The 57,671-nt window shown below is 37.4% G+C and carries 49 protein-coding genes (1 of these 49 running past the window's edge); 6 read left to right on the top strand and 43 right to left on the bottom strand.

All coding sequences use genetic code 11. The features are described from left to right. The first annotated feature begins 353 nt into the window (after positions 1-353). Positions 354-1,028: an N-acetylmuramoyl-L-alanine amidase gene (locus AC4GZ8_RS13770; protein WP_491082449.1), complete on the top strand. Its 675-nt coding sequence runs from the start codon at positions 354-356 to the stop codon at positions 1,026-1,028. 99 nt (positions 1,029-1,127) lie between these two features. Here the strand turns inward: AC4GZ8_RS13770 and AC4GZ8_RS13765 are convergent, their stop codons facing one another. The 22 genes from AC4GZ8_RS13765 to AC4GZ8_RS13660 form a co-directional block, all read right to left on the bottom strand. Next, positions 1,128-2,639, bottom strand: coding sequence for a metallophosphoesterase (locus AC4GZ8_RS13765; protein WP_491082448.1), 1,512 nt, complete (start codon positions 2,637-2,639; stop codon positions 1,128-1,130). A gap of 352 nt (positions 2,640-2,991) precedes the next feature. Beyond that, positions 2,992-3,354 (bottom strand): phage holin family protein, encoded by a 363-nt coding sequence (locus tag AC4GZ8_RS13760; protein ID WP_491082447.1) that lies wholly within the window; start codon positions 3,352-3,354, stop codon positions 2,992-2,994. A gap of 1 nt (position 3,355) precedes the next feature. Beyond that, positions 3,356-3,553 (bottom strand): PspC domain-containing protein, encoded by a 198-nt coding sequence (locus tag AC4GZ8_RS13755; protein WP_491082446.1) that lies wholly within the window; start codon positions 3,551-3,553, stop codon positions 3,356-3,358. Positions 3,554-3,571: 18 nt separating this feature from the next. Further along, positions 3,572-4,651: a DUF4097 family beta strand repeat-containing protein gene (locus AC4GZ8_RS13750; protein ID WP_491082445.1), complete on the bottom strand. Its 1,080-nt coding sequence runs from the start codon at positions 4,649-4,651 to the stop codon at positions 3,572-3,574. Between the two features lie 12 nt (positions 4,652-4,663). After that, the gene (locus tag AC4GZ8_RS13745; RefSeq protein ID WP_491082444.1) at positions 4,664-4,990 is read right to left on the bottom strand and encodes a magnetosome magnetite crystal formation protein family; all 327 of its coding nucleotides are present in this window, start codon (positions 4,988-4,990) and stop codon (positions 4,664-4,666) included. Positions 4,991-5,126: 136 nt separating this feature from the next. Beyond that, positions 5,127-5,303, bottom strand: a complete 177-nt coding sequence (locus tag AC4GZ8_RS13740) for an amino acid transporter (RefSeq protein ID WP_491082443.1) — start codon at positions 5,301-5,303, stop codon at positions 5,127-5,129. Between the two features lie 197 nt (positions 5,304-5,500). Next, on the bottom strand, positions 5,501-7,069 hold the full coding sequence (locus AC4GZ8_RS13735) for a glycoside hydrolase family 32 protein (protein ID WP_491082442.1): 1,569 nt from the start codon (positions 7,067-7,069) through the stop codon (positions 5,501-5,503). Between the two features lie 259 nt (positions 7,070-7,328). After that, complete coding sequence (locus AC4GZ8_RS13730; protein ID WP_491082441.1) at positions 7,329-8,789, bottom strand: glycoside hydrolase family 68 protein; 1,461 nt, start codon at positions 8,787-8,789, stop codon at positions 7,329-7,331. A gap of 219 nt (positions 8,790-9,008) precedes the next feature. Then, positions 9,009-9,833 carry an aminoglycoside 6-adenylyltransferase gene (gene ant(6) / locus AC4GZ8_RS13725; RefSeq protein ID WP_491082440.1) on the bottom strand — a complete coding sequence of 275 codons (825 nt, stop codon included), beginning with the start codon at positions 9,831-9,833 and terminating at the stop codon, positions 9,009-9,011. A gap of 33 nt (positions 9,834-9,866) precedes the next feature. Further along, complete coding sequence (locus AC4GZ8_RS13720; RefSeq protein WP_491082439.1) at positions 9,867-11,159, bottom strand: ABC transporter substrate-binding protein; 1,293 nt, start codon at positions 11,157-11,159, stop codon at positions 9,867-9,869. A gap of 20 nt (positions 11,160-11,179) precedes the next feature. Beyond that, positions 11,180-12,352, bottom strand: a complete 1,173-nt coding sequence (locus AC4GZ8_RS13715; RefSeq protein WP_491082437.1) for a response regulator transcription factor — start codon at positions 12,350-12,352, stop codon at positions 11,180-11,182. A gap of 105 nt (positions 12,353-12,457) precedes the next feature. Then, positions 12,458-14,239, bottom strand: coding sequence for a cache domain-containing sensor histidine kinase (locus AC4GZ8_RS13710; protein WP_491082436.1), 1,782 nt, complete (start codon positions 14,237-14,239; stop codon positions 12,458-12,460). A gap of 378 nt (positions 14,240-14,617) precedes the next feature. Further along, positions 14,618-17,494: an excinuclease ABC subunit UvrA gene (gene uvrA / locus AC4GZ8_RS13705; protein ID WP_491082435.1), complete on the bottom strand. Its 2,877-nt coding sequence runs from the start codon at positions 17,492-17,494 to the stop codon at positions 14,618-14,620. 7 nt (positions 17,495-17,501) lie between these two features. Then, positions 17,502-19,487: an excinuclease ABC subunit UvrB gene (uvrB, locus tag AC4GZ8_RS13700; protein WP_491082433.1), complete on the bottom strand. Its 1,986-nt coding sequence runs from the start codon at positions 19,485-19,487 to the stop codon at positions 17,502-17,504. Between the two features lie 298 nt (positions 19,488-19,785). Further along, positions 19,786-20,019, bottom strand: coding sequence for a DUF2198 family protein (locus AC4GZ8_RS13695; protein WP_491082432.1), 234 nt, complete (start codon positions 20,017-20,019; stop codon positions 19,786-19,788). 22 nt (positions 20,020-20,041) lie between these two features. Beyond that, the gene (locus tag AC4GZ8_RS13690; protein ID WP_491082431.1) at positions 20,042-20,485 is read right to left on the bottom strand and encodes a GNAT family N-acetyltransferase; all 444 of its coding nucleotides are present in this window, start codon (positions 20,483-20,485) and stop codon (positions 20,042-20,044) included. A 317-nt stretch (positions 20,486-20,802) separates the two neighbouring features. Next, positions 20,803-22,389 (bottom strand): peptide chain release factor 3, encoded by a 1,587-nt coding sequence (locus AC4GZ8_RS13685; protein WP_491082430.1) that lies wholly within the window; start codon positions 22,387-22,389, stop codon positions 20,803-20,805. 288 nt (positions 22,390-22,677) lie between these two features. Further along, entirely contained in the window at positions 22,678-22,848 is a 171-nt protein-coding gene (locus AC4GZ8_RS13680) for a hypothetical protein (RefSeq protein WP_491082429.1), read from the bottom strand. 71 nt (positions 22,849-22,919) lie between these two features. Next, positions 22,920-24,062, bottom strand: coding sequence for a CapA family protein (locus AC4GZ8_RS13675; protein ID WP_491082428.1), 1,143 nt, complete (start codon positions 24,060-24,062; stop codon positions 22,920-22,922). Positions 24,063-24,176: 114 nt separating this feature from the next. Continuing rightward, positions 24,177-25,175, bottom strand: a complete 999-nt coding sequence (locus tag AC4GZ8_RS13670) for an inorganic phosphate transporter (RefSeq protein ID WP_491082427.1) — start codon at positions 25,173-25,175, stop codon at positions 24,177-24,179. 15 nt (positions 25,176-25,190) lie between these two features. Continuing rightward, positions 25,191-25,811 carry a DUF47 domain-containing protein gene (locus tag AC4GZ8_RS13665; RefSeq protein WP_491082426.1) on the bottom strand — a complete coding sequence of 207 codons (621 nt, stop codon included), beginning with the start codon at positions 25,809-25,811 and terminating at the stop codon, positions 25,191-25,193. Between the two features lie 223 nt (positions 25,812-26,034). Continuing rightward, on the bottom strand, positions 26,035-29,211 hold the full coding sequence (locus AC4GZ8_RS13660) for an efflux RND transporter permease subunit (protein WP_491082425.1): 3,177 nt from the start codon (positions 29,209-29,211) through the stop codon (positions 26,035-26,037). A gap of 211 nt (positions 29,212-29,422) precedes the next feature. On the opposite strand from AC4GZ8_RS13660, the gene AC4GZ8_RS13655 reads away from it, so the two are divergent. After that, a complete protein-coding gene (locus tag AC4GZ8_RS13655) occupies positions 29,423-30,295 on the top strand; it encodes a TetR/AcrR family transcriptional regulator (RefSeq protein WP_491082424.1) in 873 nt (290 codons plus the stop codon). 68 nt (positions 30,296-30,363) lie between these two features. Here the strand turns inward: AC4GZ8_RS13655 and cls are convergent, their stop codons facing one another. Beyond that, on the bottom strand, positions 30,364-31,812 hold the full coding sequence (cls, locus tag AC4GZ8_RS13650; protein WP_491082423.1) for a cardiolipin synthase: 1,449 nt from the start codon (positions 31,810-31,812) through the stop codon (positions 30,364-30,366). 179 nt (positions 31,813-31,991) lie between these two features. On the opposite strand from cls, the gene AC4GZ8_RS13645 reads away from it, so the two are divergent. Next, complete coding sequence (locus AC4GZ8_RS13645) at positions 31,992-33,287, top strand: aminotransferase class I/II-fold pyridoxal phosphate-dependent enzyme (RefSeq protein WP_491082422.1); 1,296 nt, start codon at positions 31,992-31,994, stop codon at positions 33,285-33,287. 349 nt (positions 33,288-33,636) lie between these two features. Here AC4GZ8_RS13645 and AC4GZ8_RS13640 read toward each other — a convergent pair whose 3' ends face one another. From AC4GZ8_RS13640 to AC4GZ8_RS13585, 12 genes are all read right to left on the bottom strand, one after another. Continuing rightward, positions 33,637-34,776 carry a mannitol-1-phosphate 5-dehydrogenase gene (locus tag AC4GZ8_RS13640; protein WP_491082421.1) on the bottom strand — a complete coding sequence of 380 codons (1,140 nt, stop codon included), beginning with the start codon at positions 34,774-34,776 and terminating at the stop codon, positions 33,637-33,639. A 5-nt stretch (positions 34,777-34,781) separates the two neighbouring features. Further along, positions 34,782-36,863 carry a BglG family transcription antiterminator gene (locus AC4GZ8_RS13635; protein ID WP_491082420.1) on the bottom strand — a complete coding sequence of 694 codons (2,082 nt, stop codon included), beginning with the start codon at positions 36,861-36,863 and terminating at the stop codon, positions 34,782-34,784. A gap of 631 nt (positions 36,864-37,494) precedes the next feature. Beyond that, positions 37,495-39,408: a PTS mannitol transporter subunit IICBA gene (locus AC4GZ8_RS13630; RefSeq protein ID WP_491082419.1), complete on the bottom strand. Its 1,914-nt coding sequence runs from the start codon at positions 39,406-39,408 to the stop codon at positions 37,495-37,497. 574 nt (positions 39,409-39,982) lie between these two features. Then, positions 39,983-40,963, bottom strand: coding sequence for an ABC transporter substrate-binding protein (locus AC4GZ8_RS13625; protein WP_491082418.1), 981 nt, complete (start codon positions 40,961-40,963; stop codon positions 39,983-39,985). A gap of 2 nt (positions 40,964-40,965) precedes the next feature. Continuing rightward, a complete protein-coding gene (locus tag AC4GZ8_RS13620; RefSeq protein ID WP_491082417.1) occupies positions 40,966-41,751 on the bottom strand; it encodes an ABC transporter ATP-binding protein in 786 nt (261 codons plus the stop codon). A 12-nt stretch (positions 41,752-41,763) separates the two neighbouring features. After that, complete coding sequence (locus AC4GZ8_RS13615; protein ID WP_491082416.1) at positions 41,764-42,822, bottom strand: FecCD family ABC transporter permease; 1,059 nt, start codon at positions 42,820-42,822, stop codon at positions 41,764-41,766. 76 nt (positions 42,823-42,898) lie between these two features. Beyond that, positions 42,899-43,891 carry an HD-GYP domain-containing protein gene (locus AC4GZ8_RS13610; protein WP_491082415.1) on the bottom strand — a complete coding sequence of 331 codons (993 nt, stop codon included), beginning with the start codon at positions 43,889-43,891 and terminating at the stop codon, positions 42,899-42,901. A gap of 205 nt (positions 43,892-44,096) precedes the next feature. Then, on the bottom strand, positions 44,097-44,285 hold the full coding sequence (locus AC4GZ8_RS13605; RefSeq protein ID WP_491082414.1) for a hypothetical protein: 189 nt from the start codon (positions 44,283-44,285) through the stop codon (positions 44,097-44,099). Positions 44,286-44,578: 293 nt separating this feature from the next. Beyond that, positions 44,579-44,782, bottom strand: a complete 204-nt coding sequence (locus AC4GZ8_RS13600) for a hypothetical protein (protein ID WP_491082413.1) — start codon at positions 44,780-44,782, stop codon at positions 44,579-44,581. A gap of 470 nt (positions 44,783-45,252) precedes the next feature. Beyond that, the gene (locus tag AC4GZ8_RS13595) at positions 45,253-46,575 is read right to left on the bottom strand and encodes a hemolysin family protein (RefSeq protein WP_491082412.1); all 1,323 of its coding nucleotides are present in this window, start codon (positions 46,573-46,575) and stop codon (positions 45,253-45,255) included. 49 nt (positions 46,576-46,624) lie between these two features. Further along, positions 46,625-47,311: a zinc metallopeptidase gene (locus tag AC4GZ8_RS13590; protein ID WP_491082411.1), complete on the bottom strand. Its 687-nt coding sequence runs from the start codon at positions 47,309-47,311 to the stop codon at positions 46,625-46,627. 19 nt (positions 47,312-47,330) lie between these two features. Next, the gene (locus AC4GZ8_RS13585; RefSeq protein WP_491082410.1) at positions 47,331-47,822 is read right to left on the bottom strand and encodes a MerR family transcriptional regulator; all 492 of its coding nucleotides are present in this window, start codon (positions 47,820-47,822) and stop codon (positions 47,331-47,333) included. A gap of 131 nt (positions 47,823-47,953) precedes the next feature. Between AC4GZ8_RS13585 and AC4GZ8_RS13580 the strand changes: the two genes are divergently transcribed. Together AC4GZ8_RS13580 and AC4GZ8_RS13575 are read left to right on the top strand one after the other, a co-directional pair. Next, on the top strand, positions 47,954-48,358 hold the full coding sequence (locus tag AC4GZ8_RS13580) for a CBO0543 family protein (protein WP_491082409.1): 405 nt from the start codon (positions 47,954-47,956) through the stop codon (positions 48,356-48,358). A gap of 145 nt (positions 48,359-48,503) precedes the next feature. Beyond that, a complete protein-coding gene (locus AC4GZ8_RS13575) occupies positions 48,504-49,076 on the top strand; it encodes a hypothetical protein (protein WP_491082408.1) in 573 nt (190 codons plus the stop codon). Between the two features lie 100 nt (positions 49,077-49,176). Here AC4GZ8_RS13575 and AC4GZ8_RS13570 read toward each other — a convergent pair whose 3' ends face one another. Next, positions 49,177-49,674 carry a small multi-drug export protein gene (locus AC4GZ8_RS13570; RefSeq protein WP_491082407.1) on the bottom strand — a complete coding sequence of 166 codons (498 nt, stop codon included), beginning with the start codon at positions 49,672-49,674 and terminating at the stop codon, positions 49,177-49,179. 485 nt (positions 49,675-50,159) lie between these two features. On the opposite strand from AC4GZ8_RS13570, the gene AC4GZ8_RS13565 reads away from it, so the two are divergent. Continuing rightward, positions 50,160-50,939, top strand: coding sequence for an STAS domain-containing protein (locus AC4GZ8_RS13565; protein WP_491082406.1), 780 nt, complete (start codon positions 50,160-50,162; stop codon positions 50,937-50,939). A gap of 211 nt (positions 50,940-51,150) precedes the next feature. Here AC4GZ8_RS13565 and AC4GZ8_RS13560 read toward each other — a convergent pair whose 3' ends face one another. The 7 genes in view from AC4GZ8_RS13560 to AC4GZ8_RS13530 are tightly spaced (at most 55 nt apart) and all read right to left on the bottom strand, a layout consistent with a single transcriptional unit that may run on beyond the window. Continuing rightward, positions 51,151-51,579, bottom strand: a complete 429-nt coding sequence (locus AC4GZ8_RS13560) for a pentapeptide repeat-containing protein (protein WP_491082405.1) — start codon at positions 51,577-51,579, stop codon at positions 51,151-51,153. 38 nt (positions 51,580-51,617) lie between these two features. After that, positions 51,618-51,965: a rhodanese-like domain-containing protein gene (locus AC4GZ8_RS13555; protein WP_491082404.1), complete on the bottom strand. Its 348-nt coding sequence runs from the start codon at positions 51,963-51,965 to the stop codon at positions 51,618-51,620. A gap of 55 nt (positions 51,966-52,020) precedes the next feature. Then, entirely contained in the window at positions 52,021-53,259 is a 1,239-nt protein-coding gene (locus tag AC4GZ8_RS13550) for an MFS transporter (protein ID WP_491082403.1), read from the bottom strand. Between the two features lie 34 nt (positions 53,260-53,293). After that, a complete protein-coding gene (locus AC4GZ8_RS13545) occupies positions 53,294-55,612 on the bottom strand; it encodes an ABC transporter permease family protein (RefSeq protein ID WP_491082402.1) in 2,319 nt (772 codons plus the stop codon). A gap of 2 nt (positions 55,613-55,614) precedes the next feature. Then, positions 55,615-56,316: an ABC transporter ATP-binding protein gene (locus AC4GZ8_RS13540; RefSeq protein ID WP_491082401.1), complete on the bottom strand. Its 702-nt coding sequence runs from the start codon at positions 56,314-56,316 to the stop codon at positions 55,615-55,617. Next, entirely contained in the window at positions 56,300-56,995 is a 696-nt protein-coding gene (locus tag AC4GZ8_RS13535; RefSeq protein WP_491082400.1) for a thioesterase II family protein, read from the bottom strand. Before AC4GZ8_RS13535 ends, AC4GZ8_RS13540 begins: the two co-directional genes overlap by 17 nt. After that, positions 56,985-57,671 carry the 3' end of an amino acid adenylation domain-containing protein gene (locus tag AC4GZ8_RS13530; protein WP_491082399.1) on the bottom strand. 6,465 nt of this gene lie beyond the right edge of the window, so the window shows 687 of its 7,152 coding nt (coding positions 6,466-7,152); the start codon falls outside the window, past its right edge; its stop codon occupies positions 56,985-56,987. Before AC4GZ8_RS13530 ends, AC4GZ8_RS13535 begins: the two co-directional genes overlap by 11 nt.

Below are 57,671 nucleotides of genomic sequence, written 5' to 3'. Positions count from 1 at the left end.
TCAAGTATTTGGGATGGTTGATTTCCACTCCAGGATGCTCGCTTTCCGCGAGGCGGGCGGTGAGCATCCTCGTCGCAAAGCTCCTGTGGGGTCTCACCTGTCCCGCTCCCGCGGAGTCTCGCACCTTTCGTTCCAATCAACCTACATTGGTTTTTTGTTACAAAAACTATTTAGAAACAACAATTTTTTTAGAAAAGAGCCTTTTACTTTTTTGAAACTTCTGTCTCTATTCTAGCACTAGTGTCATACTTTCCAAAATAAAAATTAATCAAAACATCTTCATATATTCTTCGCTACTCCTTTCTCTAAAACTCCTATATAAAGGATGAAATTGTTAATTAGGAGGAGAAGAGATGAAAATAGTGATTGATGCAGGACATGGGTATGGAACACCTGGTAAACGCACGGTTGATGGAATGAAGGAGTATGAGTTTAATCGTGCTGTTGCCAACGAAATGAAGAAGCTGTTGCTGCATTATGAAGGAGTCACCGTATTGTTCACACATTCTGACCAACGTGATGTACCTTTGAATGAGAGGACCGTAAAGGCAAATCGTGAAAAAGCTGATTTATTTATTTCCATTCACGCAAATGCCCATGGCAGCGGGAAGGAATGGACAAGTGCTGAGGGAATTGAAACCTATGTGTATACAACAAAACCTCGCGCTGCTTACCAATTAGCCAAAACGGTACAGGATGAGCTCATTCAACACACGTCACGAAAAAACCGTGGTGTGAAAACAGCAAATTTTCATGTGTTGAAAGCAACAACCATGACAGCGATCCTATGTGAGTGCGGATTTATGACAAACAAAGCAGAGGCAGCCTTGCTTCGGGCCTCTCATTACCGCACGACATGTGCAAAAGCGATTGTAAAAGGAATTGAGAGATATTATAAATTACCCAAAATAACAAACCCCACTCCTCTTTACAAAGTTCAAGTCGGCGCATTCACTAATAAAAAAAATGCTGCAGCTCTAGCAAAAGAACTAAAATCAAAAGGATATGAGTCGATAATCGTACAGTAAGTTTCAACTATTTGAGGGACAGTCACTTGAAGGACTGCCCCTTTTTTATTTATCCCACTCATAACAGACAGTAAGCCTCATGCTGATGGTAGTTTCACTTTATCGATTTTTATCCACCGCTACCTTCTGATCTGGCAGCTGCTTATAGATGTTCAATTCAAAATAGGTTGTTGAAATCATTTTCTTTGTTTTTTCCACATTAATATCCATTGTGAATTGTTCTTTTTCAGGATGTTTCTTAGGGTTATAATAATAATACTTATTCGTGTATGGAGAATAGGTTCTCATATCAATTGTGTTTGTTTCTTCATCCACATGCAGCAACCGGAGAAAGCCGCTTCCACCTTCAGGAGCTTTTTGGTAATCAGCAAGAATTTGATAGACTTTCCGATCGATCGACCCATCACCGTCATCATCAAGCTCATCAATATTAAGCTGACTGCTATGATAATGGCCGCAAAGCACAGCAACAACATTTTGATTTGGTTTTACGACCTTTTTAAAAACATCTTCCCCCTTATGGCTTCGATCACCGTTTTTTTTCAAATATTCATGGAATGAAAGAATGGCTGTGCGATCAGAATATCGCTCAAGTACTTGATTGAGCCACTCAATCTCCTTTTTTCCAATTCCCCAGCCCATATAAACAAAGACATAGTCTTTTCCATTAGCTGAAATTAAATCATAATGTCCTCTGTTTTGATCAAAGGATTCACCATAATAAGATTTTTTCTTAAACCGCTTTTCTCCAAAGTATGTCTTATATCGGTTAAAGTCATGTCCCTCATCATGGTTGCCAGGCAATACACCGTATGGAATACGCGCCACATCCAAGGTGTTCATATAAGCACTTGCCCGCTTCCATTGACGTTCATCGTTACCCTTATTCACAATATCTCCTGTATGAAAAACATATTTGATATTCATGACATCTCTATTCTCGGCAATCCATTCGGTAATTGAATTAAAAATCGAAGGATGGTTTTGCGCATAATATTGTGTATCTGACATCCACACAAACGAATAATCATAGCTTTTTGATTTCTGTGAAAGCTGGTCTTGAACAATCACACTCACTTTTCGGTTTTGAACATATTCCTCTGCTTTTACCGTTCCTTTTAACTCAATGAAGGAATCACCAGCTACCACACCTTCTATTTCCATCCATTTTCCTTTTAAAACATTCCATCCATACATGGTAACTTGTCTTCCAGGTAATGATTTTCCCTTCCAATAAAGTGTGATATTATCAGATGGTTTTACGTCCCGGTTCACTTTCACATCAAAACGATGATAAGGGAATTCAACATTTGAATGTAATTCATTTTCAGCTGTATTCATCCTTTTTAAAGAAAGATATTTTTCTTTGGAAAATTCACGCTCTCCTATTGGAGAATACGAGCGAGGAGGCTCTGTTTTTGCAGTATTTTCACTCACCATCATGTCACCTTTATCTGTTGAGGTGTATTGATGAGCATGAAAATAATTTTGTGGAGCACTTGCTTCTACACTAAAAGAAGGAATGTCGTTGCCACTCATCGGTACGATAGCAGGTAATAGAAAGGTTAAACACATAATCGTCCATAGTTTCTTAAGCTGTTGTTTATGCATGCTACTCACCCAACTATAGTATGTGCAGGTTTTTGTTTTTTATAAGAAAAGCGTAAGCGCCTTAAACAGCCTAGGGCAAATAAGACGAATTGGAATAGAAGGTGTTCTTTGCCTTCAAGTCAAAATTGGCTAGACCCTAGAGACAGTCAAATACACGACGTCAATCTCCATGACTGCACTTGCACGTCCTGTGCGATCTAAGGCTAGGCGCTGGAGCTAGAAACAAAAAACTAAGTATAAAATTGTTTCATTTCTTCCTTTACTAGAAAAGAAGTCAGGGGAGTAAAAAATATGTATTCGTTTGGACAAAAAAAAGAGTGAGATGGACCTCAACTCTTTTAGTTGTTTCACTTTATTTATCCTTCTGCATCGGTTCTACGATCCCCTTTTGAATCATTAGATTCAGGATCGATATAAAAATAGCTGCGAGTAGTGCAGTACCAAAGCCATCAATCATAAACGCATCACCCATTAGCCCTTCTGTGATCATAAGTGTTACAGCATTGATGACAAAAAGAAATAAACCTAGAGTTAAAACAGTCACTGGTAAGGTTAATAGAATAAGGAATGGTTTGACAAGGACATTAAGGATCGACAAAATGAAGCTTGCACCTATTGCTGCCCAAATGCCGCTTAAATAAAACGAATCAAAAAATCCTGCCACGACAATTAAGATGAGAGCATTGACGAGAATGCTCGCTATCCATCTTTTCATTTTATAAAATATCCGTTTCTTCTGGTATTAAGAATATGGAAACCACATAGATGATGCCCAATGGGAAGAATCCAGTGAAAAGCAGGGCAACAACGAATAAGATTCGTACTAAAGATGCGTCCATTCCTAAATATTCCGATAAACCACCTAAAACTCCAGATAATTTTTTATTTTGACGAGATCGAGTTAGTTTTTTCAATTTTCATCATTCCTTAAGTTATTTAATCTCGATTGACCCTGTTTTTGAATCAGCGAAAAGAGTCATTTTTGCTTGCTGAGCTGTGCGGAACTTAAGTTCTTTTTGAATGGTCTCATTTTTCTCGAAGGAAACCTCTACATCCTTAAGATGTGTTGCAAGTGATCCTAGATTTGATTTTAGCTCTCCAACGACCGCACTTTTTTCAGGAATTGAGATATCAATATTCCCGGTAGCTGTTTTTGCATATAAGGTTTCACAACTGTCATCGTTTAGCTTTAGCTGCACATTTCCATTAAAACTCTGAGCATCTACTTTTTCAGCTGAGCCATTAAATTGAATGTGACCGCTAATTGTTTCCATTTCCAGCTTATCAAACTGAGCATCTGATAATTTAATTTGCCCATTTGCTGTTTCAAATTCTCCTTTTGCACCATTAAGGGACGAAAAAGAGATTACACCATTGACTGTCTTTACTTTCATGGTTTCTACTTTTAAATTTTCCCCTCTAATTGGTCCGTTAAACAATTTTACTTTTACTTGTTCGTATGATTGCTCTGGAACTCTGATCATCAGATTTACTTTCATTGTTTTTTTCTCGGTGAAAAACACAAATCGGTTTCCTTCAATTTGGCAATCAACGCCAGCTAAAAAGGTTTCTCTTGCCTGCTCTGTATTTTCTACGCGAAACACCTTAACATCACATTCAACTCGAACATCGTTTTCAGACCATGGCTCAAGGTTTACACTGCCATTAGAAAGCTGAATATCAATATCTTGAATTGAGCTGTCTTGGAACTGGAAAATATGTTGAAGCCCAATTGATTTCCCAAAATTTAAATCCAAGTCCATATCCTTTACTTTTTTGACGGCTGAATCTACCCAATCCATTAATTTATTACCTATTGATTGCTTATGTTCTGCAGATTCGTACTGACTATATGAGGATTTTTCTCCAAACACCTCTGTGGACAACGCTGTAATTTTTTCCTCTCTCACTGTTTCTTCTTTTTCTAAGGCTTCAATAAGTGACAAGGCTTCATCCGCTGAAAGTTTTCCTTCTTCCACTAATCGTAAAATTCGTTTTCTTTGCTCTTTCATCAAAACTCCCCCTTAGGATTCCTTTGTAAAAATTCTAATCCCTTTTACAATGTTCCAGATAAACACAATGATATTAATTAAGCCGACTAGCACAAAACTTATAATCATACTAAAAATAACGGTATTTTCTGATGGATTGGAACCTACTGTAAAGAAAAACATGATGATGAAACCTATAATAGACAAGAACGGAATAATATGTGATACAATCGCTTTTTTGGCATGCTGCTTCACTTCCTGATGATCTACAACAAAATAAATGATTATGGGTAATAAAAATGGAGCAAATAACACACTAAAATAATTTAACGAAGCTAGGAATTTATTCGTATTATCCATTTCCTTCACTCTCCTTATCTTTAGTACGTATGAAAGAGGAAGAGGTTTCAGTATTCATTGATGAAATTTATATTTATGTACATATTGGGAGATAGGAGGAAATCTAAAGAGGCTGCATAAAAGTCATATAAACTCCCTACATCATTAAATTGGCTATTATGATGAATAAGATGGCTATGGTAAAGAATGAGATAAAAAAATAGCCAAAATATCTTAGAGGCTTAGGCAGCTTTTTTAAGTCTATGTCAGATGGGTATCCTTCAATATTACTCATATGCTCTGATGCATCGTTAAAAGGTTTTCTTTCGGACATTATATTCCTCCTTTCATCTTATGAACATGATTTATACTTAACCACTAGATAGCGATCAGCATCATCTAACCTTTTATTTAAGTATAGGGTAAATACATATAATTCCAAAAGCATATTTTTCGACCTTATAAGCTAAAATCTTCAAATTCGCAACATCATCATTAAAAAAACAGACCAAATCACTACAATTTAGTCTGCTAATTGGTAGATGGGTTCATATGTGTAACCTTAAGATTCCGAAAAACAGCTGAACCACCTTCTGAAAAGAGTGTAATCCCTTGGTCTTTGGATTCTGGGAAAATGACCTGGGAGTGTACCGTTTTTCCATCATCTATGAATACCTCTATGCTTGCTTTGTCCACCAGGATCTTTAGGTGAACTTGCTGGTTATTTTCATTAAAAGAAGATGTGCTTTCTAAAAATTGATGTGTTTGATCTGGCTGGTCTGTATTAGAACGATTAACATAAACATACGGCTTCTCTGTATCAAAGAAAATTCCGACATCAACATGTTTTTTCTTGTCATCTGATTCCCGAAGCCGCAGACCAACATTTTTAAGTTCTGTCCACGAGATGTCTGTTTCTAATTGATACACCTCACCTTTTACTGGCAGGGTATCGGTACCAGTGATTTTCATCTCCTCTATTGTTTCAATATCTCCTGCTAAGCGATTTAGCGCATCAATCGGCCGGGAAGCAAGAGCATAATCATTATCGCCCTGATAAATTAACTCGATTTGTCTTATGATTGAATCCATCCCGTTAAAATCCTCCTCTAATGTTGGAGTGTTATGCACATATGCCCAATTATTCATCCATGCAAATGCATAACGTTTTGTCAGCTGGTTCTTGTTTTTCCCGTCCTCGAACGTCACCCCGCCATACCAATCAAATCCGTAATCCAACCACTTAGGTTCCTGCTGATCAGCTACAAAGGCTTTTCCATCGAAATGTCCAATCCAATAGGCAAACGTATTCGGTTGATTTGTAGATATTCCATTGGCACTTACACCGAGCACCCATTTGACTGTTCCGTCATTAGCACGCATGACAAAGAGATCAGGACACTCTAAAACACCAATCCCCTCTGTTGTAAAACCACTTGTGTATTCCCAGTCCTTAAGGTTTTGAGATTCATAAAACCCTATTTTCGCTCCCTCAGCCATCACCATTTTCCATTTATGGTCTCGCTCATCCCAAATAACCTTTGGATCTCGAAAATCATGAGTCCCTGGATTTTTCATGATTGGTTTATCTCCATAAGGAGTGAATGTCTGTCCTTTGTTGGTGCTGTACCATAAAAATTGCTCCTGTTTTCCTTCTTCTGATGAAGGTTGTGTCACAATCGCTACAAAAGCACCTTTTCCAAATCCAGCTGTATTCTCCCAATCAATGACAACTGAGCCTGACCATGGATCACCATTTTTCGTTGTATATTTTGGAATTGCCACCCCTTCATCATGCCAATGAATAAGATCTTCTGATGTAGCATGTCTCCATTCTGTCCCATTTCCGTGCGGATAATCTCGATTATATAGATAGTAATAATGATATTTACCATTAAAATAAATCGGTCTTTGCGGATCATTTTTCCATTTATCAGGTACAGTAAAATGATAATGAGCTCGAAAAGAGGGATCTTCTCTTGACTCTGTTATTTCCTTGGTTGGTTTTAATTGAATTAAAATAAACATAGCTGTACCTATTATGAAAAAGCAGATGATCGTTAAGCATATTTTTTTATAAACACTTTTATTCTTTTCCATGTATTGATTCACCACATTTATATAATAAAAAGAAATGCCATACGTTAACTGGCATTTCTTTTTTCATAGACTCTGATTATTGAATAGGTTCTTTGCACAAAGACTGTTTAGGTTGATTTCTGCGGAAGGTGCGAGACTCCTACGGGAGTTGCGAGACAAGGGAAACCCAAGGAAAGCGAGCATCCTGCAGCAGAAATCACCCCTTCTCAGGCGCTAATTTTATAGCAACTAAGTTTGCAAAAACAGTCTATCTTTAAGATTATTTAATCGTTATTTGACCTTGTTCAAGGATTCCATCTTTTACAACAGATGTTTTATCACCTTTAATGTTTAAAAGGAAACTTGGTGCAAAAGTGGATTTATGGTCTTCAAAATATCCTCTGTTTGTCATATAGCTTGTTACGACTGCGTTGTCGCTTCCCTCTTGCGGAATCGCGAAGTGCGCGTAAGTCCATGTAACATCATATGGATCTAAATCGTGATGTAACACAAGTCCTGTTTTGTTTAATGGCTTGTATGGACCAGTTAATGAGTTTGAAACATAACCTAATAGATAAATATCTTCATCATCTATGCCGTCAATCGTCATTTTAGATCCTCTTGAGCTTGTAAATAGATACCATTTTCCATCCTTTTTAAAGATGTTTGGACGCTCAATTTCATCTGTTACCGTGTTTGAGGCAATTAGCGGCTTCATGACATTCTTTAATGTGAAATCATCATTAATTTCAATAATTCCTAGTGCTCCGTTAGCAATTTCCGCTAAATCCTTTTTAGAGCTATTTAGTAGATTGCTTTTTTCCGTTTGGAAGAATGCTTCACTTTGACTATAGTAAGCTTTATTAAATAATGAGTTCTCACCTTGGTAGCCTGTTTCCGTTCCTGTGTTTGCTTCAAAAACAAGGTATTTGCGACCATTTTCTTCAATATAATGAGGATCTCTTAATGTATGATTATCATCATAATTCCCATTACCAAAAGCTTGTTGCACAGTTTGATAGTTTTTCTCGTCACCATCAAAGATCGATTTATGGTCTTGAACCCCATCTACCTGCAATGTATTGTCACTTGGCTCAGAAACATTGATTTGGGCTGTTGTTAATGTTTGTTTCCCAAAGAATCCATGTTCCGGATCCCATCCATGACGGTTTGTATAAAATAAGCGAATTTCTCCGTCAGACGTTAATGTTGCGGAACCAGACCATTCTTCTGCTTGGTCTCTTAAATTTTGTTCATCTGATTTGAATTTATCGGAATCTTTAAAGACTCTTCCTGCATTTTTCCAACTATCAATTGAATTGTCGCCTATTTTTTTATAGAACATGTAAATAAATGTGTCCCAGCCTCTGTCAGGATCACCTGCTAGACCAAAGACAATTTGATAGCCATTATAAGTTGCGACTGTCCCGTCTGCATTTTGCAGTGGCCATGTGTCCCACACATCTAAATTGATTAAGTTCCCTAACTCATCATATCCTTTTGCAGAAGGAATATTTTTTATTTTTGATTCGTCAAACTCAGGGACTGTGTATCTAGCATCACCTTGCTGCTCCATGATCTTATGCATATCAGAACGTGTGATATGTGAAATACCATAAGATTCATTGTGATCACGTGAGTCTTTTTCTTTCGCAAAGGTCAGTGACTCACCGCCTCCTAATAAAATCGCTGTACTAAGTGTTACGACTGTTGCTTGTTTGGCAAAACTCTTAAAGTTCATCGCTTATCCTCCTAGTAAGATTTTTTCCTAGTTTCGATGGTAGCTTTTTAATAGCCCCACCACTTTCGTTTACAAATAGAATTATAGGTTAGTCTTAATTTGGAGGATATGTCATACATTGATGAGAATTTCGTCGTAAATTGATATGGTATAGGTCCATAGGGACAGGTCCACTGTCCCTAAATAAGAAACGGGACAAGGTTCCTGTCCCCTTGTCCCTTACTTTGTAATTGCATGATCGTAATCTGGATACGTGTAATCAAGTTTTTCTGCTACAGCTTTTGAGTATTTTCTAAATAACTCATAACAAGTAAATAAAGACTGCCACATATTTTGATACCCATTCTGAGAATAGGTTGATAGCAATGCTTCCCAATCATCATTTGGAAGATACCGATTGATAAATTTATAGTTCTTTCCCACACTAAACGTATATCCTTGTTCTGCCCCGATTTGCCAAGCCATCATTCTTAATAAATTTGGGCGTGCTATCTCGTTTAAATGGTCTATTGCAAAAAGAATTTCTTTTCTGGCTAAGCCTTTCACAACGTAAGTGGACACCATCCAAAACTCGTTGCAACAATCATCATATTCTCTTGCAGTTGGTTTCTTCACCCAATATTGACGATCATTTGCGACCACTTCATGTTTTATTAGAGCATCCTTATCAAGTAAGATCTCAACTAAACCATCGCTATTGGTAAAATAATCATCTACCTCTTGAATGGGAATAAGTGTGAGATCTAATTTATTCCCATCCTCAAAAAGAATGATATAAGAAAACCAATTGCCTAATTCTGATGGAAAAAGCTCCATATCCTCGGGCTTTTGCATCATAGCGCGCTTCCCAAAAATATCAAGCCAATGATCATTTTTCTTAAAAGAATGAATATCTGTTACAAAGTAAGAAATATCATAATCTTGGAATGAATCAGGGGAAATATGTTTGTTTGTCCGTGATCCTTCTAACGTTACCAGGCGAATCCGATCATCATTCAAAGCGAAATCTAATAGAATATTCATCATCTCTTGTTCACTTCTCAAAGCAAAAGTCCTCCATTTCAATCCTTATCATGATTAAGGCGTTTGAGTTTTCATTTGACTAGAGGCGCGATCCCATGATGTTTGAAGCTCTCGCAATAATTGATCACGATTAAGCTGATGTGCGATATATTGTTGCATAAATGTTCCAAATTGCTCTTTGACACCGACAGGAAAGTGGTACCAGTTAGAGGATACGATGTTTCCCCTTTTGTAGTATGCTAAGGTGTCATTAGCAAGTGGTCCTAAATCATCCGTCTCAATATGCTTAAAGGCAGGAATGAATTTAAACTCTTCTGTTAAAAAGGTTTTTCCCTGTTCAGAGGACACCATCCAATTTAAGAATTTTTTCGCCTCTTGTTTCTTTTCCGGAGATGATTGATTGTTCACAACCCAGTAGTTCGGAACGCTAACAACCAGGGCATCATTTTTTTGGTCGTTATGAATTGGTATTGGGAGAAAGCCAATATTCATATTAGGTGCAACTTGGTCAATCATTGGCTGGATCCAATTGCCTTGAAGAATCATCGCTGCTTCCCCGGATGTGAACTGATTTAACTCCATTGTATAATCAGTTGTTAAAGGGTCGCGATTTCCGTATTGTACTGTCATATCAAGTAATTGAATAAGGTCTTTAAATAATTGATTCGTGGTTATTTTCTCTGTTCCTGCATGTAAATTTTTTATAAATTCATCTGCATCATTTTGCTGAGCAAAAGCGACATTTACAAGCAACACCCCTAATTTCCAATCCTCATAATAGCCGCTAGCAAAAGGAGTGATACCTGCTTGTTGTATCTTTTTTACAGCAAACCTTAATTCCTTTAATGTATTCGGAGGTTCATGAATACCAGCCTTTGCAAACAAATCTTTGTTGTAGACTAAACCATACCCTTCCATATTCATCGGCATACCGTAGATTTTTTCATCAAACGTGATTGGATATAAAGCTTCCTCATAGGCATCCTTCACCCAAGACTGATCTGATAAATCTTCTAAATATTTTCGCCATAATCTTGCCTGCTCATATCCGTTGTTTGTGAAAATATCCGGACCTGTTCCTGCAGCAAGCTGTGCTTTTAAATCAGCAAGATCGTCTGTTGCTCCTCCGACTGTTTCGATTTCAATATCAATATAAGGATGTTCTTGTTCGTAGGCTGACGCCATTTGCTCAAATTGTGTTGCAATTTCCACTTTAGGATTTCTTATATGCAACGTCATTTTTGATTCGGCTGCTTGTATTTCCTTTGTCTTCGTCGCTTCCTGACATCCTGATAGAAGTAGACCCAGTGCCCCTATCAAATAAATGAGGTAGTTTCGTTTTTTCATATTTTCACCCCAGTCTGTTATCAGCTTTCATATCTTCGACTTCTCTCTTCATTTCGATATTCAAAAGGAGTGATACCCACAACCTTTTTGAATAGCTTTGAAAAGTATTTTTCATCTTGATAGCCAAGCATTAAAGAAATAGAGAGAATCGACTCTTCTGTTTCGGTGAGCCAAGCTTTCGCCTGACGTATTCTTAAGTTCGTGATGTATTTGGACAAGGGCATCCCTGTTTGCTGCTTGAACTTTCTTGAGATATGCTCCCGACTTAAAAAGAATCGACCTGCTAGTTTTTCTAAGCTTAATTCCTCCATATAATACGTTTCTACATAAGCGACAATATCCTGCATACGCCGTGCATCATCAAGGTCATTTAAACGGTGGATCGATCGATAGTTTTGATCATCCAATGCCTGTTGTAATTCTTGATAAATTCTAGGAATCTCGTGCAAATGGTCTAGTGAATGACTGCATACAAGACGGACTGGAATATCAAACTGCTGACAAATCCATTCCTCAATGAAGATCCACTGCGAATCTGTTGATATGACCATACACAGGTTTTGATCGTGCTGAAGCGCAAAGGCATTCCCCCTGCCTTGTTGAACGAGTTCATTCGCTAACTTTTGAATATATGGTTCGGCATGGTGCATATGATAAAAAGATATAAGGGCGAATTCGTAATGGTCTGCATGAGGAAGAAATGAAGCGACTTCCCCCTCTTCAAACGGTTCTCCTAAGCAAGCTTGTGTGATCACCTGATTCATTCGAAATCTCTTGACCACTTCTTCGTTGGTCTCTTCCTTTTTGCGCTCTTTTTCCTCACTTGCCCATGCTTGAACAGCAGCAGCTAATGCTTTATTAAACGGCTCTGCTTCTATTGGCTTTAATAAGTAATCAAAGCTATTAAGCTGAATCGCTTTTCTCATAAAGCAATAATCATCATAGCCCGTAATAAAAATGACTTTGCCGGAATAAGAGATTTCATCTAACCATTCAACAAGCTCCATTCCGTTCATGCCAGGCATTTTTATATCTGTAAAAATAATCTCTGGATGGTCCTTTTCAATGATTCGTTTTGCTTCATTTCCGTTAGCTGCTTCCAAAACCTCTGTTACTCCGAAGCTTGTCCATTGTCCCAGCTGTTGAATCACAAAACGGACATTGAATTCATCATCGATGATAAGTGCCTTCATCTCATCCTACCCTCCTTTGGCTAAACAACTATTATATGCTTGCAGCCAAATCCTAATCCGTGACATCAATCCCTGCTACGCTATTTGCACAACTTGTGCTAACCTCTATAAAAATAACGTCTTGACATCATTGGATAGATTGACCTCATGCGGAATTACCAGCTGGACGACAAAACCTTTTCCATCATTTCGATCAAGCTTTAGACCTGACCCTTCACCATAATATAAAACTAAGCGATCATGAATGTTTTTTAACCCGATATGCTCCTGCGAGCTTGCTCCACAGTATATCTTTTCTTTAAGATCCGCTAGCTCTGAGGAACTAACACTTGGTCCATCATTATCGACTGTAAGGATCATGAATTCACCTTTTCTTTCACCATAAATGCGTAATTGTGCATCATAGAAGCCTTCTTCGTAACAATGCTTAAAAAAGTTTTCAACAAGTGGTTGAAGGATCATACTTGGAATTTTCTTGTTTAATAGTTCTGCGCTTAATTCAATTGAAACATTTACGTTCTTCCCAAACCGTTCCTTTTGAAGGGATAAATAACTTTTTATATAATCCACTTCTTCTCTGATCAATACCCATTGATTCGCTTTGATTGAGTATCTCATCATTTTAGATAAAGAGGTGACTAAATCATAAACATTGGGAGAATTAGATTTTAGAGCAACTGCACCGATCGATTGCAATGCATTGAATAAGAAATGCGGGTTCACCTGTGATTTCAATGCTCTGAATTGATTTTTCCTATTTTCAATATCCAGCTTATATTCACGTTCAATATGAAGATTAATTCGATCCATCATTTCCTTCATGTGATTTTCAAGATGACCGATTTCATCCTTACTATGACTACCAAATGGGATTGTCATATTTCCCCCTTCAATTGAACGAACTTTTTGGCTAAGAATCTTAATCGGACGAGTGATTCTAAAGGAAACGAACCCGATCATTATCAATCCCATCACTCCTACGCCAATCCCAACAAAACTATTCATCATTGCCGTTTGTCTTGCATCATGGAATAAATAGGAGCTAGGCGTAACCTTCACTAATTTCCACTGGTCTAAAGAGCCTGATAATGTTTTGGATAAAACAATATCCTCACCTGGTTTCATCTCTTTTGTATTTATTTTGTTTATCAAACTCGAAGGTGCTTTTTTTCCAATGAGAGACTCATCACTTGCATACATAACATTATCATTATGATCAAGGAGCAAGACGGTCTCCTCATTTTCCTGAATCAAACTGTTACATAAACGGGCATATGCGTCGAGATCAAGATCAATCGTAATAAAACCAAGAAATTCATTTGATAAAACATCAACAATTTTATGATGGATGGTGAAAACAACCGTTTTGTCTGACTCAGGCACAATGGCAGCATCGTTATAATTTACGATCTGATGAGGCGGCTCAATCAGATCTGTATCGTTAGAGTGATACAGCATAGAAATCGCGTCTTCCTCTAATATGTCCGGCTTCAGCTTCGGTGCACTTACCTTGGCATGATAAGCTGTAATTGATTCTTTCCTTTTATTTATATAAAACCGAACCTGACGGATTTCATTTCTCATCAGATAAAAAGTTCCAATGTTGTTTTCCCTTATTTGCGGATTAGCGTAAGCGATATTCCCTTCACTCGAAAAGATATGAAATAAGTCAGGATTGCGATAAATGAGATATGGCAGATTGCCAATTTCGTGAAAGTATTGTTCTAGTTCCCTTGATAGTTTATTCATTTGAGTTTCGCTAACCTCAAGCGCTTGTGTTTCTACTCTATTTTTTGTATATCCATAAATGAAAAACACAGATAAAAAATACGGTATGATAATAAAAACAAGAAGCATAAGGAATAAACGACTTCTGATGCTCTTCATTCATATGCTCCTTTCAGTAAAGCATTCATTTCTTATTAACATCTAATTCTATTTTTATGCTTTCGTCAACTCGGGCAAATTGAGCAAAAACACTAGACGGAAATGCGCTTATTTCCTAATTTTAAAGAGTTTGTGAACGGTTACTAATCAAAATGGCCGTCGTTGTTCATAACAAAAAATGAATCCTAGGGACTAGTTGAGGTGATATTATGGAAAAAGGTAGTTAGAAGGAACGATCTACTTGGTTTTTATCAGATCAACATTGTGCCTAAATGGAAAAACTTAGCTTATTGTTAATTCCAAAACATAAATAAAATATAGGTAATATGACATAAAAACAGGCTGATCTCCAAAGAAATCAGCCTGTCTATGCACGAGTTAGCTTTGTGCTACTTCCTCTTTTTCTTTTATTAGTTTTCTCATCCGTTCACGATCTCGTTCAATGATTGGTTTTAAATACTTACCTGTATACGATTGCTCATTATTCATAATATCCTCAGGAGTCCCATAACCAACGATTTGGCCGCCTTTATCCCCGCCTTCAGGACCTAAATCAACCAAATAATCTGCTGCTTTAATGACATCCAAGTTATGTTCAATGACCAAGACGGTATCTCCATTGTCTACTAAGCGTTGCAGGACTTTTAATAATCGGGCAATATCATCGACATGGAGACCTGTTGTTGGTTCATCTAAAATATACAGAGAACGACCTGACGAACGTCTATGCAGCTCGGAAGCCAGCTTAACCCTTTGGGCCTCTCCTCCAGATAGCGTAGTAGCAGGCTGCCCAAGTGTAATATAACCAAGACCAACATCATAAATCGTTTGTAGCTTGCGTTTGATTTTTGGGATATTTTCAAAGAAAACAACCGCATCTTCTACTGTCATTTCTAAAATATCCGAAATGTTTTTCCCTTTATAGGTCACTTCAAGCGTTTCGCGGTTATATCTTTTTCCATGGCAAACCTCACAAGGTACATACACATCCGGAAGGAAGTGCATTTCAATTTTAATGATCCCATCACCGCGACAAGCTTCACAGCGTCCACCTTTTACATTAAAGCTAAAGCGGCCTTTTTTGTAGCCTCTAACTTTCGCTTCGTTTGTTGTCGCAAATACATCGCGAATATCGTCAAATACACCTGTATAAGTGGCAGGATTTGACCTTGGTGTACGTCCGATTGGCGATTGATCAATATCAATGACCTTTTCAAGATGCTCGACACCTTTCACTTCTTTATGCTCACCAGGTTTTGTCTTTGCTTTGTGAAGCTTTTGCGCTAATGATTTATGAAGAATTTCATTTACTAACGTACTTTTTCCAGAACCTGAAACACCTGTTACAGCAATAAATGTGCCTAAAGGAAACTTCACATTAACATTGCGAAGATTATTTTCCTTTGCCCCTTTTATCTCTATATAACGTCCATCTGGTTTTTTCCGTTCATATGGAAGTGGAATAAACCTCTTCCCTGATAAGTACTGTCCTGTTAAGGAATTTTCATCATTCATCACTTCTTCTGGTGTTCCAGCTGAAATCACCTGTCCTCCATGAATCCCTGCACCTGGACCAATATCGATTAAATAGTCTGCTGCAACCATCGTATCCTCATCATGCTCAACAACGATTAACGTATTCCCGATGTCCCTCATGTTTTTGAGAGTGTCAATCAAACGATCGTTATCCCTCTGATGAAGACCAATCGATGGTTCATCAAGTATGTATAAAACCCCTGTTAATCTCGAACCGATTTGAGTAGCAAGACGAATTCGCTGAGCCTCTCCGCCTGATAATGTTCCGGCCGAGCGATTAAGGGTTAAATAATCGAGCCCAACATTATTTAGAAAACCTAATCGTTCACAAATTTCCTTCAAAATTTGATTGGCAATCTTCATTTCCTTCTCTGTAAGGGACAAATTTTGAAAAAATTCAAGTGAATCCTGAACGGATAGTTTCGTAATCTCACCAACGTGATTTCCTTGAATTAAGACAGCAAGAGTTTCCTTCTTTAGACGATATCCTTTACAGCTCGGACAATTCTGCTGTCCCATATACTTTTCCATTTGCTCACGGATAAAGTCTGAGGTTGTTTCCTTATACCGTCTTTCAACGTTTCGGATGACACCTTCAAATTGAATATAATTTTCGCGAACTTGACCAAAGTCATTTTCATAGCGGAAATATATTTCTTCTCCATCACTGCCATATAACACTTTATCTAATAAATGCTTTGGAATATCCTTAACAGGAACATCCATATCAATTCCGTAATGATTACATACAGCCTCAAGCATTTGCGGATAATACTGTGAGCTTGTCGGCTCCCACGGTGCGATCGCATGCTGCTTAAGTGATAAATCCTTATTTGGAATCACAAGATCTAGATCGACCTTTAGCTTTGACCCCAAACCATCACACTCAGGGCAAGCGCCAAACGGGCTATTAAACGAAAACATTCTTGGCTCAAGCTCACCAATAGAAAACCCGCATTGTGGACACGCATGATGCTCACTGAAAAGAAGCTCTTCTTCACCAATTACATCAATTATGACTCTGCCTTCTCCAAGCCCTAAGGCTGCCTCTAATGAATCGGCTAATCGAGAAGCGACTCCTTCCTTAACGACAATACGGTCGATCACCACTTCAATGGAGTGCTTTTTATTCTTCTCTAACTCAATATCTTCTGAAAGCTCATGCATTTCTCCATCGACACGAACACGAACATACCCTTGTTTCTTAATATCTTCAAACACTTTCACATGAGTTCCTTTACGACCTGACACAATTGGTGCAAGGACTTGAAGCTTTGTTCGTTCCGGGTATTCTAAAATGCGATCAACCATTTGTTCAATTGTTTGAGATGAGATTTCAATTCCATGAATAGGACAAGTTGGGCGACCGACTCTCGCGTAAAGCAAACGCAAGTAATCATAGATTTCCGTTACAGTCCCAACAGTTGAACGCGGATTACGGCTTGTTGTTTTTTGATCAATCGAAATGGCTGGTGATAGCCCTTCAATGGCATCAACATCAGGTTTATCCATTTGGCCTAAAAATTGACGTGCATAGGCTGATAATGATTCAACATAACGACGTTGTCCTTCAGCATATATGGTATCAAATGCCAATGATGACTTTCCTGAACCAGATAATCCTGTTACGACAACAAGCTTATCACGCGGTATGGTCACATCAATATTTTTTAAGTTGTGGGCTCGCGCTCCCTTCACAACAATATGTTCCATTGCCATAATTGCTTCACCCTTCCGCTTTCAGCTCTAAAATTAAATCACGAAGCTCCGCAGCGCGCTCAAAGTTCAATGCTTTTGCTGCTTCCTTCATTTCATTTTCCATTTCAGTAATGACTTTATCTCGTTCTTTCTTCGTTAACTTCGTTAGTTTACTTGCAGGTGTTGCTTCATACTCTTCTTGATCTTCTGCTGCCATTGTGGCACGGATCACATCGCGAATTTCCTTTTGAATCGTTTGCGGTGTAATTCCATGTTTTTTGTTAAATTCCTCTTGAATTTCGCGGCGCCGCTTTGTTTCATTGATTGCAATCTCCATTGAGTTCGTGATTTTATCTGCGTACATGATTACATGGCCTTCTGCATTACGAGCAGCACGCCCGATTGTTTGGATGAGTGATCGCTCTGAACGTAAGAACCCTTCTTTGTCCGCGTCTAAAATCGCCACAAGTGAAACCTCTGGAATATCCAACCCTTCTCTTAGAAGGTTAATCCCAACTAACACATCATATTTTCCAAGCCGGAGCTCGCGGATAATTTCAATCCGCTCCAATGTTTTAATTTCTGAGTGGAGGTAATTGACTTTAATGCCAATCTCCTTGAGATAATTTGTTAAATCCTCTGACATTTTCTTAGTTAAAGTTGTGATCAGCACACGCTGATTTTTTTCAACTCGTGTTTGAATCTCTCCGATTAAATCATCAATTTGACCTTCGATTGGCCGAACATCAATTGTTGGATCGAGCAATCCTGTCGGACGAATAATTTGTTCAATCATTTCAGGTGAATGTTCCATTTCATATGGACCAGGTGTTGCTGATACAAAAACAATGTTTTCGATATGCTTTTCAAATTCCTCAAATCGTAATGGCCTGTTGTCTATTGCTGATGGCAAACGGAAGCCATGGTCAACAAGCACCTGCTTACGCGCTTGGTCTCCATTAAACATACCCCTGATTTGCGGTAATGTAACATGTGATTCATCAATAATAATTAAAGAATCATCCGGAAAGAAGTCGAGCAGGGTATAAGGTGTTGACCCTGGAGGTCGTAATGTTAAATGACGGGAGTAGTTTTCGATCCCAGAGCAAAAGCCCATTTCTCTCATCATTTCCAGGTCATATCTTGTTCGTTGCTCAAGGCGCTGTGCTTCAAGTAGCTTTCCTTTTTCGCGCATCTCTTCAAGTCGCTCCTCAAGCTCTGCTTCGATGTTTTTAATCGCTTTTTCCATCTTTTCTTCTCTAGTGACGAAGTGGGAAGCCGGGAATATCGCGACATGCTCACGGTCTCCTAAAATCTCACCTGTTAAGGCATTCACTTCTCGAATCCGGTCTATTTCATCACCGAAAAATTCAACTCGGATACACTGTTCATCACGTGAGGCCGGGAAAATTTCCACTACATCACCGCGAACCCGGAATGTTCCTCTTCGGAAATCAATATCATTTCTTTCATATTGAACATCGACTAATTTTCTTAGTAATTGATTACGTTCGATTTCCATACCCGTTCTTAATGAAACAACTAACTCTTTATATTCCTCTGGCGAACCGAGGCCGTAAATGCACGAAACACTGGCAATAATAATGACATCGTTCCGTTCAAAAAGCGATGATGTGGCTGAGTGACGAAGCTTATCAATTTCATCGTTAATGCTTGCGTCTTTTTCTATAAATGTATCTGTTTGCGGCACATAGGCTTCTGGCTGATAGTAATCATAGTAGCTCACAAAATACTCAACAGCATTGTTAGGGAAAAACTCTTTAAACTCACTATAAAGCTGTCCTGCTAATGTTTTGTTATGAGCAATGACTAATGTCGGTCTATTTATTTCTTTGATTACATTTGAAACAGTAAAGGTTTTCCCTGTACCAGTGGCACCCAGCAATGTTTGGAATCGTTTGCCCTGCTTGATTCCTTCAACAAGAGATTGAATTGCTTTAGGCTGATCACCCTGCGGTTTGTATTTTGAGACTAATTCAAATTGATCGCTCACACATAAGCCTCCATTCCGTAATTATCATTATGAATAGTTTACCACAAAATAATGGAAAATCACTAAAAATACGAACTTTAGTTCGCATTAATTTTATTGGTATGTAAGTTGTGATCGTCGTTGCAGGCTGATTTTAGTAGAATTTTGCAACTTTGCTCGTTTTTTTGCAAACTCTATGATTTTTTTGCAAATTCAAAGATTTTCTTGCAAACTTAAGAATTATTTTGCAATCACGAAAAAAAGAGCTCACCATAGCCCTTTTTTAGTTAAGTATTTCTCTTTTTGTTCAACCTCAAACCTATTTCTTCTTTAGCAAGTCCGCCTTCATTTTTCTCGCATAGAAAAAACCGACAGCAAGTGAGACGATGTCGATAAAAAAGATACTCGGACCATGCGTATAGCCTTTAATATAGGAAGCGATGAGCAAAGCCGCTGCCAAGGCTGTTCCAACATAATGATTATAGCTCACTCGTGTAAAAAGAAGGACAAGAAGAAAAGGCATAATGATTGCTAGTATCACTTTTAAAACCATATCTTAATCACCTATTCTTCCATTATAGTGATAAATGATAGAAATACACATCATTCTCTTTTTCATAGCCTATGCTTTCGTAAAGAGCTTGGGCATGAACATTGTCTTTTCCTGTTTCTAATAAAATCCCTGCCGCGTTTGTTTCCTGGGCATACTTTTTCGACTGTTCCATCAATGCTTTACCTACACCGAGTCGCCGGAATTCTTCCGCAACAAATAAATCATTAAGCAGTAATTTTCGTTTCATTCCTACGGATGTAAAAATTGGATAGAGCTGCACAAAGCCGGCCGGCAGTCCCTCCTTGCTTTTCACAAGAAATATAGTCGATTCGTTTAATTCCATTCTTTCCTTAATAAAAGCCTTTGCTCCCTCAAGGTCAGATGGTTGACCATAAAAAATTCGGTACTTGTTAAATAGCTCTGAAACATCGTTCAGGTCAGAAACCGTTGCTTTTATCACGTTCACATGTTCCCCTCGATTCCGGTATTATATATAGGCTGTTCTCGTAAAGATTGTTGCTATTGATTTTTAAAACGTTAGTGGAATGGAGCGGAAGACACTTGACTCCTGCGGGAGGTAGAGGAAAGGCCAAGACCCCGCAGGCGAAGCTGAGGAGGTTTGGCTTCCTCCCCGGCGAATCTTGTGTCTGGAGCGCAATGGAACAACCTGTTATCACGTTACCGCCCTTATTTACAACAAAGTATGCGAAAACATATATAAATTATCATATCATGAAAACCAAAAAGAAAAGGGCTAATTTTCATGCAATTAGCCCTTAAACATTATTTCTGTGATGTCACACCTTGATAGTCGTTCTCTTCCAATAAATCAACTAACTCAATGTCTTTTTGATTTTCTAAAAAGTACCGTAATGTAAACTCATTTTCAAATAGAACGGCATAGGCGCCATAACGGTCACGGACAAGCATGCTTCTTGAGTCAAAGAAACGTTTATCAAACTTCTCGCTCTTGATCCATCTTGGAATTCGTTCTCCAAGTGAAGTAAACTCAAGTTCTACATTGTATTCTGCTCTCATTCGGTATTCAAACACCTCAAACTGAAGCTGACCGACTGCACCAAGGATGATCGAGTCATTTAATTCTTGGCGATATAATTGAATCGCTCCTTCTTGAACTAGCTGCTCAATCCCTTTTCGGAATTGCTTCGCCTTCATAACGTTTTTCGCTTGAACGCGTTTGAATAATTCTGGCGGGAATTGCGGCAGTTCTTCATATTGATAAGAATCTTTACCGCCGATTAATGTATCCCCAATCTGGTAAATGTTCGGGTCATAAATCCCGATAATATCTCCAGGATAAGCTTCATCCACTGTGTCACGATCTTTTGCCATAAATGCTTGGGTTTGATTTAGCTTAATCGTTTTATTTGTACGACTTAAGTTCACACTCATACCACGCTCAAATTTACCAGAGCACACACGGAAAAAGGCAATTCGATCACGGTGTGCCGGGTTCATATTGGCTTGAATTTTAAAGATATACCCTGAGAATTGGTCATTTTCCGGTTCAATTAAGCCCTGATCTGTTTTTCGCGGCTGTGGTTGTGCAGCGAATTGCAGGAATGTATCAAAAAATGTCTGCACTCCAAAGTTAGCAAGGGCACTTCCAAAGAAGACTGGTGTCAGCTCTCCTTTTTCCACTCGCTCAGGGGAAAATTCATTTCCTGCTTCCTCAAGCAGTTCTAACTCACCTAATGTATCTTGATAAATCGGGTTTTCTTCAATATCTGTTCCAGCTAGTTCACTTAAAGGAATCACTTCTTCATGTTCATCACCTTTGAAGCGAACAAATTGTTTATTAAAACGATCGTGAATGCCTAAGAAGCGTTTTCCACTCCCAACTGGCCAGTTCATTGGATAAGATTCTATCCCAAGTACTTCCTCAATTTCAGAAAGTAATTCCAAAGGATCTCTTCCTTCACGGTCAAGCTTATTAATAAATGTAAAGATCGGAATGCCTCTCATGCGGCAAACTTTGAAAAGCTTGATTGTCTGTGGCTCAACACCCTTTGTTGAGTCAATGATCATAACAACACTATCCACCGCTGTAAGCGTACGATACGTGTCTTCACTAAAATCTTCATGTCCAGGTGTATCGAGAATATTGACATGAAATCCATGATACGGAAAGCTCATCACACTTGATGTAACTGAGATTCCACGTTTTTTCTCAATTTCCATCCAGTCAGATGCAGCAAATTTACCTGACTTCTTTCCTTTAACTGTTCCTGTGGAACGAATAATTTGACCAAAGTAAAGCAGCTTTTCTGTTAGCGTCGTTTTCCCTGCATCCGGGTGGGAAATGATCGCAAACGTACGTCGTTTATTTATTTCCTGTTGTAAGCTCATTCGTAATAACCTCTTTTATATAAATTCGTGCTTCAAATATACTACAAAGCGGAAGAAAGAACAATTTATTCGAAAAGCGGAAGGCGCCCGTTCAGCAACGTATGAACTGGAGCACTCCGTATGAGATAAAGGAAACACGAAGAGCGATAGCGATTCGATGTTGACTTATCGTAAGGAGGAGTGTGAAGTTCACTAGTTGCTGGGGCCTGGAGCTAGACACTAAAACTAAGTATAAGTACAAAATTTTATACTTGTAATAAAAAACAAAAAACAGGTGAGCCCCTGTTTTCATTCGTACTTTCTTCTTCTATTCCGTAACTTCTCTCGTTTTTCTTCACTCTCAACCAAATCCCATGCTGTGCTATACCGATATTTCTTTCCCCAAATTTGAATAAGCATACGCAATCCCGTAATCAAACTTAATAGTAAAAGGCTAATGATTAAAAATAAAATATCCATCTTAGTTTCCCCCAATCACTCTTGTACACATATATATGTGAGATAAGAGGAAACATGATGTTTTTTTAAACCTATGTAAAAGAAAAGATTAGTTCCGGCAACCACTTTTTCAGATGAATTTTTATTTCGTCATATACAATTTTTTTGTCAGGTAATTGTTCGAGAGGATAAACATAATAATCTTCACTCACAAAGGTAGGAATAAAGGACGGTTCCTTCAGTTCAATTTCGCCATTTTCCAGCTTTTTTTCAACGTTTATCTTTAAAACTCCGCCGATATCCTTGTAATCACCATTTTGTCCTGTAAAAAAATTCCCAAGAGAATATGCGACAAATGAGCGTTTTCCGTCTTCTCTTTCGATCCATTCCATTGGCTGAAGAACATGCGGGTGATGCCCAATGATGATGTCTGCCCCTGCATTTGCTGTTTTGACGGCTAATTGCTTTTGCTCCTCATTTTGCAATCTCTCATATTCTTTCCCAAAATGAAGACTTACGACAACTACGTCTGAAATCACTCTAGCTTTTAAGATGTCCTGTTCTATGTTTTTCTCTTCGATTCTATTCACTAAATAAGGTTTATCCTTAGGAGTTTCAATCCCATTTGTACCATATGTATAGGCCAAGAAGGAAAAAGTAATTCCATTCTTTTCAATTGTTCTAATGTTCTTTTTATCTTCTTCTGATAAAAAAGCTCCAGTATAAGGCATTCCCATTTGATTCCAATGGGAAATTGCACTTTGGATTGCCTTCTCTCCACGATCCAAGGTATGGTTGTTGGCAATTGTGACAAGATCGACCCCACTATCCTTTAATACTTCTCCGATTTCATAAGGGCTGTTAAAAGAAGGATATGAAGAAAGTCCAATCTCAGTTCCACCAATCATTGATTCTTGGTTCGCAATGGTTATATCAGCATCATTTAATAAAGACCTAACATGCTCAAGATTTGGTGTAAAGTCATATTTCCCATCGGCAATTTGTGCAGGCTGATAGACCCGGTCATGGATTAATATGTCACCAATAGCGGAGAAAGAAGCTGTAGTCGTCATGATTTCTTTATCTTCCTCTTTGGTCTCGATAAGCTGTTGATCTAAATGATCTGCTCTTTTCACTATTTTATTTTCAGACTTTAATGCAGATTGGCCATAATAAAAACCTAAACCACATACAACAAAAAAGACGATTACTAGTAATATGATTACCTTTTTCATCAGGAAGACTCCTTACCTCTCGTGTTTGAAAACGTTTCTATTGTATATAGTTTATCTTATTATGAAGCGGAAATTAAGAAAAAAGCAGAATTCAGTCGAATTCTACTTCATTCTTTAGATTATGAAGTTAAGAACATAATAAACAATTCCAGCTAAAACCGCTGATGCTGGCAGGGTGACAATCCATGTAAATACCATGGCTTGAGCTGTCCCCCAATTTACTCCTTTGGCACGTTGTGAAGCCCCTACTCCAAGAATTGATGATGAAATAACATGTGTTGTGCTGACTGGCAGGTGAAAAAAGGTTGCTCCTAAAATGATGGAAGCTGAAGAAAGATCAGCAGCTACTCCATTTACAGGCCTGATTTTCATGATTTTATTTCCAACAGTTCGAATGATTCTCCAGCCGCCTACTGATGTCCCAAGACCCATCGCAAGTGCACATGAGAGCTGGACCCAAAATGGAATGTCCAGTGTTTCATGATAGTTGTTGGCAATCAAGGCTAGTGTTATGATCCCCATTGCTTTCTGGGCATCATTTGTACCATGTGTATAAGCCTGAAATGCGGCAGTGATAATTTGAATTCTGCGAAATCGATTATTTGACTTTGTTAACGAGTGATTTCGAAATAAACCCTTAAATAGACTAAATACGATATACCCAATGATAAATGCTAAAACGGGAGATAAAAAAAGTGCCTGCACAATCTTTGAAAATCCTAAATAATTTATACTCTCAAAACCAGAAGCTGCAATCGCTGCCCCAACAATAGAACCGATGATTGCATGGGACGAGCTGCTCGGAATTCCGTAATACCACGTGATTAAATTCCAGGCAATCGCTGAGATAAGCGCTGATAAAATCACAACAGATCCGTTTTCAATCGTAAATGGATCTACAATTCCACTTGTAATTGTCTTTGCAACACCTGTAAACGTAAGTGCTCCGATAAAATTCATCAACGATGCTAATATAATCGCATGTCTTGGCTTTAAAGCTTTGGTTGAAACACTCGTCGCAATGGCATTCGCCGTATCATGAAAGCCATTAATAAAGTCAAAAGACAATGCTCCAATCACAATCAAAATTGTCATCATCAACATCATATCCATACTTATTCGGTCTCCTTACGCATTTTTCATCACGATGCTGTCTAATGTATTCGCAACCTTGCGACAGCTATCTACAATGCTTTCAAGTGACTCGTAAATATCTTTATATTGAATGATTTTGATCGGATCCTTTACGTTTGCGAATAAATTTTTAACAGCTGTCCGAAGCAGGTTATCACTGTTTGTCTCATGTTCTTTTAATTTTAACGCATACGCTGGAATGGACTGCAATTTCTTCAATGATAAAAGGGTAACAGCCTCAGAAATTTCCTTTGAGCATTGATGATTTATGTCCAAAAATTTCTTCATATGATTGGTTAAGCTTGTGACTGAATACATCTCAAGCAATGCAGCAACCTGCTCAATTCCATCTAAAACATCATCAATATGCAGGGCAAGCTGTAAAATATCTTCACGATCAATCGGAGTGATAAACGTTTGGTTGAGCTCCCTTGTAATGCTTTGAATGTGTTCATCACCTGCTGATTCATACTCTTTTACATGTTCTAAAAAAATTTGCAAATCATGATGATTGGAAATCTTCTGTTCAACACAAAATTTGGTTGTTTCTTGAAGGTTGCTTGTTATGTTTAATAAAAGCTCTGAAAATTTATCTTTTTTTCCCTTTGAAAACATTATGCTGATCCTCCATCAAGTAAAGCCTTGTCCTAATATGATAAATACGTATATGAAAGGCAAAACATGCCTTCTAAATGCAGATTACTAAGTATTGTAGCTTATATCATAAGTTGAACGCTAGTTGTTTCAGGCTAATTGGAAAATATATTTTTGTATCGAATGCCTATAAGAGAAAAAAGAAGGACCTAACACATCAAACTATGTGTCAGGCCCTTCACTTTTACTCTTCTTCAACTAATGATTTTTTTCTACGCAGCTTGCTTAATAATTCATATACAATTGGCACAATAACCAGTGTTAATAGTGTTGAGCTTGTTAAACCGCCAATAACCGTTACACCAAGCCCTTTTGAAATCATTCCGCTACCTTCGAGACCTAACGCTAATGGGATAAGCGCACCAATCGTCGCAATTGCGGTCATTAGGATTGGACGGAGACGTGTTGTTCCAGCTTCTAATAACGCTTCACGTGTGCTTAACCCTTCTTTTTCTTTGTGAATAACGCGGTCAATTAATACGATGGCGTTCGTCACAACGATACCGATTAGCATAAGCGCACCGATCATGGCATTAACACTTAGTGTCTCACCCGCAATGAGCAAGCCGACTAGCGCACCGATAATCGTAAATGGCAGAGAAAATAAAATCGCAAATGGTGCTAAGCCTCCGCCAAATGTTATCACAAGAATGAGATAAACGATCGCGATCGCTGCAATCATCGCTAATCCTAGCTGTGTAAATGATTCTTGAATATCCTCTGTTACACCGCCCATATTTACTTCTATGCTTGATGGCAGATCGAGATCATCAACTTTCGTTTGAACGTCTGTTGATACTTTTGCTACATCATCTGATTTGATTTCACCAGATACTTGAACATAGATTTTTCCGTCACGTCTTGTGATTGTATCAGATGTTTCTCCCTCTTGTACATCAACAACATCGCCAATTTTCACTTCTTGGCCAAGAGGAGACTGGATTGTTTTTTCTGTTAGATCATCAATTGTTTCGACTGTTTCTTCTTCAACTTGCATGTAAACATTCAGTTCTTTTCCATCTTTTTCAATCTTCGTTAACACCGGTCGCTCTCTTGTTGGGCTAAGCTCCATGCCAATTTGAGCTGCTGTTAAGCCAAGCTTGCTTAGCTCGTCTTGATTCGCAACAAATGTATATTCCTCATACGTTTCAGAGATACTTGTTTCTACATTATCAAGATCTTTATTGTCTTTCATAATGTCAGAAATCTCATTCACAACCGGTTCGATCTCTTTCATACTATTTCCGTATACATACATCGTAATGGCATTGCTTGCACCCGTTGACGTGAAGTCTTGTGACGCCCACTCTCCGCCGCCTGTTGCTGTTTCCTTCAAGTCTTCCATTACGTTTTCTTTTTCTTTAGCAAAATTCGGTGTGTCTTCATCATATTCAATGAAGAACATTGCACTATTTGTGTCACCTGGGTTCATAGGATTTTCACTACCTAGTGAATATTGAACCGTTTTGACATGCTCACGGTCCATGAAGAAATTTTCTGCTACTTCTGTTACTTCTTCGGCTTGTTCTCTTGTTTCACCTGGTGTTGGCTTGTACGTAACGATCATCATTTTTTGTTCTTCTGATGAAAGGAAACTTACACCGATCACAGGAACAAGGAATAAGCTTCCAACTAGCATAATAATCGCAATCGCAGATGTAATGATTTTATGGTTTAATGTCCAATTTAAAATCGAACGGTATGCATTCGTCATTTTCCCCGGCTTGTGCTCATCATGCTGCTTAAGGTTTTTACCTTCACCATATAAATTCTTCTTAAATAAGCTATGCGCCATCATTGGAACGATTGTAATGGCCACTAATAATGAAGCTAATAGGGCAAATACCATTGTTAATGCAAATGGCATAAACAGCTCACCAATCATACCTTTTACAAGCGCTAACGGTAAAAATACAGCGATTGTTACGATTGTAGAGGACATAATTGGCATAAACATTTCTTTTGTTGCTTCACGAACCAATGCTTTCCCTTTTAAAGGCTCTCCTTTTAGAGACATTCTTCTGTAAATATTCTCAATGACAACGATTGAGTCATCGACAACACGACCGATGGCAACAGTCATTGCCCCTAACGTCATCATATTTAGCGTAATATCCATCTGCTTTAATAGAAGAATCGCGATTAATAATGACAATGGAATGGAGATCACTGAGATCAGTGTTGATTTAATATCTCTTAAGAATAAGAGAATAATCGCGACTGCAAAAAGAGCTCCAAACATCGCTTTGCTTAGCATTGTATGAACAGACTCTTCAATCGGTGTTGCTTGGTCTAATGTGTAGACGACATCCAACCCGGAGATTTTATCTTCAAATTTTTCTAATTCCTCACTAACTCCATTTGCCACATCAACTGTATTTGCATCAGTTGCTTTGACAATTTGGACCCCGATTGCTTCTTTACCATTTGTTCTGGAAATAGATTCTGCTTTTCCTACTAATTTGATATCAGCAATTTCTGATAGTTTAATAGATGGAAGCTCAATATTTTTTGGTGCCGTTCCTTGAGCTTGGGCTGCATCAGCACCCGGTGACTGATCGGTCATATCAGGTGATGGTGCACCCTGCATACCAGCCTGTTCACTGCCTTGGGTTGCAGGCATAACTGGGATTTCCAAGTTCTTCAGGTCTTCAATACTTGTAATATTCCCATCTACTACAACAGACTTTTCAGTATCATCGATCGTGTATAGACCTAATGGAAAATTCACATTCGCCCCTTGGATGAGATTTTGAACGGTTTCTTCATCAAGTCCTAATTCTTCCATTTTATCTTTCTTAAATGTAAATTCGACTTCTTCTAGCTGCTGACCAGATACTTGCACAGAGGAAACACCATCAACACCTTTTAAGGCAGGAACAATTTCATCCTCAACGATCGATGTTAGTTCTGCAAGTGATTGTTCATCATTCGCAATACTTAATGCTAAAATTGGGAAGGCATTTAAGCTTAATCGAGATACAGTTGGCTCCTCTACCTCTTCAGGTAACTCAAGACCATCTATTGTATCCTTTAGTTCATCTTCCGCTTCATCCATATTTTTTTCAAAGTCGTATTCAATTTGAATGGATGAAGCATTTTGCATAGAATTCGAGCTGACAACATTGACTCCGTTTAAGTTTTGAACAAGCTGCTCAATTGGCTCTGTTACCTGTTCAGTCACTTCCTCAGGTGTCGCACCTGGATAAATGGTCGTGACAGAAATGACTGGGGTATTAATATTCGGGATTGTTTCAAGCTTCATATTTAACCCAGAATACAGCCCTGCTACTGTAATAATAATCGTCAGTAGCCACACGGCAAACTTGTTTCTTAACACAAAATTAATTATGCTATTCATATTATCCTCCAATGATAAGATTTCAAATTGACTAATGGGTCACAATACCCAATAATATAAATGACTAGTCGGTCATAAGTCAATGAACATTGTGTTAATAATAGATTTATTTTTTGTAAATGGCTGTTTTTGCGAACTTTGTTGCAATGTAGTAAGTATTGGTAATGATTGATTTTATTAATCATTAAGTCTTTTTGTAAGGAGACCTAAGATGAAAGAGAAAGAGAAGAAAATGATTGAGACGGCAGTTAGAATATTTGCGACAAAAGGGTATTCATCCACATCTATTCAAGAAATTGTTGATGCCTGCGGAATGTCAAAAGGGGCTTTTTACCTTTACTTTAAGTCAAAGGATGCTCTCCTTCTTGCTGCACTAAACTATATATTCCAATTAGTCCAGGATAAAATTGAATCTGTGCCGGTTCAAGAGCTGTCACCGCGAGATGCCTTTGTCCTTCAGCTAAAAACACAGTTTGAAGAAATAAAAAAGAACAAAGATTTTATTATTATGCAATCCCGTGAACAAGCCATCCCAATTAATCATGAAGTCGAATTGATGATTAAAAAAATGACCGAGTATATTGGGAATTTTTATCACACATCACTTTTGGCCATTTACGGGTCAAAAATCGAACGGTATATTTTTGATTTGAATATGATCCTGCAAGGCATTGCACAGTCCTATTTCAAACTCATTATCTTTGATTTGAGTTCTGTGGATTTAGAAAAACTAGCGGTGTTTATGTTAAGAAGAGCAGATGATCTAGTAGAAGGGTATATGAAGTCTGATGAGGAACCGATTTTAACAACCGAATTTATTTTTCAACTATCGAATCCACCTTCTCAGCTAAATAAAGAAGACATCCTTCAAAATATTAAACTGATGAAGGATAAAACCGATAATGATGACATTCAGGTCACATTAGATGTATTAGAAGAAGAAATTCGTCTAGAGTCTCCACGCAAGCCAGTCATTAAAGGAATGCTGGGAAATATAATAGACATCCCTGACTTAAAATCTTTAAAACAAATGATTGAGCAATTTTTTCAGTTAGAAGATCCGAATGAAGAAGAAAAACGCTGAATACAAAAAGCCTGAACAATCTTTTGCTCAGACTTTTTAATACTAAGACTCGCCAATCGGCGAGTCTTTTATAAAATTGGTGAAAGCAGTCTAGAAATCGATTCTTTAACGCGAATTCTTTTTGAACGTTGAACATATGCCTCTAACGTTAATTCTTTCGATTTTTCCATATCATGAATAAATTCCTGATACAGCTTGGTGGCAATCTCAACATCGTATACAAATGCATTGACCTCAAAATTCAATTTAAAGCTTCTCATGTCAATATTTGCTGTCCCCACTGAGGCAATTTCATGGTCGACGACAATCATTTTGGCATGGATAAATCCATTTTCATAAATATAAATTTTTGCCCCGGATTTTAAGAGCTCCCCAACATAAGAAAGTGTGGCCCAATAGACAAATGGATGGTCAGGCTTATCTGGAATCATCAGTTTTACTTCAACACCTGATAAACATGCAATCTTTAAGGCATCTAATATACTTGCATCAGGAATAAAATATGGTGTTTGGATGTATATAGACTCTTTGGCTGATGAGATCATCTTCATATACCCATTTTTTATTTGCTCCCATTCAGAATCAGGACCGCTTGTTACGATTTGCAGGCTGGTCTCACCTGCTTTTTGCGGCTCTGGAAACAATTCAGGAGAATACGAAATGACTCTTTTTTCTGTCGCTTGATTCCAATCAAGGATAAACCGGGCTTGAATGGCATGGACGGCTGTTCCTTGAATTTTCAAATGTGTATCACGCCAATAGCCAAAGGATGGGTCAAGCCCTAAATATTCATCTCCTACATTGAATCCTCCAACATAACCGATGTTTCCATCGATGATCACTAATTTCCGATGGTTTCGATAATTTAAACGCAAATTAATTAACCTTAGCTTTGAAGGAAAAAACACCTCAACTTCCCCTTCAGCCTTGCGTAACTCCTTAAAAAACTTTGGCCTTAAGCTTCTTGACCCAAGATCATCATATAAAACTCTTACCTTTACACCTTGCTCTGCTTTCCTAGCCAACGCAGAAACTAAACGTTTGCCAAGCTCATCATTTTTTAAAATATAGTACTGCAGGTGAATATGATGTTTTGCCTGTTCAATATCATGCAACAGACAATCAAACTTTTCTTTTCCATCTGTAAAAATCTCTACCGCATTATCGTCTGTTAACACCGCATCATTATTAATGACATGCATGTTGATCAGCTGCTTATATTTTTGGGCTGTTTCATTTTTAAAAACAAATGTATTTTGCCGGATCTCTTCCAACTGAGTGGCAAGAAGCTTTTCAATTCCGAGCTTTTTTCGGTCCTCCCATTGAAACATTCGGTACCTGCTTAAATTTTGGCCGAATAAAAGATACAGCAAAAATCCTAATAGCGGGATAAAAAACAGCACCAATAGCCATGCCCATGACGATGTTGCATCTCTTCGCTCTCTAAAAATCACCACAATCGCAAAGACAGTATTTAAAAAGAATATAACTCCGATTAAAATTGATGCAATATCCATATGTGATCCTCTCATATCTTTTTCTTTTCTCATACTTAGTATATCTTGAAAGTAAGTTGTTTGATGAATTATTTGTCAATTTTTTTATATTACCACTGTGAGAAGCCCCTTCACTATGATAAAATATCTCTTAATGAAATTCTAAATTTTTATTTCCTATAGAGGTGAAAAAAAGGATCATGAATGAATTAGCACAAGCTTTAAATCAAGCAATGAAAGAGGATAACGAACACGCCTATAACATGTTGTCTCAGCTTGGAAAGGAAATGTTCTATCCTAAAGGAATCTTAAGTCAATCGGCAGAAGCAGGAAAAAAAGCTCATCGTTTTAATGCAACAATCGGTATTGCAACAGAAAACAATCAGCCTATGCACTTTCAACACATGCAAGACCTTTTTGGCGATAAAGTAGCACCTAAGGATCTTTATCCTTATGCACCACCTCAAGGAAAAGAAGAATTACGTAAAGTATGGCAGGAAAAAATCTTTAAAGATAACCCAAGTTTAAATAAAGATGTCGTAGGTTCACCAATTGTCACAAATGCCCTTACTCACGGCTTAAGTATCGCAGCAGACTTATTTGCTGATGAAGGTACACCGGTTATTGTACCTGATAAGTATTGGGGAAATTACAACATCACGTTTAAAACACGTCGTGGTGCAACGGTAGCAACATTCCCATTATTTAATGAGGAAAACGGCTTTAACACAGCCGGCTTAAAAGCTACTATTGAAGCGCAAAAATCAGCTGGTAAAGTGATTGTTCTGTTAAACTTCCCGAACAACCCAACCGGCTACACACCGCTTGAGTCTGAAGCAAAGGAAATTGCCGCAGTCTTAACAGAAGCTGCAGAAGAAGGCTTAAATATCGTCGCCCTTATCGATGATGCCTACTTCGGGCTATTCTACGAAGACTCTATGACTGAATCGATTTTCAGTTATTTAGCAGATGCACACGAGCGTATCTTGGCTGTGAAAATCGATGGGGCAACTAAGGAAAACTATGTATGGGGTTTCCGTGTTGGTTTTATCACTTATGCTAGCAAATCTGCAAACGTATTAAATGCATTAGAACAAAAAACAAAGGGTCTAATCAGGGGGACAATCTCAAGCAGCTCACACCCTTCTCAGACGCTCATTTTACAATCATTAAAATCAGATGAATTTGCTGTTGAAAAAGAACAAAAATTCGCATTAATGAAAAGCCGTGCCGATAAAACAAAAGAAGTGCTGGCAAAAGAGGAATACCAGAAGTACTGGACGTACTATCCGTTTAACTCAGGCTACTTTATGTGCTTGAAGCTGAACAATATCAATGCTGAGGAATTACGTTTACATCTGTTAGATCAATATGGAGTTGGAACCATTTCTATTAACTCAACAGACTTACGTATTGCGTTCTCTTGCGTAGAGGCGGATGATCTTGAAGAGTTGTTTGATCTGATTGCACAAGGGGCTGCGGATTTACAGAAGTAGTTTTGGTGCCTGTCACTACCTGTAATTTGTCGATTAACGCTCACTGTCTTAAATGGACGGTGAGCGTATTTTTATGGAAGGCATTTTCACTGTATGGGTGACGAACAACATAAAACCGGATGCAATAACCCGAAATGTGCACTTGGGTAGTAACTAAACAAGTTCCTCTCTTTAGTAATCTATCAACTTTGCCTCTTAATTTTTCAACTTCCTTAAAAAATCTATCAACCTTGCCTGATAATCTATCAACTTCAATAAAAAATCTATCATTCGACACAAATTGACACACTTTCATTAAACAAAAATGCCGCCCTTTCTTTAGGTGGGCGACATAGTGAAAGTCTTTCGTTTATTTCTTTAATAACTCATATTGCTTTTTAACTTCTTGTGTAATCTCACTATCTTCTTCTAGGTTACTCACCTTTTTAAGAACAGCTGCTACTCCATCTTCTTTAATCATGTTCTGGATCTCCATTGCTTCGGAATCTTCTTGATAATCGAACAGCAATGCAGCAGCAATTGCTTTTGCAAGGTTAGAATAAGGCAGGCCGGCTTTTTGTGCCTCTGTTGTCGGGCGAACCAGACGGTCTTCAGGTCCTAATTTACGGATTGGTGCACGACCTACTCTGGTCACACCATCGTTTAAAAAGGGGTTTTTAAAGCGTTCAATGTTCTTATTAATATATGCCATATGTTCTTCTTCATTAAGGCCATACTGCTTAACTAAATAGGCTCCAGTTTCCTTCAACGTTTCCTTCACCTGTTCTTCGATCTGTTCATCTGCCAATGTTTTATCGATTGTCTCTTTTCCTTGAAGGTAACCAAAGTAAGCAATAACCGCATGACCTGTATTAACCGTAAACAATTTTCTCTCAATAAACGGAGCAAGATCTTCTACAATTGTCATTCCATTGACTGAAGGAATGGTTTCTTTTGTTTCCACAACCCATTCGTAATAAGGCTCAACAAGTACATCTAAAGATTCCTGATCCTGGATCGGTACAATACGGTCAACGGCAGAATTGAAGAAATAAACGCGGCCTTCAAGTTTTGCCTTTGTTTCTTCATCAAGGTTTTCCAAAATATGCTCTTTTAAAATATCTGTTGCACCAATTTGGTTTTCACAAGCGATAACATACAGTTTTTCGTCATTAGAGGCAATACGATTCGTAATACCTCGGGAAATTAACGGTGCGATTCTCGGCAAAATATTTGGACCGATTGCCGTTGTCAGGTAGGTAGCCTCAGAAATGGTTTTGATTACTTCGTCTTCCTGATGAATATTGTTTAAACCAGACACATTTTCGATTGTCACAGTCTCTTTCTCTTCAGTGGCCAAAACGACATTATACTTTTTATCCTCATTCAGTTTATTAATGATCTGTTCGGCAATATCCACAAAGGTTACGTGATAACCAGATTGAGAAAATAGTGCTCCAATAAATCCTCTTCCGATATTCCCAGCACCAAAATGAACTACTTTTTTCATCATTATCATTCCATTCGTATATAATTTTGTAAGTAATCTAAAAATAGATCTTCCAGCTTTTTTCGAATCATCGATTCATTAGAAGAAGAGAAAATCATCATGGATATATTATTCTCGATCAGACTAGTACTGATGATACTCAGTATCTCCTGTTCCCTCTTGCTCATGTTTGCCGGGGCAAGCATCAAAAGCAGGCTTTTCATGGGCATTTCCCGGCCATCCATCCCCTTAATCATAAAAGGCTGATTAAGGTGGGATACTTGGAAAATTAACTCCCGGATACTTTCACCGCGGCAATGGAACAAGCCCATAGTTGTGTTCGGTATCCCGAGCCCGCCCTTTTTCTCTCTCTCCTCCAACTCATGCATAACCTCATTCGAATCAGTAAGGAGACCATCTTTTTCTGCCTGTCCGACCATTTCATTTAATATGTTTAAATGGCTGCCGGCATATTGTTTTCTATAAACTCGGAAATTATCAAGAATGGACTCAATGCTGGAATGAACATCTTTTATTTCCTGTAAAAGATTTCTCACTTTAGGCTGCGTTTCATTTCCGGCTTCTTTTTTAGCAGCATTTACGGACATTCTATCCTTTGTCAGCTTCTCTAAGTTATTTTGCAAATAATTCCGGATGGATCCTATATCTTTTTCACTCAGAAGCGGACTCACCAGTGTATAATCAATATCTGTAAACGGAAGCCTTACAGTGGAAATAACAATATCATCTCCCCTAAGGGAAGCAGACTCAAAATCTTTGAGTGAAAGGGTCTCAACAGAATGAATCTCTGCTATTTCCTTTTGAATCCTGCTAGCAAGCATCTTGGATGTACCGATACCAGTTGGACAGACAACCACAGCTTTGATTTTCACTTCTTCTTCATGCATAAGCAGCGCAGAGCCAAAATGAAGAACAATAAAGGCAACCTCATCATCTGGAAAATGAATATCCTTAAATACACGTTCCAAGCTGCTCTTTACAGCCATAAACAAAACGGGATACTTCTTCTTGATGTCTTCTGTCATCGGATTGAATAGATCCATCTTCTGTTTCAGCCGAAAAATGGAGGGTTCCATATGCGCCAGCAACCCTTGGTATAAAGAAAAGTCATCAGACAAGTTTACGTGTAGCTTCGAGGATACATCCTCTATCACCTTTTTAATGAGCTGCCCTAAAATGATACTATCGTAATCTATAGAGTCCGCCGTTTGAACTTTTGACCCCTTTAAAATGACACTTAAAAAATGTATATCACTGTTCGTAATTGCTATTGAGAGCATTGATTTCAACTTATCCCCTATGATCTCGATCAGTTTATTTTCATGGGTATAGTCGTTGTTAGACTTTACCCATTCATCTAAAAGCAAATTATTTTTGGTTCTCTGAATGGTCAGGCATATATACACAATGAGTCTGATATAATCACTGTCTATCAACCTTGTCTGCTCTTTATTTAAAGTTGAGTTGGTTACTTGATCGACGACTTGCATACTTTCAGGAGAAAAGTAACCTAAAACAGGTTCAGACAGCTGGCTCCCTTTTTGAATATGGTACAAGCTTTCAATAATATCTTCATAAAAATAGACCAGAAAGAAATTTGCCAGAGCGTGCCGCTTACTTGCCTCATCAGCAGAAATCTCCACACCGACTCCCCTTTTTCTCGTGAGAGTAACCGAAAATTTACTTAACCAATCTGCAAGCTCATCGAGGTATACGGTGAGGGTTGCAGGACTGACACCCAACTGATTCGCAAGCACCTGTTTTTTAAAATAAGGCCCTTCATGAAGCAATGTAATCAGCAGGCTTAATTTTCTTTCCTTAGGAGTTTCATCAGTAGGAATGACGTCGGCCAACTTTTGGATCAGCTTGAATATATGTTCATTTTTTCCATCAATGAAAAGACCTTCGTTGTTCGTTCGTTTTAACTCTAATTGGTACTCATTTAGAATTTTTTCTACTGATTTCAGATTCCGTTGAATGGTTCTTCCGCTAACATTCAAATAATCAGCCAGAGTTGAAACAGTATGCTTTCCGGATGTTCTTATGATTAGATCAATGATGGATTTTTCTCTGGAAGTAATAAACATTCTATCCACTCACTTCTTTTATAAGCTTTCCTTTAAGCTTTATTCGTAAACATTGCTGTTTTTTTTATAAGGCTGTTTTCGCATACTTTGTTGTTTTTAATGCAGTTAAAGGTGAAAAATTAGTTCGTTCCATTGCGCTCCAGACACTCGCTTTCCGCGGGGAGGAAGCCGAGCCTCCTCAGCTATGCCTGCGGGGTCTCGGCCTTTCCTCTTCTCCCTTGTCTTGCTCCAGCGCCTAGAGCCCCTCGAGGTCATAAGCCACTCTTGAATTGAAGACAAAGAACGTCTTCTATTCAAGAGCGTCTTATGCTTGTCGGGGCTGAATAGGCGCTTCCGCATTTCGAAGCAGGAGTCGAGTGTCTTCCGCTCCATTCCACTATAGAGTTAAAATAGTATTCAAAAACAACAATCTTTGCGAAAACAGCCATTTATAAACATTGGGTTATTACGCTGAAAGTGTTGCACAAATCCCAACCAACACCTTACAGGCAACATTTAACTAAGATCCCCAAACCTCTTTACTATAAACGCTTTTTGTATGATCAGGAATAGAAAGAAACATTGTAACTTCTTTGTTCCCTTAAAAAACAGAACAGAAAGGCAGGTATAACCCACCTTTCTCCATTCTTCTTTATTTGCTGTTGATAATATCCATTAATTCTTTTGCTGTTTTTGCCTGTACTAACTGATCCACATTTTCTTGTTCAGAACAGATCACAGCTATACCTGAAAGGATTTCTAAGTGTGTGCCGTCTTTTCCGGCAATACCGAAGATTAACTTGGCCTGCTCACCATTAAAGTCAACGCCATTTGGTACTTGGATAACAGTAAAGCCTGATTTAAGAACTGCTTTCTTCGCTTCTTCAGTACCATGTGGGATTGCCACGTTATTGCCCATATACGTTGTTGTGATGCCTTCACGTTCAATCATTGCGTCTACATAGCTTTCTTCCACGTATCCAGCTTTCACCAATGCTTCCCCGGCAAAGCGGATAGCTTCTTCTTTATTGGCAAATTCCTTACCGATAAAAATGTTTTCCTCTAATAAAAGATCATCATCTTTATCCATATTTGGTTCTGTATCGACAGCTTCCTGCTCGGATTCCTCTACAAGTTCTGCCTGCTCTTCTGTAATGCCGCCTTGCAGACTTGCAATAAGTTTATCGTACTCAGGGCTGGATAAGAAATTATCAACCGAAATATGGTATGCATCTGGCACTTTATTCTTCGCTCTAGGAGTCAGCTCTTCCTGAGTGATGACGACTTGAGCATCAGCTGGGATATTGCTGATTGCTGTATTTGTAACGGATACATCCAATCCTGCTTCCTTCACTTTCTTGCGAAGTAAAGAAGCACCCATGGCACTTGATCCCATACCTGCGTCACATGCAAAAACGATTTTGTTAACCTCTTCAGGAAGTGTTCCTTGATTTTGAGCAACATGACCTGCAACAGAGCTTTTCTTACCTTTCATTTGCTCCATTTTCTTCGTTGCTGCATTAATGTCCTCGTCATTTGTCTTGCTTGTTTTCATCACGATTGCTGAAACGACGAATGATACAACTGTAGCTACAAGCACCGCTGCAAAGTTCGCAAGATAAACCATTCCATCAGCAGGTGTAACTGCCGCGATAGCAAGTATACTTCCCGGAGATGCTGGAGCTTGAAGACCCCCGCCCAATAACACGAGCGTAAACACCCCACTCATTCCTCCAAGAATGACAGAAAGGAAAAGCATTGGTTTCATCAATACATATGGGAAGTAAATTTCATGGATCCCCCCAAAGAAATGAATGATACCAGCTCCTGATGCAGACTGTTTTGCCGTCCCCCGGCCGAACAGCATGAATGCAAGCAATACGCCAAGACCAGGACCTGGGTTAGCCTCCAATAAGAAGAGGATCGACTTTCCGGTACTCTGAGACTGCTCCAAACCAATCGGTGACAGGACACCATGGTTGATTGCATTGTTTAAGAAAAGAATTTTGGCAGGTTCAATTAAGATACTTGTTAATGGCAATAATCCTGCTTCGATCAGCCAGTCAACACCACCCACGAGTACTTCTGTGAAAGCATCAACTGCAGGTCCAATACCTAGAAATGCCAGGATTGCCAGGATTGCCCCAAGGATACCCGCAGAGAAGTTATTAACAAGCATTTCAAAACCAGAACGAATCTTGCCTTCAATCATCTGATCAAACTTCTTGATGACATATCCGCCTAAAGGACCCATCACCATTGCACCTAAAAACATCGGAGTATCAGGGGCACCCACAATGACACCCATTGTCGCTATTGCACCGACAACTCCTCCACGTTGATCGTGAACGATTTTACCTCCTGTATAACCGATTAACAGAGGCAACAGGTAAGTCACCATCGGTCCAACTAAATTGGCAAGGCTTTCATTTGGAAAGAAGCCAGTTGGAATGAAAAGCGCTGTAATTAACCCCCATGCTATGAAGGCACCGATATTCGGCAAGACCATAGAACTAAGGAAGTTACCAAACTTCTGTACTCTTACTTTTATATTAGATTGAGCCATATATTGTCTCCCTTTCATTAATAGTTAATAATAAATAACACTACTATATGATAATGATGAAAAGTCAGTTCTTCAAGGAAGATGAAAACTAACTTTGTCGCGCAAGTCATGACAAACCTGTTGTTTCTGTGACTGACACCGCCTGAAAATAATAGAACTTTAACAAAAACATTCCCCCTTCTGTAAAAGGGAAAGTGAGCTTTTTTGATAGATATTCCACAACTAAGAAGCATACATAAGGTGCATTGGTTAGTATTAGACTATTTGGCGGGAAAAATTCAATTTGTGAAGGAATGATTCTATTAATGAAGAATAATTTCAATTTTAGGTTGGTACCGGGAATATAGAATGGAACACTATTCACAAAAGCTTGTACCACTTTGTGTATGTATTTCATTATCACTTTTAGTCATAGTCAATTCCAACGCTTCATAAGGAGGCAATACGAACTTTCAACAAAAAAACACACCCTTATATAAAAAGAAGTGTGTCTCTTTTATAGATCAATAAATAAAATATACTTAATCCTAGGTTTAATACACAATATTGTCAAGACTTCAAAAGCTAAAATCCTTTATTCAAATACCTCTGGATAAAACCCTTTTGCTAACGTCTCAACTGCATAAGCCATTCGGTCACCTGGCAACACGCTTTCTAAAGTAATTGAAACAAACCTTTCATTTTTCACACAATCCAGCTGTGAAAGGGCAGGATCGTTTTTAATATCTTCTATTTTTTGTTCTAATGAAGGCGCATCATAATCATGGATGACCATCACATCTGGTTCCCTGGCTAAAACCTCTTCATAGCTTACTGTTGTCCATTGTTTATCTTTTATATTATCAAACACGTTTTTCCCACCAGCAAGTTCAATTAATAAGGTTTCGAAATTTGTTCCACCTGCTGTAAATACACCATCTCCACCACTATCATAAATTAGCACATCAACGGGTTCTTGATCAGAAATTGTTTCATGAACCTTGGCAATTCTAGCTTTTTGGTCGTTAACGAAACCTGCTGCAACTTCTTCTATTTGAAAAATCTTGCCTAGATCATGAATCTCTTGGTATATCTCCTCTAATGTTGTCGCACCATTCATATATGTTTTGATGCCAAAGCTTTCTAGTTCCTCTACATCTAGGCCTTCTCCACCGAATTCCCAATCAATTCCGTAAATAAAATCTGCCCCGCTCGTTGTAACAGCTTCTCTTGTAGCTGAACCATATGTTAATTCCGGTATTTTCTTATATTCGGCTTCATATTCAGGAAGGGGTCCTCTGCTATGATTGTTAAGACTACTGCCAATTACGTAATCTGTCAGCCCTAATGCAACGAATAACTCTGTACTATTCGGCCCTAGAGTTAACACGTTTTGCGGTTTTTCTGTGATCACTACTTCTCTGCCATAATTGTCAAAAGTCAAAGATTCATATTGGGTTGAATTTGCTTCTGCTGACTCCTTTTGAACCGTTTTATTTGGGGATGACTGACATCCAGCAAATAAGACCGTTACAATGACTAAAGCTGCAAATCCCCAAAAGTATTTTTTGCTCACATTCACTTCTCCTTTTCATGTAAACTTTTCGGTAAATACGTAATCGATACCTTATTCGTTATGGGATGGATCGTGGCATCGACTTGAATACCGTACACCTCAAAAATGACTTCTGGTGTTAAAATTTCCTCTGGTGTCCCTGCTTTGTATAAACGCCCTTCTTTTAACACATAAATCCGATCGCAATAAAGTGCCGCAATATTAAGATCATGAATTGCAGCTAATACCGTTACTCCCAATCCCTTAACCAAATCAAACATTTGCAATTGATAGTAAATATCTAAATGATTAGTTGGTTCATCCAGCAGTAAAAAGTCGGTCTGCTGTGCCAATACTCTTGCGATTAACACTCTTTGCTTTTCTCCACCTGAAAGCTGGATATAATTTCTCTTTGCTAAATCTTCTATGCCTGTTTGTTTTAAGGCTTTTTCGACAATCTCTTTATCTACCTGTGTGTCCCCTTCAAAAAGCTTTTTGTATGGATTTCTTCCCATTGCGACGATTTCTTCTACTTTAAAATCAAAAGGAATATTGTTTTCTTGCCCAACAACCCCAACTTTTCTAGCAACCTTTTTTATTTTCATCTTCAGTAAATCATCATCATCTAATCGAACATCTCCAGCATCTGGATCCAGGGCTCGATATAATGTTTTCAAGATCGTGGACTTGCCGCTTCCATTTGGTCCTAATAGCCCAATAAACTCACCTTTTTCTACATGGAGGCGAATATCTTCAACAATTTTCAAATCATCATAGGAAAAGCTTATATTCTCTACTTGTAATTTCATGCTTCCACCTCTTTATGCTCGGGAGTTTCGTTTTAGTAACCAAATAAAAAATGGCCCGCCAATGATAGCTGTTAGAAGACCGATCGGCAATTCTTCAGGTGCAATGACGATTCTAGCGACAACATCCGTCCAAATGACTAAAATGCCTCCTAATAAAGCACTCACAGGTAAAACTCTTTTATGATCTGAACCGATTAATAATCTTGTGATATGCGGAACCATTAATCCAATAAAGCCAATCGAACCGCTAACGGCAATCGTTGTACCTGCTAAAAGTGATGCAACTAACACAAGTACTTTTTGCACGCGCTTAACATCAGTCCCTAACGTTCCAGCAGCTTCTTCCCCTAAAAGCAATGCATTCAGGGCACGGTAATGGATCATGAGAATTGTCATACAAAGAAGGATGACGATTAGCGGCAGTGTTAAATAGCCCCACTTCGCTCCTGCTAAACTGCCAGACATCCAAAACGCAGCATTATGTAACCCTAATGCATTTGGAGCGCTTAAAGTGATCACATTTGTTACCGCATCCATGATCATTGCAATGGCAACACCTGATAATAATAATTGCGTAATATTAATTCTTCCTCTAACCCTTGAAATGGTATAAACAATCATAATCGTAGCTGCCGCACCAATAAACGCACTAATCGAAAGGGCATAGGTGCCAAAAAACGAAAAGACGCCAAACAGCATCCCTAAAGTGGCTGTAGCAGATGCCCCTGAAGAAACACCGAGAATAAATGGATCCGCCAAGTGATTCCTTACTAAGGCCTGCATGGCCACACCTGTTACAGCTAATGATGCACCAACAAGCATTCCGAGTAATACCCTTGGCAGGCGTAAATTCCAAACAATATTTTCATCTATCCTCGTCCAGCTAGGATGAAGATTATCGGTTAAAAATGGCAGTTTGCTAATTAATATTTTTGCTACTGTACTAGGATGAAGAGAAACTGGACCAATCCCTATTGCGAAAATGATCGATCCTATGCTTCCTAATAGGAGAAGCACTAGAATAAGCTTCATATTCGGTTCCTTAATCGTAGATGATATATTTTCCTTCATCTTCTCTAACCCTTTCAATTTGCTGAATAATCTATTGAGGAAATATACTGAATCTCTTTTATCTTAAAAGTGGACACTAGTCCTCTTGACTAGTGTTCACTACTTTTTTTACCACAACAGCAGGATGTTCTGATAAATCCATCTCTTCACCACTTTTTAAAAACCGAATAATCGGGCGCTGCAAATGCTTTTTAATGCCTATGACAATTGCCTGCTCTCCTGTATACAGCTCTACCTTTGTACCGGGTATATAAGATGGGACGCTGCCTACAAATGCTTGGACTACTTTATAGGAAAATTCTTCATCACTTTTTGTCATAATATATTCTAACGCTTCATGTGGGGGGATTTTTTTATCTGATAACAAATGATCGTATACATTTGCAATCCCTACGACCTGCGGAAGCTCTAAAACAGCTTGTCCTTTAAGTTTTCTCGGATAACCTTGACCATTAATATATTCATGATGCTGGTAAGCAATATGTGCGGACAATAGACTAATTTCCCGATTGTCCTTTATGATCTCAAAGCCTTTTATTGGATGTTCTTGTTCTTGATCTGTGACCGCTTTGCCGATATCATGTAACAATGCCCCAAGAGCCAAGTCCCTGAGTTGTCCTTGATTATAGCCTAAATGTTTGGCCATTTGTAAGCTTAAAAGCGCGACATTCACTGAGTGAGCATAGTGTCCCAAGTCTTCTGATAATGATGATGTAGGCACTAAAATAATCGTTTTATGGGCAACCACTTCTTTAATAAGTGTCGCAGCTGCCTTTTGAAGTGCCACCACATTTAATCTTTTTTTCTTTGAAGCATCCTCAAATGCCTGCTGTACAACGGCAATCGTGTCCATCCATGTCGGCATATCAAGCATTTCCTCGAGCGTAATCCCTGTTGACTCAGCATCCTCCACAACAAGAGTTGACACTCCAATCGCTTTCATTCGCTCTAAGTAGTTAGGATGAATGGTTCGACCTGCCGTTAATAACACCCTTCTCATCCGATCATAAATCGGCATCGCAAGCTGCATCGTCAAGGGGTTATAATCCTCAATATCTATAAATCTCATTGTTTTTTTACCTCATTTTAAAAATAGTCATAAGAAGAATTAGAAAAGCGCAAGCTCCCTGGTCAGCCTAGGGCAAATAAGACGCAAATGAATAGAAGACGTTCCCGGAAAAGAACTACACTGTTCGACATGATCTCCCATTACTATACCATGTGGATAATTTTTACGGAATGGCAATAAATAATCATTGCCATTCCTGTTGTCATTACTTTTTAGGTGTGAAATAAAATAATTGAACAAGACTAAATATCACGAAGATAAGCAATGATATGCAAGTTCCCATTTTGCCAAATATCTCTAATGCCGGAAAATGATCATGAAACGTTTGAGACGGAAGCAGCCACGCACTTAAGGAAAGACAGAAAATAGCCGTAATTGGTAATAAATTTTTCAACAAATGGATCACTCCAGAAAAGGAAAAGTAGTGTATGCGGAAAGGAATCTTTATAAAATATGGGATTTGGGGAGGAGTGTGACAGTGCACATTTAACCGTTAAAAAAAGGCTGCTTTCTAAACAGCCTCCTTTTAATCTATTATTTTAGTAATGCAAAAGCAAGTGCAAAAACCCCTAATAACGCGACGAATATGGCTGTAAAAAAACCATTATCCATTAATTGCATCCAAAGTTGTTTTTTCTCACTATTCATAGCCATTGCTCCTTTTCAACTTGTTTTATGAAACTTCAACTAGTAAAGCTTACTCGGTTCTGCTGCATACCAATCAATGAGGCCGCAGCTTGGGCAAACAAATGCTTCAACTGTCGAAAGGCCTGCAGATTTCACTCCTAATAAGCCTGCTTTTTCCAGTTTTCTTGAAACACGAATCGGACCATTGCTATCTAGTTTTGCCTCTACCATTTCCGTATTACACTTTGAACAAAAGGTCTCCATTAGTTCCTCCTATACCCTAAAATGTATTTTAAATGACTACATTTACATCATAACATCCTATAGATTCCAATAGTAAAATAAATCCATTTTTACACCTTTTTTCTATATATACTATTAAATATCTCTCAAAAAATTAGTCTATATGATGAAGCATCCACAATTAATTAATAGAATTTTTAAGCATTAAACAAGGCCTTTTTCTAAAAGATTGTTTTTTTATAAATTCTTTGAACAAACAACTGTTAGGTTGATTGAAGCGGAAGGTGCTAGACTCCTGTGGGAGTAGCGTGACAGGTGAGACTCATGCAGGCGCTGTGCGGCGAGGAGGCTCACCGCACGCCCCACGGAAAGCGAGCATCCTGGAGCTGCAATCAACCATGGACAATACTTATTCTTTAGCAACAAAGTTTACGAAAACAGTATTAAAAAAAGACAAAGTCAATTTTCAATCAACTTTGTCCCTTAACTTATTACTCTGGAATCGGTTCAAGATCATTTTTCACTTTAAACACTTCTAAATATTGAATATGATGACCATCACTTTCATGAACTCTGAATATATAATCTTGATCCACCACTTCAACACCTACTTCAGCATTAAAGTTTTGCGTTAAGAACCAGCCGCCAATTGTATCGATATCCTCATCAGAAAATGTCGTATTAAGGAGTGTGTTTACATCTTCAATGAGTAATTTTCCATCTAAAATATAATGGTCATCACTCAATTTGCGGATATCAGGAATTTCATCCTCATCAAATTCATCCCTAATTTCTCCAACAATTTCTTCAAGAATATCCTCAACTGTTACCAATCCAGAAGTTCCGCCATATTCATCAATTAAAATCGCAATATGTGTGCGTTCTTTTTGCATCTTTAGTAATAAATCGTGAATCGGAATTGTTTCAATAACCTGAATGATTGGATTGATAAAGGAATGGATATCAAATGGCTTAGGCTCATCACATTCCGTAAAAGCAGATGTTAGAAGCTCTTTAATATTTAGAAATCCAACAATATGATCCTTGTCTCCATCTACAACAGGATATCGGGTATAGCGTTCATTTTTAATCACTTCAATGATGTCATCATAAGTCTGATCAATTGAAATTGTCACAATTTCCGTCCGAGGCACCATAATTTCCTTTGCTAATCTTTCATCGAATTCAAAGATATTGTTTACATACTTTAATTCATTTTTGTTAATTTCACCGCTCTTATAGCTTTCAGATAAAAGGATGCGAAGCTCTTCCTCTGAGTGAGCTAAATCATGCTCTGATGCAGGTTTCAGTCCAAATATTCCAACTAGCACTCGCGCTGATCCATTTAAAAACCAAATAAACGGGTACATGATGCGGTAAAACAAGATGATTGGAGGTGCAAACAATAAAGTAATCGTTTCAGCCATTTGAATAGCCACCGTCTTTGGAGCTAACTCACCAACCACTACATGCAAAAACGTAACTAAAGCAAAGGCAATACCAAAGGATAATATATGTGTAAGGGATTCATTAAGGTTAAAGTAGGCAAACAGTGGATGCAACATTTTTTCAACTGTCGGCTCCCCTAACCAACCAAGTCCTAATGCTGTTACTGTAATCCCTAATTGACATGCTGATAAATACTCATCTAAGTGAGTTACGACCCTTTTAGCTGAGATTGCCCCCTTTTTTCCCTCTGAAATGAGCTGATCAATTTTAGACATCCTCACTTTTACAATGGCAAATTCAGTAGCCACAAAAAAGCCTGTTAATGCGATTAAAATGACAATAATAAATAAGTTAATAGTGATCAATGAGTGGCCTTACAAACGTAAGACCTACACCTCCTAGAGATTTCTTTAGTTAGTCTTCATTATTTCCTTGAACAAAAATCATTATAAATTTAATTAATTCAAATAAAGCCATTAACGCCCCGGCTACATATGTTAATGCTGCAGCATTTAACACTTTTTTCACACCATGTTCTTCTTCATTGTAAAGAATACCTTCTGCTACCATGAGGCTTCTTGCTCGTTTACTTGCATCAAATTCAACTGGCAGTGTAATCAGTTGAAATGCTACAGCAGCTGAGAAAAAGACAATTCCAATTCCGATCAAGGACATCTGCTGCAATAAGAACCCGCCAATAAATAGGAATGGTGCAATACCAGAAGCAAAATTTGCTATTGGGAAAATACGATGTCTAAGCATAAGCGCAGCATATGACTGCTGATGCTGAATCGCATGTCCAACTTCATGAGCGGCAACAGAAACAGATGCAATGGACTGGCCGTAATACACAGCCTCAGACAAACGAACCACTTTTTTCATCGGATCATAGTGGTCAGATAGCATACCTGGAACAACCTCTATTGGTATATTGTATAACCCATTGCGATCCAATATACGTCTTGCTGTTTCAGCACCTGATAACCCTGTTTTTGTCGGCACCTCAGCCCATTTATTAAAATTCCCTTTTACCCTAAACTGCGCCCAAATTGAAACACCTAATGTAATAAAAATAAGAATATCCATTGGATGAAAAAACATTTTATACGTAACCTCCTAATTAATGTATTAAAAGAAGTAATGTCTGTATTAATGACAAGCTTTCTTTGGATATATTGTTTTTGAGGTATTCACACTTCTTTGCATCATTTTTGTCTATGTGCGCTAAGATCTCTGATACCTCTTTTTCAAGGCCTTTAATCTTTAATCGTAACTCAAGGATATCTACCTCTTCAGCAGCGGCGATCATCTTCTTTTTCACTTCTTCTAATGACATCCCATTTGCTTTGCATTCTTCAATATGCTGTAATTGCTCAATTACGGATTCATCATAATACCGATAATTAGAAGAAGAACGTTCTGCTTTTAATAAACCCAAATTTGTATAATAATCGATCGTCCGTTTGGTAACACCTGTAATATCAGCGATTTCACCAATTCTTAATTTTTTAGTCCCAAGGTATTCTCCCCCAAACTGTAACGTGATGGTTTTATTATATGATGACCTCTTTTTAAATACAACTCTTATTGAAAATGTTAATGAATCGTTCACATATAAGGATTGTGAAGTGACGTTTGAGATAGTTTATCAAATAAAAGCATTGGTAAAAATGATAATGGGGGTGTGTTCCTATTTTACTTTTATTTATTTCTGTCATCATATTCGGTTTAATCATATACTATATGCCAAAAAGAATTTCCTTTTTTGAAATGTATACAACTTCTCTATTTTCAACTGTACTTCAGCTTATTACAGATATCTATTTAGAATTTAAGTTCAACTTGTATTGGTATTTCAATCCGGGGATCGACTATATCACTCTTTGGGTTGTGTTTTGGATTTATCCATCTGTTAATATCATATTTTTGAATTTTTACCCTGCCTCTAAAAAATTCAGTACGTCCCTATATTACATATTAGGATGGACTTTATTTGCACTAGCCTATGAATGGACAGCCTTGAATACAGGTTTCTTTCATTATAATGGATGGAAATTATGGTATTCTGCTTTGATCTATCCGGTCCTTTATTCCCTTTTACTCATAAATTGGAAAATAATTAGATGGTTACATAGGATGAGTATATGAGGCGGAACAGGGGGACAGGTCCTCTGTCTCTGTCCCCTCCGTCTATAGACTTAGATCCAAATACAGCCATAGCTTCTTCATTCGACTGCCTAAATTCTTAATAATAGAACTTGGGCTTTATGAATTATCGCGGGGAGGATTTAATGTGGCTGAAAAAAAGATCTATATTTTACTAACTGACACAGGGACCTTGTTTACAAAATTAATTAAATTATATACAAAAAAACCATTTAATCATGCATCTATTTCTTTTGATCAATCTTTATCGAATGTATATAGCTTTGGAAGAACATCACCTTCGAATCCATTCACTGGCGGCTTTGTGAAGGAAGACATGGATTCATGTTTTTTCAAGCAAGCAAATTGTAAGATATACAGTTGTCCTGTCTCTACTGCTCAATATCAAAAAATGCAATCCTACATTCAAAAAATTAATGAAGAAAAGTGTTTATACCGTTATAATCTACTAGGATTATTTGCCCTCTTATTAAAAAAGCGAGTTGATAGAAAATACGCTTTTTTCTGTTCACAATTTGTTGCTACTGTATTACAAGAGAGTGAATGTGTTGACTTTTCAAAACCCCTTTCACTTATTACACCAAATGATCTCATTAAAGAGAATGTTTTTGAATTCGTTTATGAAGGGAATCTCGGAGACTATTATGTAGGATTATGTACCCATTCAACTACAGATTTAGCTTATATGGCGTCCATTTGATATGATGAGAAATTACCTCAAGAAAGCACCCCCTCTAAACCAATAAGAAAGTGGACAGCAAATTCCTACTGTCCGTTTTCTTATCAGACACATCGCGTCATTACTCAGTATCTAATAAATCCTTTAAAAATCCATCCTGTCCTGTCTGGTTAAATAAAAAGTCAAAACCATAATATGAGATCACTCCCATCACAATAGCCCAGAAAATCACACTAACGGTAATCCAAAGCATAATCTGCTTTCTCGTCCCTCCAAAGCTCATCGCTAAAATGACCCCGAGGTGACTACCGATCAAAAATGGGGAAACAAAGGTTAGCCCAGGTAAACCGTATTTCTTCCAAATAGCCTCTGCACGCTTTTGCTTTTTCTCCGATACATCCTTGCCTTTCTTTTCTTTACGCCTTTGAAGCCATTTTTTCACACGGTCCATCAGAAAAATGAGCAGCCAAAGTGTAAGGATATTTCCTAAAAGAGCAAGAATCATCACAGGAATAGCCGGAAGACCTGCTGCAACTCCTATTGGGATCACCCCAACTACCTCAAAAAAGGGTGTTGCACCTAATAAAAATATGATGACATAAGCCAAAAAAATACTCACTATCTCTTATCCTCCTTCATCGTTATACGTACTCGTGATTCGCTCAATATTTTTTCGAATGACTCTTTTAATAAGTTCATTGAACATAAACTGATTAGGTTGATTGGAACGGATATGCGAGACTTCTGTGGGAATAGCTGGACAGCTGAGATCCCACAGCGCTATGCGCGACGAGGAGGCTCACCGCCCGCCCCCAGAAAGCGAGCATCCTGAAGCTCCAATCAACCATTTTCAGGCACTTATTACAAAGCAACAAAGCTTGCGAAAACAGCCTTTCGAATAGATGCCTTCTTTAGTTTTTGACATGTTAATATGTAATACGATTCTTAAAAGAGAATGGTTCCCAATTTTATAAGGATGGAGATACATTTTATTTTTAATACAAATAGCTTAAAATAAAGATGTATTGAATTTAAAAAATTCAGCAAAAAGGGGTATCGTTATGAAATTCAAATTCCTAGATTCATATGAACTAAAGGATTTCTTTGAAAACAATATTCAACAATTCGAAGAGGCTTTTAACAGAGGCTGTTAATGTAAGTGACAAGATCGATGAAATCCTGGCAATCGGCAACATTGATCTTGTTAATAATGCTAAAAAGCTTGTTACATACATCATTGATGGGCAAGAAAATGAACTTCAGCTGTTCGCAAAAAAAGAAGGCATTGCTTGGTCTACTCATTCCATTGATTTAACATTTAAACTCGAGTGGATTCAAGCCATTCGGAGATCAATGTGGTATTTTATAAACCAATATGATCAATTGACAAACGGGGGAGTTGTGCCCACTTTTTTCAATCTTGAAAAAGAAATCAATAATCGAATCGACGGATTCCTAAATAGTTTTTTTATTAGTTATTCTACATACAAAGATTCTTTAATTAAAGCCCATAGAAAAATGGTGGAGAACTTATCTGTTCCGATCATTCCCATTAATTCTGAGGTTTGTATCCTTCCATTGATTGGAAAAATCGATGAATTCAGAGCACATATTCTCGAGGAAAAGGTTCTAACGGAAATCGGAGTATCTCGTATTCAGACATTGATTATTGATTTATCAGGAATTGCAGATATGGAAGCTGAAGTTATCGACCAGCTATTAAAGATCATCAAAGGTGCCTCCATGATGGGATGTGATTTAGTTATTACGGGACTTAGAGCAGAAGTGGTTCGAAAAATGGTCCGCCTCGGGGTCTCATTTGATCATAGGACAGAAACGCTTGGAACACTGCAGCAAGCATTAAATAAATATTTAGTTATTTAAGTGTGAATTGAATATAAATTCCTCGCCTACATGAGCATGTACGAACAAGAACTGACCAAAATGACTAGAAGTCATCCATTTAAATTGGATGACTTCTAGCCGTTAAGCAGGAATGAATGAAGTCCTTTCCATTACACCTTCTTGTTTCTCCGTAAAGCTCTAAACACTACTTAATAGGTATATATTCATTTTTTGGTTCGTTAGAATGACATTAATCAATGAGTGTTATATGATCTGCATCATCCACACATTTTCCTAATGAATCATAAGTAAATAGATCCACTTTGCATTCAACAAATGTTGCTTTTTCAAAATGGCAATGAAAGAATGCAGATTGCTTAATCGTACAGTTTTTGAATACAGCTGCTCTTAGATTAACATGGAAAAACATTGTCTTACTAAAATCAATATTTTCGAATAAGATGTGTTCAAGATTACAATGATCAAAAATTGTCTCATTAAGGGAACTATTTTCAAATCTAGAGTGAGTCATATTGGTATATTTCCACTCCACATTTTCAATTTTGGTATTTTTAAATAATGTATCGCATTGGTTGTTCGAATGAAAATGCTTGTCTTTAATGTTACTAGATTCAAAGATAGATTCTGATAAATTCTTCAACATAGCAGTTCTTTTCATATTTCATCAATCTCCCTTAAACGAGTAACGTTTTATACTCATTTCATAGCTCCATTGATATAGCCTCTAACTTTAAACCCTTTCCTTCTTAAAAATCGTATGCCTATATTTTTCCCAAGGTTGTCTGAAACAATGAGAACAATCTCCTTCGAGTGAAAATCCGTGTAGTATCGTTGAATATAACTAAGCGGGATATGTGTTGTATTTAATTCTGGATTATTTTTCGACACCTCATTAAATTCACGGACATCAACAATACTAAGGTTCTCATCAATTTGATGTAATGCTTCTATTTCCTTTACATCTAGAACTGGAAAATATCTAACATATAAAAACCACATAATTAGTAAACTGACGCTAGTACCGATTACCCCTAATACAACCATTTTGTATCCCTTCCACTATTTATTCAATTTTAAAGCCTGTAAAAGAAGACATACACTATGCTAAACGCTCGTTTTTATCTTCTATTTTAGGACCTGCTTTCATCTGTTTTCCTATAAATCCAAGTAGTAACAATAAAAATCCATACAATAAAAAGGTATATTGAACACCAATCGTTCCAATTAAGATTCCTGACAATAGACTGGATATAACCCCGGCACCTAACGTAACTGACTGCATAACCCCGTTATATGTTGCTGTTTTCTCTACTGGAATACTAGAATAAAAGAATGTTTCTGAATATACATTAAATACGCCAATGGTTAACCCATACATAATCGCTAAAAGCACTAATTGATAATAGGATTGTACAAAAGATGTAAGAACATAATAGATACATATTAGAAAAATTAAATTTACTAATATGGAAAAAATATGTTGATTACGAATCTTCATTTTTTGTGAAAGCATAACACCAAAAATGGTCGCAATTCCAAATGCTGCAACCGTTATGGCGTAATAAAGAGGAATGACCGTTTCCTCAATATTAATGCTTTTTAATGTTTCCGGAATAAAAACTGTAGATAGCGGTATGACAACAAAATTTATCATCCCTACAAAGAAAAGTAATTGGGTTAGTTCCTTTTTTCCGATAACTTCTTTGAAAATATCTAGCGGTGTCTGAGTTTGCATACTAGCTCTTTTTATTCTTAAAGACTCTTCAGATTTCCGGTAATATTTTAGGAACTTTAATACAAGTAATATTGGCAGAACAAAACTGATTAAGTTAATGATCGCAAGGGATTGAGCACTAATATATAAAAGTAAAGCAGCACCAAGCAACTGTCCGATAATCATGACAACTGTGCGAATACTAATCGACATTGATCGATATTGCTTTATCTCTTCCTCGCCCTTTAGTTCATTGATAACCAAAGTAATTGACGTAGCATTGTATGACCGGTTAAGACTACCAGAAATAAAATTAATCAAAATTAACAGTGTAAATACCAGCTCGCTTACATCATTAATGATGAATGCGACGATAAGATAGAGGATCGCCTGGATGACAGCAATAATAAACAGGGATCTAACTTTTTTATCAACCTTATCAACTAGATAGCCATATACTGGTGCCATAATAGATGGCAAATGTTCTGAAGCTGCAATTAGGGCTAAAAACATCGGACTCTTTTCAAAATATAATGCATAGGCAATTAAAGCTGGATAAAAAAGCATGTCTCCTATGTGTGTAATGAACTCTGAAATGAGTTCTGATTTTGTTAATTTTTTCATAAAATCCTCCATTTTCCAGTATCTAAATGACAATCTACTTATTTTTTCGAGTATCTATTAAATATGTAAACAAAAACACTAAATAATAAATAACCAGAAGCATAACAACTACGATCATCGCCGTTACCGGACTATTCTCAAGAGCAATATAGATACTTGACTCATTATCATTTATCAAGGATTCAAACGCACTTAAAATGTATGGACTAATTAGCATAGCGATTAAACTGAAAATAATAATAGGGATCTTATAAACATCTGTTGATAATTGAAAGGTTTGAAACCTGCTATAACCTAGTAAATTTAAAATTTTAATGGCCTTTTGGTTTTCCTTCACACTTAAGTTCCCAATCAGAACAAGCAAGACGATTGAAATAATGGATGTTGCAATAAATAGTAATGTTAACAACGTACTCATTTGGTTTAAGCTTGTTCTAACTTGGTTCACTTCATCTGTTTTACTAACGGTATAATCCGCCTCATCCAGCAGATCATCATTCTCATTGTCAGCAAAATAGATATTAAATTCTCTAGAATCAAATGTTGGATCATGTTCCCATAAGGATTGAATCGTTACATAATTATTCGAATCAAAATTTAGCGGATTAATGGCACTTACTGTATATTCAACAGGCTGATGATCAATTTCCAATGTAATGGTATCACCCGCATCTAGATCATACTGATACGCTAATTTTTTTGTAATCACGATACTGTCAGGATCATCTAATAACTCGTGAATTTGCTCAAATCCTGTTCCATCTGACTTCAATCCTAAAACTGATAAATTTTCGTTTTCCAGCTGACGAGAATGAACATTTATTAATTCATAAGCCGCCTGAATACCTATATTTTCTTCATCACTTGTCTCTGTTGTTTCAAATACTCCATATTCGGAATAATTTAGATTGCTTGCATATGATTCAAAGTCTTTTTGATTGGAAGAAACCAGGTTAAACCCAATTAAAAAGATATTAAAGACAATCAGAATCGTCATCATCATCGTTAAAAGGTATGAGACTTTATAAAAGGCAAATGAACTTTTAATTTGCATTTTATGCGGAAGCCATCGAAAAGCCTTTTTTAATGATTTAAAAAAGATGCTCGTTTTCGTTTTAGAATCACCTTTTATTAAAGCTAAGGCAGGGATTCTTAATTTAAGTAATACAAGCATGATCACAAGTAGCACCAAAAATGCTGCAAGTGAAAGTCCAAAAATGATCGAATCAACATAATTATTTTCTAGTAAAAAATTCAGATTATAGATGGCACTGAATTGAGCAAAAATACCTCCTTGCATCATGATTCCGAGAACGGTCCCTAAAAGGATCGAAGGAACGAAGATAAAAGAGTAAACAAGAAATGCATTTAGAATTTGGAATTTTTTGATCCCAATTGCAAGCATAATACCAAATTCATGGTTTAATTTAGCTAATTGATTATTAAGAATAATCACGATTAAAAACACAGTAATGATGAATAGAGTAATAACAGAAACTAAACTCAAATAATAATTTGTATTAATATCTGTTTGAATCGTGTTTAATGTAGGAACTTGATCTGGTGTAGAAACAGAAGCAACTAGATCATCCTCCTGCATCCTATCAATCTCATGATCTTTAGCCTCTACAGATTCATCAAATTGAGCCAAGTATACATGGTTCCTTGATACATCTAGATCACGGAAGTCATTTTCGCTCATGATAATACCTGCATTTGAGCGGCTAAACATATCTTCAGAAAACTCATTTGAAAATAGTAATAGTTGAAGAGGGCTAAATGTTAACCCTGAGACCTTATACTCTTTCCCATCAAGTGAAAGGACATCCCCCACTTTAATATTTTGACTATTTGCATACTGCAATGAGATGGCTACTTCTCCACTTTCAGGTCTTTCCCCTTCTGAATAGCTTATTTTGTCAATTTCACCATTGTAAGGAGTGATAAAATAAGTGATCTTATCTTCTTTTAGAATAGCTTCTTCATATAATTCAGACTGAAAATGATATTTATCCTCCAAGGCTTCTATACTTTCACGCTCATAATCAGCTGTACTAATATGGTACTTATCCATTAATTCTGCTGGCGAAAGATTTGCCAGATCATCGGCAGAGATCGAATAATCATCTGCTATTTCTTCTGCATATTCCTCAAATTCAAATTCAGGTAAAAGGCGAAATTCTTCCACATTCGATATTTTCATGATTTCCTTGTAATTCGCCTCTATCTGATTAACTCCGCTCCATAAATAATTAAATAATGCGGTAATTAACAAGATAAAAATACTTAAAGCAAGCAGCTCCAGTTTTCTTTTAAGTGTAAATCTTCTGATTTCTTTATTTATTTGTTTCATTTTCACCACTCAATTTCATTAATTTTTTTCGGTGTATTTTCTTCCGTTCTTTCAATTACACCATCTTTTATGTAAATAACCTTATTTGCTAAATGAGCAATTTTATCATTATGGGTGACCATAATCACTGTCATATCACTTTCTTCATAAAATTTTTGAATCAGTTCTAAAACGGCTATCCCGGATTTTTGATCCAATGCACCTGTTGGTTCATCACAAATTAGTACTTTTGGTTTTTTTATCAATGCCCTCAAGATTGACGTTCTTTGTTGCTGTCCTCCTGATAATTCAGAAGGTAATTTATCACGATGATTCTCAAGCCCTACCTTTTCCAACATTTGATCAATTTCTTTGTATTGTTGTTTATCACTTGCACCCAGCTCAATATTTTCCTTCACAGTCAGGTTCGGCAACAGATGGTATTGTTGAAATATGTAACCAATATTTTCTCTGCGAAACTTAATGCTTTTTGAATTTGATAAACTTGTGATATCAGTAGAGTCATAGTTAATACTTCCATCATCTACAACCTCTAATCCGCTAATCATATTTAGTAATGTTGTCTTTCCACTTCCGCTAGGTCCTAATAAAACAACAAATTCATGGTCATTTATGTCAAGATCTATTCCTTTAATCACTTGAAATTTAGCTGATTTCTCGCCAAAAGATTTTGTCACATTCTTTAAACTAATCAATGAGAACACCCCTTTTCTTTATTTCTAACGCAATTTTCTCTGTATTTTGCTTGTAGTGAAAATGATCTCCACTAAGTGTTTTCATGTCTATATTTTCGTAGTCCAGCCACTGTAATAAAAATTCTTCATGCATAGGCTCCTCTTCCCCTTTTAAAACAAGAGTTGGGATTTTCTTAAAAATTTCGTTGTAATCAATATCTGCCTGTAACTCTAACTCTTTTAAAATAGAAAAATCCCGTTTTATCCTTTCAAATAGATACTCTTTAAAAAATTCATCTTCAAAATGCGCTTTGTTCAGGTTCCCTAACTCTATTAAATATTCTTGAAATGAATCACTATTAACATTCGGTATCTTCCTCTGCAATGTCTCCAATGTATGGGGGGGAACAGATGAGGAAAAAACGATTCCACTTATCTGATTTAACTCATTTGGAGACAGGCATTCTAATAGCTTAAGTATTAGAATGCCCCCCATACTGTGACCAAATAAAACGATTTTTTCAGAGGAATGCCTAATGATATCAACCATTTCAGCTATGATCTCATCTAATTGAATTGCTTCTGCATAGTCAACTGATAACTTTATTAGACTGACCACAATGTCTTCATCCGTTAATTTTTTAATTAATTCACTAAAGTTGATGACACTGCATCCTGCACAAGGAACCAGCATTAGATTAGTTGCCATAGGATCCTACCTCAACTCTCTCACCTTGTAATTCCTTTTCAAATATCGCTTTTACTATTTCTGACATGACCTCTAACTCTTCAAATTTCATCATGTTTGTATGCGAAACAGGTGTGTTGTATTCAAAATATTGATTTGTATAGATGTTTTTCCACTCGCCTCTAGTGTCTTCAATATTCTTCATAGAAGATTGAGATTTAACAAAGTAAAGGGGAACTTCCGCATAAAGATTTGTTGTTTTAATCGTATTTGTTAATTTATAAAAACGTTCAAATTTTTCAATAAGCTCAAACTTAAGATCTTTATCTATTTCTTTAAATTGCGGATATGCTTTTTCCAATTGATAAGCAGCTAAGTTTTTACTTAAAAATGTTCCTCTTAGCATTTTTTTATAAAAATCTTTCCCTTTTGCGAAATATGAATCAAGCATCACAATCCCATTAATACGATAATTTGCTAGTTTTAAATTAATGGAAACCTCATGTGCAAGGACACCGCCAAATGAATAACCGAACAAATAGATGTTTCCGCCATGAGCCTCAATAATGTCTATGACTTTATTTGTGTAATGCTCGATATAATCCTTTTCATAATAAAAATCTAAAATATACACTGTTTTATCTTTGAGATGGCTCATTAATTGCTTTGATATTTCTTTATATATGGTTTCTTCCAT

This window comes from Metabacillus sp. RB-C-LZQ-3-1 (assembly GCF_058315175.1).
The sequence above is the reverse complement of the archived record's forward strand: the minus strand, read 5'-3'. Positions and strand labels throughout refer to the sequence as shown.

Bases quoted from the DNA above. Each gene is read 5' to 3' on its own strand.
- AC4GZ8_RS13770 (WP_491082449.1), top strand. From the start codon at position 354: ATGAAAATAGTGATTGATGCAGGACATGGGTATGGAACACCTGGTAAA.
- AC4GZ8_RS13765 (WP_491082448.1), bottom strand. From the start codon at position 2,639: ATGCATAAACAACAGCTTAAGAAACTATGGACGATTATGTGTTTAACC.
- AC4GZ8_RS13760 (WP_491082447.1), bottom strand. From the start codon at position 3,354: ATGAAAAGATGGATAGCGAGCATTCTCGTCAATGCTCTCATCTTAATT.
- AC4GZ8_RS13750 (WP_491082445.1), bottom strand. From the start codon at position 4,651: ATGAAAGAGCAAAGAAAACGAATTTTACGATTAGTGGAAGAAGGAAAA.
- AC4GZ8_RS13745 (WP_491082444.1), bottom strand. From the start codon at position 4,990: ATGGATAATACGAATAAATTCCTAGCTTCGTTAAATTATTTTAGTGTG.
- AC4GZ8_RS13740 (WP_491082443.1), bottom strand. From the start codon at position 5,303: ATGTCCGAAAGAAAACCTTTTAACGATGCATCAGAGCATATGAGTAAT.
- AC4GZ8_RS13735 (WP_491082442.1), bottom strand. From the start codon at position 7,069: ATGGAAAAGAATAAAAGTGTTTATAAAAAAATATGCTTAACGATCATC.
- AC4GZ8_RS13730 (WP_491082441.1), bottom strand. From the start codon at position 8,789: ATGAACTTTAAGAGTTTTGCCAAACAAGCAACAGTCGTAACACTTAGT.
- AC4GZ8_RS13720 (WP_491082439.1), bottom strand. From the start codon at position 11,159: ATGAAAAAACGAAACTACCTCATTTATTTGATAGGGGCACTGGGTCTA.
- AC4GZ8_RS13715 (WP_491082437.1), bottom strand. From the start codon at position 12,352: ATGAAGGCACTTATCATCGATGATGAATTCAATGTCCGTTTTGTGATT.
- AC4GZ8_RS13710 (WP_491082436.1), bottom strand. From the start codon at position 14,239: ATGAAGAGCATCAGAAGTCGTTTATTCCTTATGCTTCTTGTTTTTATT.
- uvrA (WP_491082435.1), bottom strand. From the start codon at position 17,494: ATGGCAATGGAACATATTGTTGTGAAGGGAGCGCGAGCCCACAACTTA.
- AC4GZ8_RS13695 (WP_491082432.1), bottom strand. From the start codon at position 20,019: ATGGTTTTAAAAGTGATACTAGCAATCATTATGCCTTTTCTTCTTGTC.
- AC4GZ8_RS13685 (WP_491082430.1), bottom strand. From the start codon at position 22,389: ATGAGCTTACAACAGGAAATAAATAAACGACGTACGTTTGCGATCATT.
- AC4GZ8_RS13680 (WP_491082429.1), bottom strand. From the start codon at position 22,848: ATGGATATTTTATTTTTAATCATTAGCCTTTTACTATTAAGTTTGATT.
- AC4GZ8_RS13675 (WP_491082428.1), bottom strand. From the start codon at position 24,062: ATGAAAAAGGTAATCATATTACTAGTAATCGTCTTTTTTGTTGTATGT.
- AC4GZ8_RS13670 (WP_491082427.1), bottom strand. From the start codon at position 25,175: ATGGATATGATGTTGATGATGACAATTTTGATTGTGATTGGAGCATTG.
- AC4GZ8_RS13665 (WP_491082426.1), bottom strand. From the start codon at position 25,811: ATGTTTTCAAAGGGAAAAAAAGATAAATTTTCAGAGCTTTTATTAAAC.
- AC4GZ8_RS13660 (WP_491082425.1), bottom strand. From the start codon at position 29,211: ATGAATAGCATAATTAATTTTGTGTTAAGAAACAAGTTTGCCGTGTGG.
- AC4GZ8_RS13655 (WP_491082424.1), top strand. From the start codon at position 29,423: ATGAAAGAGAAAGAGAAGAAAATGATTGAGACGGCAGTTAGAATATTT.
- cls (WP_491082423.1), bottom strand. From the start codon at position 31,812: ATGGATATTGCATCAATTTTAATCGGAGTTATATTCTTTTTAAATACT.
- AC4GZ8_RS13645 (WP_491082422.1), top strand. From the start codon at position 31,992: ATGAATGAATTAGCACAAGCTTTAAATCAAGCAATGAAAGAGGATAAC.
- AC4GZ8_RS13640 (WP_491082421.1), bottom strand. From the start codon at position 34,776: ATGAAAAAAGTAGTTCATTTTGGTGCTGGGAATATCGGAAGAGGATTT.
- AC4GZ8_RS13635 (WP_491082420.1), bottom strand. From the start codon at position 36,863: ATGTTTATTACTTCCAGAGAAAAATCCATCATTGATCTAATCATAAGA.
- AC4GZ8_RS13630 (WP_491082419.1), bottom strand. From the start codon at position 39,408: ATGGCTCAATCTAATATAAAAGTAAGAGTACAGAAGTTTGGTAACTTC.
- AC4GZ8_RS13620 (WP_491082417.1), bottom strand. From the start codon at position 41,751: ATGAAATTACAAGTAGAGAATATAAGCTTTTCCTATGATGATTTGAAA.
- AC4GZ8_RS13615 (WP_491082416.1), bottom strand. From the start codon at position 42,822: ATGAAGGAAAATATATCATCTACGATTAAGGAACCGAATATGAAGCTT.
- AC4GZ8_RS13610 (WP_491082415.1), bottom strand. From the start codon at position 43,891: ATGAGATTTATAGATATTGAGGATTATAACCCCTTGACGATGCAGCTT.
- AC4GZ8_RS13600 (WP_491082413.1), bottom strand. From the start codon at position 44,782: ATGGAGACCTTTTGTTCAAAGTGTAATACGGAAATGGTAGAGGCAAAA.
- AC4GZ8_RS13590 (WP_491082411.1), bottom strand. From the start codon at position 47,311: ATGTTTTTTCATCCAATGGATATTCTTATTTTTATTACATTAGGTGTT.
- AC4GZ8_RS13580 (WP_491082409.1), top strand. From the start codon at position 47,954: ATGCCAAAAAGAATTTCCTTTTTTGAAATGTATACAACTTCTCTATTT.
- AC4GZ8_RS13560 (WP_491082405.1), bottom strand. From the start codon at position 51,579: ATGAAAAGAACTGCTATGTTGAAGAATTTATCAGAATCTATCTTTGAA.
- AC4GZ8_RS13555 (WP_491082404.1), bottom strand. From the start codon at position 51,965: ATGGTTGTATTAGGGGTAATCGGTACTAGCGTCAGTTTACTAATTATG.
- AC4GZ8_RS13550 (WP_491082403.1), bottom strand. From the start codon at position 53,259: ATGAAAAAATTAACAAAATCAGAACTCATTTCAGAGTTCATTACACAC.
- AC4GZ8_RS13545 (WP_491082402.1), bottom strand. From the start codon at position 55,612: ATGAAACAAATAAATAAAGAAATCAGAAGATTTACACTTAAAAGAAAA.
- AC4GZ8_RS13535 (WP_491082400.1), bottom strand. From the start codon at position 56,995: ATGGCAACTAATCTAATGCTGGTTCCTTGTGCAGGATGCAGTGTCATC.